Annotated in this window: 37 protein-coding genes and 31 tRNA genes; 46 read left to right on the top strand and 22 right to left on the bottom strand. The window is 56.3% G+C overall.

From position 1 onward, the window contains the following. Positions 1–201 precede the first annotated feature (201 nt). The 5 genes from B059_RS19670 to B059_RS20545 all read right to left on the bottom strand — a co-directional run bounded on the left by B059_RS19670 (position 202) and on the right by B059_RS20545 (position 4,806). Positions 202–1,608, bottom strand: a complete 1,407-nt coding sequence (locus B059_RS19670) for a nicotinamide phosphoribosyltransferase domain-containing protein (protein ID WP_157273817.1) — start codon at positions 1,606–1,608, stop codon at positions 202–204. Positions 1,609–1,638: 30 nt separating this feature from the next. Next, the gene (gene prs, locus B059_RS0117355; RefSeq protein WP_018079497.1) at positions 1,639–2,478 is read right to left on the bottom strand and encodes a ribose-phosphate diphosphokinase; all 840 of its coding nucleotides are present in this window, start codon (positions 2,476–2,478) and stop codon (positions 1,639–1,641) included. A 152-nt stretch (positions 2,479–2,630) separates the two neighbouring features. Then, positions 2,631–3,401 carry an apurinic/apyrimidinic endonuclease family protein gene (locus B059_RS19665; RefSeq protein WP_018079496.1) on the bottom strand — a complete coding sequence of 257 codons (771 nt, stop codon included), beginning with the start codon at positions 3,399–3,401 and terminating at the stop codon, positions 2,631–2,633. Next, a complete protein-coding gene (locus B059_RS0117345; RefSeq protein ID WP_018079495.1) occupies positions 3,398–4,453 on the bottom strand; it encodes a hypothetical protein in 1,056 nt (351 codons plus the stop codon). The genes B059_RS19665 and B059_RS0117345 overlap by 4 nt, the downstream gene beginning before the upstream one ends. A gap of 98 nt (positions 4,454–4,551) precedes the next feature. Further along, the gene (locus tag B059_RS20545; protein WP_211206939.1) at positions 4,552–4,806 is read right to left on the bottom strand and encodes a helix-turn-helix domain-containing protein; all 255 of its coding nucleotides are present in this window, start codon (positions 4,804–4,806) and stop codon (positions 4,552–4,554) included. A 635-nt stretch (positions 4,807–5,441) separates the two neighbouring features. Between B059_RS20545 and B059_RS0117335 the strand changes: the two genes are divergently transcribed. The 10 genes from B059_RS0117335 to B059_RS0117295 all read left to right on the top strand — a co-directional run bounded on the left by B059_RS0117335 (position 5,442) and on the right by B059_RS0117295 (position 7,340). Then, a tRNA-Gly gene (locus tag B059_RS0117335) sits at positions 5,442–5,517 on the top strand. 89 nt (positions 5,518–5,606) lie between these two features. Then, positions 5,607–5,679, top strand: a tRNA-Met gene (locus tag B059_RS0117330). A 112-nt stretch (positions 5,680–5,791) separates the two neighbouring features. Continuing rightward, positions 5,792–5,867: transfer RNA gene (locus B059_RS0117325), tRNA-Glu, on the top strand. A gap of 201 nt (positions 5,868–6,068) precedes the next feature. Beyond that, positions 6,069–6,155 (top strand) — tRNA-Met (locus B059_RS0117320). A gap of 186 nt (positions 6,156–6,341) precedes the next feature. Further along, positions 6,342–6,428, top strand: a tRNA-Tyr gene (locus tag B059_RS21020). Between the two features lie 8 nt (positions 6,429–6,436). After that, positions 6,437–6,508: transfer RNA gene (locus tag B059_RS0117315), tRNA-OTHER, on the top strand. 139 nt (positions 6,509–6,647) lie between these two features. Beyond that, a tRNA-Phe gene (locus B059_RS0117310) sits at positions 6,648–6,723 on the top strand. Positions 6,724–6,859: 136 nt separating this feature from the next. Continuing rightward, positions 6,860–7,021: a hypothetical protein gene (locus B059_RS21015; protein WP_018079493.1), complete on the top strand. Its 162-nt coding sequence runs from the start codon at positions 6,860–6,862 to the stop codon at positions 7,019–7,021. Between the two features lie 125 nt (positions 7,022–7,146). Next, positions 7,147–7,221: transfer RNA gene (locus B059_RS0117300), tRNA-Lys, on the top strand. A gap of 44 nt (positions 7,222–7,265) precedes the next feature. Then, positions 7,266–7,340, top strand: a tRNA-Asn gene (locus tag B059_RS0117295). A gap of 46 nt (positions 7,341–7,386) precedes the next feature. On the opposite strand, the gene B059_RS21010 is transcribed toward B059_RS0117295, so the two are convergent. Next, positions 7,387–7,575 (bottom strand): hypothetical protein, encoded by a 189-nt coding sequence (locus tag B059_RS21010; RefSeq protein ID WP_157273815.1) that lies wholly within the window; start codon positions 7,573–7,575, stop codon positions 7,387–7,389. Positions 7,576–8,395: 820 nt separating this feature from the next. Here B059_RS21010 and B059_RS0117280 point away from each other — a divergent pair. The 23 genes from B059_RS0117280 to B059_RS0117180 all read left to right on the top strand — a co-directional run bounded on the left by B059_RS0117280 (position 8,396) and on the right by B059_RS0117180 (position 12,280). Beyond that, positions 8,396–8,473, top strand: a tRNA-Thr gene (locus B059_RS0117280). A gap of 1 nt (position 8,474) precedes the next feature. Then, positions 8,475–8,551, top strand: a tRNA-Pro gene (locus B059_RS0117275). A 437-nt stretch (positions 8,552–8,988) separates the two neighbouring features. Further along, positions 8,989–9,080 (top strand) — tRNA-Ser (locus tag B059_RS0117270). A 224-nt stretch (positions 9,081–9,304) separates the two neighbouring features. After that, positions 9,305–9,380, top strand: a tRNA-Ile gene (locus B059_RS0117265). 5 nt (positions 9,381–9,385) lie between these two features. Further along, a tRNA-Trp gene (locus B059_RS0117260) sits at positions 9,386–9,461 on the top strand. A 59-nt stretch (positions 9,462–9,520) separates the two neighbouring features. Further along, positions 9,521–9,661: a PCRF domain-containing protein gene (locus B059_RS21005; protein WP_018079492.1), complete on the top strand. Its 141-nt coding sequence runs from the start codon at positions 9,521–9,523 to the stop codon at positions 9,659–9,661. Beyond that, a complete protein-coding gene (locus tag B059_RS20540) occupies positions 9,609–10,190 on the top strand; it encodes a peptide chain release factor-like protein (protein WP_272867473.1) in 582 nt (193 codons plus the stop codon). Before B059_RS21005 ends, B059_RS20540 begins: the two co-directional genes overlap by 53 nt. A gap of 9 nt (positions 10,191–10,199) precedes the next feature. After that, a tRNA-Ser gene (locus B059_RS0117245) sits at positions 10,200–10,292 on the top strand. A 1-nt stretch (position 10,293) separates the two neighbouring features. After that, a tRNA-Arg gene (locus B059_RS0117240) sits at positions 10,294–10,369 on the top strand. A 6-nt stretch (positions 10,370–10,375) separates the two neighbouring features. Further along, positions 10,376–10,453, top strand: a tRNA-Arg gene (locus B059_RS0117235). A 198-nt stretch (positions 10,454–10,651) separates the two neighbouring features. Then, positions 10,652–10,742 (top strand) — tRNA-Ser (locus tag B059_RS0117230). 1 nt (position 10,743) lies between these two features. After that, a tRNA-Val gene (locus B059_RS0117225) sits at positions 10,744–10,819 on the top strand. Between the two features lie 133 nt (positions 10,820–10,952). Further along, positions 10,953–11,027, top strand: a tRNA-Asp gene (locus B059_RS0117215). Between the two features lie 43 nt (positions 11,028–11,070). Next, positions 11,071–11,146: transfer RNA gene (locus tag B059_RS0117210), tRNA-Thr, on the top strand. Positions 11,147–11,153: 7 nt separating this feature from the next. Continuing rightward, positions 11,154–11,240, top strand: a tRNA-Leu gene (locus B059_RS0117205). Between the two features lie 97 nt (positions 11,241–11,337). Further along, a tRNA-Leu gene (locus tag B059_RS21000) sits at positions 11,338–11,417 on the top strand. Positions 11,418–11,421: 4 nt separating this feature from the next. Next, positions 11,422–11,499: transfer RNA gene (locus tag B059_RS20995), tRNA-Leu, on the top strand. Further along, positions 11,500–11,586, top strand: a tRNA-Leu gene (locus B059_RS0117200). It abuts the tRNA gene before it with no gap. 1 nt (position 11,587) lies between these two features. After that, positions 11,588–11,666: transfer RNA gene (locus B059_RS0117195), tRNA-Arg, on the top strand. A gap of 9 nt (positions 11,667–11,675) precedes the next feature. Beyond that, positions 11,676–11,751 (top strand) — tRNA-Arg (locus B059_RS0117190). Between the two features lie 288 nt (positions 11,752–12,039). After that, a tRNA-Ile gene (locus tag B059_RS0117185) sits at positions 12,040–12,115 on the top strand. 4 nt (positions 12,116–12,119) lie between these two features. Continuing rightward, positions 12,120–12,194 (top strand) — tRNA-Cys (locus B059_RS20990). An 11-nt stretch (positions 12,195–12,205) separates the two neighbouring features. Then, a tRNA-Gln gene (locus B059_RS0117180) sits at positions 12,206–12,280 on the top strand. Between the two features lie 5 nt (positions 12,281–12,285). Here the strand turns inward: B059_RS0117180 and B059_RS0117175 are convergent. Next, positions 12,286–12,729: a helix-turn-helix domain-containing protein gene (locus B059_RS0117175; RefSeq protein WP_018079490.1), complete on the bottom strand. Its 444-nt coding sequence runs from the start codon at positions 12,727–12,729 to the stop codon at positions 12,286–12,288. Positions 12,730–12,898: 169 nt separating this feature from the next. On the opposite strand from B059_RS0117175, the gene B059_RS0117170 reads away from it, so the two are divergent. The 3 genes from B059_RS0117170 to B059_RS0117160 all read left to right on the top strand — a co-directional run bounded on the left by B059_RS0117170 (position 12,899) and on the right by B059_RS0117160 (position 15,009). Beyond that, positions 12,899–12,973, top strand: a tRNA-His gene (locus B059_RS0117170). Between the two features lie 159 nt (positions 12,974–13,132). Next, positions 13,133–13,705 carry an HNH endonuclease gene (locus B059_RS0117165; RefSeq protein ID WP_018079489.1) on the top strand — a complete coding sequence of 191 codons (573 nt, stop codon included), beginning with the start codon at positions 13,133–13,135 and terminating at the stop codon, positions 13,703–13,705. 68 nt (positions 13,706–13,773) lie between these two features. Further along, positions 13,774–15,009 (top strand): hypothetical protein, encoded by a 1,236-nt coding sequence (locus tag B059_RS0117160; protein WP_018079488.1) that lies wholly within the window; start codon positions 13,774–13,776, stop codon positions 15,007–15,009. Between the two features lie 45 nt (positions 15,010–15,054). On the opposite strand, the gene B059_RS0117155 is transcribed toward B059_RS0117160, so the two are convergent. From B059_RS0117155 to B059_RS0117130, 5 genes are all read right to left on the bottom strand, one after another. Continuing rightward, a complete protein-coding gene (locus B059_RS0117155) occupies positions 15,055–15,852 on the bottom strand; it encodes a hypothetical protein (protein WP_018079487.1) in 798 nt (265 codons plus the stop codon). Between the two features lie 659 nt (positions 15,853–16,511). Beyond that, on the bottom strand, positions 16,512–19,358 hold the full coding sequence (locus B059_RS0117145; protein ID WP_018079485.1) for an Eco57I restriction-modification methylase domain-containing protein: 2,847 nt from the start codon (positions 19,356–19,358) through the stop codon (positions 16,512–16,514). A 374-nt stretch (positions 19,359–19,732) separates the two neighbouring features. Then, positions 19,733–20,731 (bottom strand): PEP-CTERM sorting domain-containing protein, encoded by a 999-nt coding sequence (locus B059_RS21285; RefSeq protein WP_081601685.1) that lies wholly within the window; start codon positions 20,729–20,731, stop codon positions 19,733–19,735. A gap of 567 nt (positions 20,732–21,298) precedes the next feature. Continuing rightward, a complete protein-coding gene (locus B059_RS20535) occupies positions 21,299–22,351 on the bottom strand; it encodes a 3-deoxy-7-phosphoheptulonate synthase (protein WP_081601684.1) in 1,053 nt (350 codons plus the stop codon). A gap of 140 nt (positions 22,352–22,491) precedes the next feature. After that, the gene (locus B059_RS0117130; protein WP_157273814.1) at positions 22,492–22,908 is read right to left on the bottom strand and encodes a hypothetical protein; all 417 of its coding nucleotides are present in this window, start codon (positions 22,906–22,908) and stop codon (positions 22,492–22,494) included. 354 nt (positions 22,909–23,262) lie between these two features. On the opposite strand from B059_RS0117130, the gene B059_RS0117120 reads away from it, so the two are divergent. Beyond that, entirely contained in the window at positions 23,263–24,999 is a 1,737-nt protein-coding gene (locus tag B059_RS0117120; RefSeq protein ID WP_081601683.1) for a sensor histidine kinase, read from the top strand. Here B059_RS0117120 and B059_RS0117115 read toward each other — a convergent pair. Further along, positions 24,983–25,621, bottom strand: a complete 639-nt coding sequence (locus B059_RS0117115) for a response regulator transcription factor (protein ID WP_018079479.1) — start codon at positions 25,619–25,621, stop codon at positions 24,983–24,985. The genes B059_RS0117120 and B059_RS0117115 overlap by 17 nt on opposite strands. Before the next feature lie 260 nt (positions 25,622–25,881). On the opposite strand from B059_RS0117115, the gene B059_RS0117110 reads away from it, so the two are divergent. Genes B059_RS0117110 through B059_RS0117095 form a run of 4 tightly spaced genes read left to right on the top strand, consistent with a single transcriptional unit; the run spans position 25,882 to position 29,843 of the window. Then, on the top strand, positions 25,882–26,469 hold the full coding sequence (locus tag B059_RS0117110; RefSeq protein WP_018079478.1) for a hypothetical protein: 588 nt from the start codon (positions 25,882–25,884) through the stop codon (positions 26,467–26,469). A gap of 59 nt (positions 26,470–26,528) precedes the next feature. Next, on the top strand, positions 26,529–28,436 hold the full coding sequence (locus tag B059_RS19655) for an HD domain-containing protein (RefSeq protein WP_157273813.1): 1,908 nt from the start codon (positions 26,529–26,531) through the stop codon (positions 28,434–28,436). A 10-nt stretch (positions 28,437–28,446) separates the two neighbouring features. Further along, on the top strand, positions 28,447–28,800 hold the full coding sequence (locus B059_RS0117100; protein WP_018079476.1) for a hypothetical protein: 354 nt from the start codon (positions 28,447–28,449) through the stop codon (positions 28,798–28,800). Further along, on the top strand, positions 28,797–29,843 hold the full coding sequence (locus B059_RS0117095; protein WP_018079475.1) for a helix-turn-helix domain-containing protein: 1,047 nt from the start codon (positions 28,797–28,799) through the stop codon (positions 29,841–29,843). The genes B059_RS0117100 and B059_RS0117095 overlap by 4 nt, the downstream gene beginning before the upstream one ends. On the opposite strand, the gene B059_RS0117090 is transcribed toward B059_RS0117095, so the two are convergent. From B059_RS0117090 to B059_RS20980, 3 genes are read right to left on the bottom strand one after another with little or no spacing between them, the layout of a single operon-like run. Further along, positions 29,840–30,193, bottom strand: a complete 354-nt coding sequence (locus tag B059_RS0117090; protein ID WP_018079474.1) for a hypothetical protein — start codon at positions 30,191–30,193, stop codon at positions 29,840–29,842. The genes B059_RS0117095 and B059_RS0117090 overlap by 4 nt on opposite strands. After that, positions 30,194–31,303, bottom strand: coding sequence for a hypothetical protein (locus B059_RS0117085; protein ID WP_018079473.1), 1,110 nt, complete (start codon positions 31,301–31,303; stop codon positions 30,194–30,196). Next, complete coding sequence (locus B059_RS20980; protein WP_157273812.1) at positions 31,303–31,887, bottom strand: hypothetical protein; 585 nt, start codon at positions 31,885–31,887, stop codon at positions 31,303–31,305. Before B059_RS20980 ends, B059_RS0117085 begins: the two co-directional genes overlap by 1 nt. A 33-nt stretch (positions 31,888–31,920) precedes the next feature. On the opposite strand from B059_RS20980, the gene B059_RS0117075 reads away from it, so the two are divergent. Further along, positions 31,921–32,571 carry a hypothetical protein gene (locus B059_RS0117075; protein WP_157273811.1) on the top strand — a complete coding sequence of 217 codons (651 nt, stop codon included), beginning with the start codon at positions 31,921–31,923 and terminating at the stop codon, positions 32,569–32,571. Here B059_RS0117075 and B059_RS0117070 read toward each other — a convergent pair. From B059_RS0117070 to B059_RS0117050, 4 genes are all read right to left on the bottom strand, one after another. After that, on the bottom strand, positions 32,538–33,200 hold the full coding sequence (locus tag B059_RS0117070) for a hypothetical protein (RefSeq protein ID WP_018079470.1): 663 nt from the start codon (positions 33,198–33,200) through the stop codon (positions 32,538–32,540). The two genes, B059_RS0117075 and B059_RS0117070, sit on opposite strands and share 34 nt — an antisense overlap. A 166-nt stretch (positions 33,201–33,366) precedes the next feature. After that, complete coding sequence (locus tag B059_RS0117065) at positions 33,367–34,341, bottom strand: DUF3150 domain-containing protein (RefSeq protein WP_018079469.1); 975 nt, start codon at positions 34,339–34,341, stop codon at positions 33,367–33,369. A gap of 575 nt (positions 34,342–34,916) precedes the next feature. Next, entirely contained in the window at positions 34,917–35,852 is a 936-nt protein-coding gene (locus B059_RS19640) for an AAA family ATPase (RefSeq protein ID WP_018079467.1), read from the bottom strand. A gap of 135 nt (positions 35,853–35,987) precedes the next feature. Then, on the bottom strand, positions 35,988–36,293 hold the full coding sequence (locus tag B059_RS0117050; RefSeq protein WP_018079466.1) for a hypothetical protein: 306 nt from the start codon (positions 36,291–36,293) through the stop codon (positions 35,988–35,990). Positions 36,294–36,563: 270 nt separating this feature from the next. Here B059_RS0117050 and B059_RS0117045 point away from each other — a divergent pair, with 270 nt between their 5' ends. From B059_RS0117045 to B059_RS21710, 3 genes are all read left to right on the top strand, one after another. Then, complete coding sequence (locus B059_RS0117045; protein WP_018079465.1) at positions 36,564–36,908, top strand: hypothetical protein; 345 nt, start codon at positions 36,564–36,566, stop codon at positions 36,906–36,908. A 197-nt stretch (positions 36,909–37,105) separates the two neighbouring features. Next, a complete protein-coding gene (locus B059_RS0117040; RefSeq protein ID WP_018079464.1) occupies positions 37,106–37,408 on the top strand; it encodes a hypothetical protein in 303 nt (100 codons plus the stop codon). A gap of 31 nt (positions 37,409–37,439) precedes the next feature. Continuing rightward, a complete protein-coding gene (locus B059_RS21710) occupies positions 37,440–37,571 on the top strand; it encodes a hypothetical protein (protein WP_018079463.1) in 132 nt (43 codons plus the stop codon). Between the two features lie 320 nt (positions 37,572–37,891). Here B059_RS21710 and B059_RS21830 read toward each other — a convergent pair whose 3' ends face one another. Then, positions 37,892–38,770, bottom strand: coding sequence for a hypothetical protein (locus B059_RS21830; RefSeq protein WP_157273810.1), 879 nt, complete (start codon positions 38,768–38,770; stop codon positions 37,892–37,894). After that, the gene (locus tag B059_RS0117020) at positions 38,767–40,506 is read right to left on the bottom strand and encodes a type IV secretory system conjugative DNA transfer family protein (RefSeq protein WP_018079460.1); all 1,740 of its coding nucleotides are present in this window, start codon (positions 40,504–40,506) and stop codon (positions 38,767–38,769) included. Before B059_RS0117020 ends, B059_RS21830 begins: the two co-directional genes overlap by 4 nt. A gap of 271 nt (positions 40,507–40,777) precedes the next feature. On the opposite strand from B059_RS0117020, the gene B059_RS21530 reads away from it, so the two are divergent. Further along, a partial coding sequence (locus tag B059_RS21530) for a helix-turn-helix domain-containing protein (RefSeq protein ID WP_245538822.1) occupies positions 40,778–40,936 on the top strand: 159 nt, incomplete at its 3' end.

Raw genomic sequence — 40,936 nt, 5'->3', positions numbered from 1 at the left:
TGATACCCCAACTTGCGGGGTGTGTTTCGCTTCCCGGTTGACCGCTATGCTGACCAAATCCTGCCTTCGCGGCCAAATGCATCGATAACTGGCACCAATGGATGAAACCGACCACGGTTTGACGCCACGAATCGCAGATTTGAAAGTGAACAGGAAAGTCAATGAAATCAACGATCTACCAACACCACCTCCGCGCCAGTGCTAGCTTTTCGTACCGTCACTTATTGCACTGAAAACGAGGAGACCCCGCTTCAGCGTGATGGAGTCACCGTAGATGAGGCCAACGTGCGAATCCAGCAGCCTGTAGCCGGTCTCCGTCATGACGCCACCGAAGGTTTCCCACAGGCATTCGACCGCACCGCGGGCTTCCGCTTCGCTGATCCGCTTCAAGCTGTAGCCTGGCCCATCGCGGTTCTGGACGAATGCATACACCTGTCCGTCGGGAGTCCGGATCGCTTCCTGCCCGGCCATATAGGCGTTGTCGACAGCTCGTTTGTGACTAACGCTGTCCACTTCGGCGATCAGGTAGCCTGTGAGGATTTTCACAGGGTCACCACTGTCCGGGCGAAACACTACTTTCGCGAATCCGTTCTCGTCCGGGGTGCGCCCAAGAATTTCTGCCTTCAGAGCAGGCGCGATACGGGTGATAACGTTCCAGAAATCGAACGAGTCGGACACAACGGAGACGACTCCGCTGGGGATGATCTCCGTGACCAGCTCACGAATGACTTCCTGTTCAGCCATGGCACGCAGCGTTGCCTCGGAAACACCGGCGTTCGAGGGATCTGCCGCCAGCCGCTGGGCGATGAGCAGGATCCGCAAGGTCATCACGCTGTGTTCGGTCGCCGGTACGGAACCGCCAACCAGTTCCTTCTCGGAATCAGCTCCGTAGTATTCCTCCAGATAGTCGATGGCCGGAATCGTGTCGGTTCCCGTGAACGACAGAAGGTGGCCGGCACCACTCCTGGCAGCATCATGCACGCCGGACATGCCGCGCATCGAGAAGTCGTGCCCCTGCCACGGCACAAATGCTTCCGGCGAGCCGGTCATGCGTGCAAAGTAGGTCAGGAGCTTCCGAAACTCGAAGGCGATCGTGGCCGTCGTCGCCGGTTTCCAGCTTTCGCAGCTGAAAAGCGTCTCGAAGTAGGTCGACACCCAAGGAAACCGGTCGTCGGTATTGATGAAAACCACCGGCGGCACCTTGACGTTGACGCGCGAGCCTTCCGGGAGGGAACGGATCTCCAGCGGGAGGTAGCCAAGGTCGTGCAGCGCTTCGAGGTGGCTCATACGCACGCGGTTCACGCCAAGCGCGGTGTCCATGCGGCGCTTGTAGCGGCGGACCGCAGTCTCCTTTGGCTGCCCGAAGAATTCCCGGTTGAAGGTCTCGATGAGAAACTCCTTGATAAACCCGGTCACGCCGAACCACACCACTTTGTCGTCGAAGAGCGGCGACGCGGTGACCGGCGCGTGCTTCGCAGACCGCGGCGTGAAGTTGGCGACGAGCGTCGTGGTTTCGTCCGGGTACATGCCGGGGTGGCCTGTCTTGTAGAAGTCAGCCATGTTGAAGGGGCTGGACTGGGGCACACGATTTAAGGGCATTGTGTTCATGGTTGTAGCCTCCTGTTGAAATTAGCCGGATCAGCCCAGCTGGGTTTCGAGCGCGGTGTCGCGGCAGTGAGCCGCGAACACCCGGTCGTACTTGGTTTTGAGGGCGTCGAGTCCACGTGTGAAGAGCCCGTGGGTCACGTACAGGTAGAGCGGCTGGCTGGTTTTCGCCCGCAATGCGTCCGCCAGCAGCAGGAAGGTGCCGCCGGCGTCGCACAGGTCATCGATCACGAGGAGCGGGCGCTCCGGCAGCGCATCGGGCACTCGGGTTCCCGACAGCTTTCCGCTCACCAGGTCGCGCACCTTGTCTGCGTACACCACCTCGGTACCGTACGCGCGGGCCAGTTCGCCCACGCGCTTGCGCGCCCCGGCGTCCGGTGCCACGAAGGCGCACTCGCGCAGCAGTTGCGCCTGGCCCTTTCCGGCAACCGCAGCTTTGAGCAATGAACTGGTCGGAGTGACGCGCAAGTTATCGATGAGTGCAGGAATCACATCGCTGTGCGGATCCCACGCCTCGACACTGGCGAAGCCCTGGCTGTTGATGAGGGCGGCGAACACCTTGGCCGAGAGCGCCTCGCCGGGTACCGCAACGCGATCCTGCCGTGCGTACGGGACGTAGGGCATCACCAGGCGCACCGTAGCGCCGACCGGTATTGCCCGGCGCAGGGCATCGGTCGCGAGCAGGAGGTCCATCACGCCGGCGGCGTCGTACAGACGAGCTTCAATGCCCCATGCGGCGAACCGGTCTGCAATCTCCAGCATCGACGCCGGCAGGCGCACATGGCGTTCACCACCTGGGAACGAGAAGGCCTCGACATCGAAGGCAAGTCCGCTCCCGGAGGGTTCATCTGGAAAAACTCGAAGAAGATTCATGGCGCACTTCCTTTAGTTGTTAAATGCATAATACATCAAAGTGCAGGAAACAAAGACTAAAAACACAGATTTTTTCGTTCAGGCTTTGTCTGTACTTCGATCCGCAATAAAAAACCCCACCGGAACAAGTCCTGACGTGGGGTTGGGAGAGATTACTGAGTATCAGGACGAGCCTGACATCCTTCGGAGAAAACAACAGCTTTGGGATTGGCATGAGACAGCAAGGCCCACCACTGCGGTTCATCCTTCAGTTGCAGATGACGATCTGACAGGCCATCGTTACTGGAAACGTGAATCTCCAGGCACCGATCGCTTGCGAGCATCTCCTTCATGATGCCATCCTCCCAGCATCGCGTCTTGCGGGCGACGATATTGAGATGGGATAGATCCAGAGCGAAATACAGCCCGGAATCCAGCAGCCAGGCATATTCCTTCCAGTCCTGAATCAGCCAGGTTTCGCGTTCTGGATATAAGCCCTCGACTCCGACCAGGCAGCCGAACATATCGATCAGCCGACTCACGTTGTCACGCATTTCACTCAACGTGGCATGCTCGCGGCGGCCGGCGTGAACCGTGTAGGCGGTAGCGCCCAGTTTTCGGGAAAGCCTTGCGGCCTCCCTGAACCAGCGCCAGTCGCCGACGTACGAAGCGTCATGGATCACCCGCCGGTTGCCCGGACCGGTGGATTCCACATTGCCGCGCAGTCGAACCGATGCATGTAAACGGAAACGGGTATCCGGGAAATCCGCCAGCAGCCGGTCCACCAGCTCGTCGTCAACACGCGTCGGGTGCTGCGGGCACAACTGGACTTCGGCGTGGCCGAGACGACCCAACAACGGCTCCTCGATTCCCCTGTGAATCAGGGCGACGGCATCGTAGTGCTTCTTGCCGGGAAGGCAGGCAGTTGCGGCCTGGGTGTTCATTGATGGCACTCCCAGGTCCTGGCGACCAGCTTGCCCACCGCGGCGCCGTCAATCTGCTCGCCTTCCAGCAATGCCTTGAGATCCGACCTGCGAACCTGAACCATGAACTCGTCCCGGTCGTCGCGGTACGGCGCGAAGCCGTCGTAGATGTCCCATTCGGAGCCATCTTCGATGGCCTCCTTCAGGATATCCGCGTAGCCGTCTGCATCGATTTCTTCGCCGCCCTGGTCCTCCAGCACCACGCTCTGCACGCCGTTGACGAACACGAGGTCGGTGACGGCGACGTTCTTCGAGGTGAAATAGTTATTGTCGTCGTATTGCTCGGACGTGGACATCTGCAGAATGAAGGACTCCACCAGCGGATGCTCGACCAGGAGCGATGCGATGAACGCGCCGGCCCAGGCCTGCCCCATGTCCTTCGATGCCATTTTGTCGATCATGCCGATCGCATGGTAGACGCTCACCGGGCCTTTCGGCTGGATCTCGTCCTTATCGCGATCGTAGACGTACACCGCGCTGGCGACCATGTCAGTCAACAGGGTTTCCGCCATCCGGCCCAAGGACTCATCGTCAGACGCGACGGACTCGAGGAGGCTTTTCGCCATGGAGACGGCTGAGGCCTCGTTGTCCTTTTTCAGACGGTCGACCGTTTCCTTGAGCAGGGCTTCGTGAGTTTCAGAGGTTGTGAGTGTGAGGCTGAGTAAGCCACTACAGACCCAGTCACTATCTTTGTTCTCTGGTTGATAGATGTCGTAAACGACGAACATCGTCTGTCTGGAAGCCTTGATGCTCTCGACAACGATCTCGTTGTTGCTGCCATCGTCTCCAGCATTCGGGATGGAGCAGGTGTACTCGCCTTTCCGCTCAACTTCGGACGGATCGCGGTACATGTCGATCAGTTCATAATTAAAACCATTGCCACGAAACTCAACGGTATTTTCACTGACTTCGTTTTGATCGATATCGCCATCGTCCAGGCAGAAAAGCTGATTTGCCATTTCGATGACGGGCACGACCTCGGGGGTCGCTTTCACTTGCGTTGCTTGGGACATATTCATTCTCCATGCAAAAGCCAGATCCGACGGATCTTTCAAGCCTTGCAAGAGAAATTGATTCTCAAGGCGATATAACGCGCTGTTACTGCAGAATTCTAGGGTTGGGTATTGGACAGAATTCCGTCCAGATCGCAGTCCAGGACGGCCATCAGGCCTTCGATGATCTCGGGATTGAAGAGTTTGGTTTTGCCGTCGATCAGGCGCCCGAGCTGGCTGACCGATGTCTGGACGCCGATACCTTCCAATCGCCTGACCAGCTCCGTCACCGTACGTATATCACGCTCGGCCATCGTAACGCGCACACGCCACACAAGCTTTCTGCCGGAGAGTTTCTTTGGAGGCTTTCCCATGGAGGTGGGTGTCTCATAAATACAAACATTTTGCATAATACGCAAAATAATTGCATTTACCTATTGCATCAGGATTGCAGGACGTGGATACTAGCCGGACTTAATTAATTACCGGCGGCTTCGTGCCGCCCCTTATTGGAAAGAAAGCAATGGCAGTTCTGAGTTCAACCCTATCGAAGCACGCAAGCGCAGCCAGCCATGGCACGCGCGGCCGCTTTGCGTCCTTTGCCAAGTGGCAGGGACTCGATCTCGTCGAGCGCACAGCCTCTATTGGCATGCAGTCCCCCGTCAATCCGTGCGGGATTTATGCCAATGAAGGTTTGCAGTCCGGGAGGGTGACGATGTAGTCGCCCTCGTAATCACCCGATTACGCCTGAGAAGGCCCGGACGAGCGAAAGCAGTCCGGGCCTTTTGCATTTCTGGCCCTGTAGTACCGGCCCGTTGGGGTCGAGCTCTTTAACAATTTGGAAGTGTGGTTTCACTGATGACGGGCGGTGGGCTTAGAGGCAGCCACCCGATAATGAGTGAGCACGAGGCGGTACCCGCGAGGGCCCGGGCGGTAGCAGCCCGGTCGCTGGGGCGGGGCCGGGAAACCGAGCGGCTCTTTGGCGTAACAGCACGCCGTCATCAGGGATGCGGAAATAGCTCAGCTGGTAGAGCGCAACCTTGCCAAGGTTGAGGTCGCGAGTTCGAAACTCGCTTTCCGCTCCATAGGCCTGTATCTGGTCACTGGCATGTTGATCCTCGTAAGCACGGGGGGAATGCATCAGTGGTGTAGTCGGGTGCAGGCCTATGGAAACCGCGGGTAGAGGGCGCCGGCAGCCCGCCTGTCTCATAAGCAGGAGATACAGGGTTCGACTCCCTGTCCCGCAACCGTTTGCGACACGGGGCGAGCACGTCCCCCGGGAGGTTCCGCTATGAGCCTTGCCCGGCCCGATAAACACGAGGCCGGTGTCGTTCCCGTCTGGGCGACGTGTCGTCAGTTGAACCGTTCGATTTCTGGTTGAGATCCCCGGCCTTTCAAGCCGGTCAGATGGGTTCGAATCCCATACGGTTCGCCAGTTTGCGCAGTGGACGTGTGGTACCGCATCGGCAACGGCAGGCGTGAGCAGCGTGTCGCCGAGCGATGAATGGCGTTGGCCCAAATCCGATGAAAGTGTGGCGTTGTTGCTCCTGCGATAAGCGGCGCGACACCGAGGGGAATCGAGGGAGAAAACACGGTACCGGGATGTTCGCCGAATCCCGCAAGAATCGGCCCGTATTGCGAGGTAGTGAGTAGTGGGTAGCTCGGCGGGCTCATAACCCGCAGCCGCAAGGCCCGGTCGGTTCGAACCCGACCCTCGCAACCAGGATTTACTGTGAAGCCCCTGAGTGGGATACACGGCGCTGAGCTGGTGTATGTGGTCGTCGTTGGCCGCGAGTAGCAGGAATCTGCATGCCGCACAGGCACTCTCGTGTGCGACCGTCCTTCGAGTCCGGCATGCAGTATCGGGGCAAGTTACGGAACTGCGCTTTCAGAGCGGCGTGGTTTCTTTGGGTGTCTAGTCCCGTAATGGTATCGGGGGGAGACTGTAAATCTCTTGTCACTGGCCTTCGCGGTTCGAGTCCGTGGGCACCCACCAAGTTCAAAGCGGGTTGGTCATGGCGACCAGTTGGCCTTCCAAGCCGACGCTGGCGAGTTCGATTCTCGCAATCCGCTCCATGTTTTTGAGACTGCGGCACTCGTTGACGCCGCACCCGGCAAAGGGTTGTAAGCAGTAGAGGCAATCCGGGTCGACGGCGAATGGAGGGGCTGGTCGGCCGTATCAATCACTATCGTTTGCTATCGAATTGATAGTAGCGCCGCTGTAGCTGAGACGGATTAGCGCGTGCCTGAAGAGCACGAGAGGCAGGCTCGTTACCTTGCCGGCGGCACCAGATTGGCCTCGCGGCCCACGCATCGCAGAAGGTGCGGGGAGCCTGGCAACCGGCATGCCGGCCGCGACGAATCAGCGGTCGCGACATGCTGCAGGATCGGAACCTGCGAATTTTCAACTACGAAAGGAGGTGATCCGTGCATCACAAACGAGGGAAAGCCAAGGGCAGCCGATCGGGCTGCCTGATGTGCAAGCCCAACAAGATGACCGGCTGGCCCAAGCACAAGTCGCTCGGGCACGTCGGCTTCGGCAAGATCCGCCGCGAGAGTGCGGCGCAACTCGACATCAAGGAGTCGTAAGGATGAAACGAAAGAGTCTGGCCCCGCGGAATCCCTTCGTCGCGGCGGCCCTAATGAAGAAGGCTGGCAAGCACGGCAAGACCGAAAAGGCCTTGCGGCGCGCAGCCCGGATGGAAACACAGCAAGGGTCTTTGGCCGAGTGGAAAGGCAGCAGGCTTTTAACCTGTACCAGGTGAGTTCGAATCTCACAGGACCCACCAGCTGACCAACGAAAGCGGATTCGCGTCTGTTTCCGTTGTTCAGTTCCCTGGTAGTTCAGCGGTAGAACGCGCGACTGTTAATCGCGATGTCGGTGGTTCGATCCCACCTCGGGGAGCCAAGATTCAGCAACGCAGCGGAGCTTTGAAAGAACCAACCGATTTCTTTTAAAAGCTTGCCGGGGTTTGTAAATTATCTTTCACGGGGGTGTAGCTCAGTTGGGAGAGCGCCTGCTTTGCAAGCAGGATGTCGTCGATCCCGTCCATCTCCACCAAGGTTCGAAGTTTTGCCGCCTGGGGCGGATAAGCGGTCGCAAGATCGTGAAAGCAGCAAAGCCTACATAGCTGCGCCAGCAATGGTCAATCCAGGCAAGCCTCACCCGCCCAGCGATGGGTTCTTCGGCGATAAGAGCGCCGGAGATAGCGGGGACGCGGATGCGTGGGAAAGGACGCTTGTTCACGTGCCGGCCGCAAGGTCGGGAACACGGGCAAGCGAAGAGCAGCGGGTGGTGCCGCGCTCCACGTAAAACCAATCCGCCAGCCAGGAGGGTAAAGGGTAGCGATCTTGTCCGAGACGGCAATCGAGGGCTCGACCGCAGATCCAGAGGTTCACGGGCTGCCTGCAAAGGCGGAACGTAATCTTGAAGATCCGTTGAGTAATCGGCAGATGAAAGACATTCGGTGCGTGGCATATCGCATCCCAAAAGGGTGTGACACCACAGGCTGCGCGCATCGAGTAGGTTGCACATAGCTCAGCTGGTAGAGCACCTCCCTGTTAAGGAGGCGGCCGACGGTTCAATTCCGTCTGTTGCTAAAAATGCAAAGACGCAGCCGGTGTATCGCAAAAGTGGCTTAACCCTGCAGCCGCAAGGCAATGCAGGCTCTGGACGCCCGCAAGGCGAAAGGAGTTGATGGGAGTCCGCACGGTGGGTTCGCAGCCCTTCACGGCCCGCAAGGTCGACGGTAGGACGAAGATCGAGTAGTGATACGCGACAGGTGACATGCCTCACCTCAACAAAGGCAGCCACGCCGGTTTACCGCTTTTGAAGTGGTGGACACGTCGGCAACGCTGGCCGCAAGCCATCGGTAATCCGACAAAAGAATCGGCAGGCAACGTGTAGTCTCAGCGTTCCACTTCTTCATGTTGCGACGAAGGAAACGAACGTCGCAACCACACGCCGGCATAGCTCAGTTTGGAAGCAGCGCCTGCCTTGTAAGCAGGAGGTCCCGGGTTCGAGGCCTGGTGCCGGCACCATCCGTGTGTAGCGCAGTCTGGCAGCGCACCTGTTTTGGGAACAGGGGGTCGGGAGTTCGAGCCTCTCCACACGGACCATTCAACGCCGGGATTGACTCCCGCCCAGTCAGCGGGCCCGGCTCCATCACTGAACGCATGGGGTTGGCCCGTGTGTTCAATCATGGAGAACGACCCCGGCCGGCGCCGGGCACCGCCTTGAAAGCGGTTGGACCGGGCGACCGGTTGCGGGTCGGCACCAGCCGTTCTCCTCCAGAAGCAACGACGACGAAAGACGGGGTTCGCCACCCTTACCCCACCGCACAGGGGAGCAAAACGCGCCAGCTTGGTTTCGGGACGGCAACCCGGACAAAGCCGGCGGTCGCGTGCGGGTTGCCCGATTTACCTGATGCATGGCAGGCCAAGGCCATGCAGTCCTGTCCCAAGGATCATTCACGCCAGAACGTGAAGCCGATGAGGATCGTTGCCTCACCGCGGGTGCCGATCGACGGGAAATTGGGAAGCAGTTGTCAGCGGAAGGAGAGGTGCCGGAGTGGCCAAACGGCGCACGTTGGAAACGTGATGGTCGCAGAAATGCGGCGCCAGGGTTCGACTCCCTGTCTCTCCGCCAGTATTCCTCCCCTGGTCGCCGGGGTTATATGGCGTCTGGCCGAAAGGCCACCTATTCACAGTAACTCAATGCCAGCGGGGTCACCTGCTGCGAACATAGAGTCCGGTGCACAAGCCCAGGCCGAGGATGGCCAGCCGGAGGTTCTGGCTCAAATGCCAGCTGTGTGGTGGGTACGAGGGGCGTAAGTCGCACCGGTTTGTCCGGCGCAGCCCACGATTTCGTCGGGATGCTTAGCTCAGTTGGCAGAGCACCGTCTTGATAAGGCGGGGGTCGCAGGATCGTTCCCTGCAGCATCCACCATTCATGGCCCGATAGCTCAATTGGTAGAGCGTCAGTCTCCAAAACCGAAGGTTGGGGGTTCGAGACCCTCTCGGGTCGCCATGTTTCAAACCGGATCCGTCCGGTTGTTCAACCGCAGTTCGACAACACAGGAGGTCATCATGAAGCTGCTCATTGAAGTGCGCCCCGGCGAAGGGGGCGAGGACGCGAAGCTGCTGGTCAACGACCAGGCTTCGATTTACGCGCGGTTTGCCGAGCGACACGGCGCCAGGGTCGACGTCGAGGACCGGGGTCATCTTTGACCTCCTCATCGAAGGAGAAGGTATCGACCTCCTGCTGAACGAGGCCGGCGGACACCGGTGGCAGCGTGTGCCGCCCACGGAGCGCCGTGGCCGCGTGCACACCTCTACCGTGACAGTTGCGGTCTTCGAGATCGTGCCGGAGGAACGCTGGACGCTAAAGCAATCCGACATCGAGACCTTCACGACCAGGGACACCGGGCCCGGAGGTCAGCACCGCAACACCACAGATTCCTGTGTGGTCATGCGCCACCGGCCAACCGGGATCGAAGCGAAGGCCGCGGCAAAGTCGCAGTTCCAGAACCGGAAGACCGCGCGCGCGATGCTCGAAGCAAGGGTGCGTGCCGTGATGGATGCACGGACAAGTCAGGATCGCGCTCACGACCGCCGGCGCCAGCTCGGATCCGGGATGCGAGGTGACAAGATCCGCACGTACCGGCTGCAGGATGACCTCGTGACCGACCATCGAACAGGTCGCAAGGCGCGGCTTGGGAAGATCCGGGACGGTCAGCTTGAGGCCCTGTCTGCCTGATCGAAACAAGGAAGGATGCCGGAGAGGCCAAACGGCACGCACTCGAAACGCGATGGTCCCGTACCACGGGGCACGAGGGTTCGACTCCCTCTCCTTCCGCCATTTGCCCGTAGCTCAGTGGACAGAGCGCTGGCCTCCGAAGCCAGAAGTCGCGCGTTCGATCCGCGCCGGGCAAACCACACCACCTCGCTGTAGCTCAGATGGACCAGAGCGCAGGACTACGAATCCTGAGGCCGCACGTTCGAGTCGTGCCAGCGAGGCCAGATTGTCGAAGCCTGTAACCAGGCCCCGCCACCCGGGGAATGTGGCTCTGCGTGCTGTACTGCAATCTGTATGCACAGCTAGGACGTCGCCGAATCGACGCGTGCTACCCCAGTTGCGGATGACTGCACGTGACAAGTGGAATCCGATGCTGGCGAGAAAGTCGCAAGACGTGCTGCGAGACAAGGCAGTGCGCACGAGGAAGGTTGGCAGAGCGGCGAATGCAGCGGATTGCTAATCCGTCCTCCGGTCACACCGGGGGCGTGGGTTCGAGTCCCACACCTTCCGCCACGCGCGCTTAGCTCAGTTGGTAGAGCGCCTGCCTTACAAGCAGGATGTCGGCGGTTCGACCCCGTCAGCGCGCACCAGTTTTCAGTCGCGGGATGGCCGAGAGGCAAGGCGCCTGGTTCTGAGCCAGGAACACGCAGATTCGAGTTCTGCTCCCGCCGCCACACACGCAGTTTTTCTCCGTGCTTATTGCATGAAAGCAATACCCAACACGCCTCGTTAACTCAGCGGCAGAGTGCCCGCCTGTCTAGCGGGAAGCCAGGGGTTCAAGTCCCCTACGAGGCGCCATTCACAATCTATTCAGAATCTGAACTGACGCTGAGTAGATGCCGCCGACTTGGCTCAGCTGGTAGAGCAGCGCACTCGTAACGCGCAGGTCGTCCGTTCGAATCGGACAGTCGGCACCAGATCATTGCCCAGGTGGTGGAATCGGCAGACACACCACTTCGAGAGGGTGGCGGCCGCGAGGCCGTGCGAGTTCGAAGCTCGCCCTGGGCACCATATCGGGGGAGCAGCGAGAAGAGGGTGCTGGCAGCCTCGAACGAGGGCCGGCAGACCGTGGGAGATCATCCACACCGTCTCCGCCAAACCACACCAAGCCGATCTGAAGGGAATTTTGGCATACCTCCCATCTTCAGAAGTTGGGGTTTCTCGGTTCGAGTCCGAGGGTCGGCACCAGATTGCGAAGCTGACGGGAATTGGCATACCTGGCGTACTCAAAATTCGCTGTTTCCCGGTTCGACTCCGGGGCTTCGCACCACGGACAGTGGCGCAATCGGCAGACGCCCGCGCCTTAAAAGCGATGAGCCCGAGAGGGATGCCGGTTCGACTCCGGCCTGTCCGACCACCTGCCCATAGCTCAGATGGATATAGAGCAGCCGCCTTCTAAGCGGCAGGTCGACCGTTCGAATCGGTCTGGGCGGGCCACAAACACATGCCCCTGTAACTCAGCGGAAAGAGTCGCCGTTTCCTAGACGGCTGGTCGGGCGTTCGAGTCGCTCCAGGGGCGCCATTCAAAAAACTGCATCCCGGTATGAACGGGCACCCCAGCACAGGCTGCGCTGGGGTGTCGGGTGCGGGCACGGAGGGCAGCGCTTCGTGCCTTGCGGACAGTGGTCCATGCCCGAAAGCTGGTGCCAGGTGACGAAAAGCCTCCAATCCAGCCAGTCGCCCCATTCGACAATAATTTCGTAACCCGCGTAATAAAGGCGTAAATCGTGCGCGCGGCACGACAACAAAGTCGTAAACGCATTACGCATAGCGGAGGCGTCGAATCAGCCTTCCTCTTGATCACGGTTCAGGGCCTGTAGCTCAGCGGTTAGAGCGCGGAGCTCATAACTCCAGGGTCGCCAGTTCAAGTCTGGCCAGGCCCACCATTACCGCGCGGTGGCAGAGCATCGATGCACCGGTCTGCAAAACCGGACTACGCCGGTGAGATTCCGGCCCGCGCGTCCAGTTTCAACCACAGGGGGTTCGTCTAGCGGCTAAGACTCCGGACTTTGACTCCGGCAACCCAGGTTCAAATCCTGGATCCTCTGCCACGCATTCAGGCGGATTCGGCCTCAATCTGTTCCAGCCGTGCTGTGACCTCTCGCTTGCCCATCTTCCGGACCGTAGCGATCGCGGCCAGTTGCTCGCGGCGCGGATTTGCGCCTCCCTCCCAGTTGTAGATCGTCTGGGCAGAGACGCCAATCAATGCTCCCATTTTCTCTGCCGACAGCTCGAGCCGCTTGCGCAGTGCGCGAAAGCCATCCGGCCGAAAACGCAGCTTGGATTCCGCTTCCGTGGTGCCGGTGACCACTGCCTTCTTCGGCGCCGCTTTTTCCAAACGGGAGACCTGCTTTTCCAGGGTATCGATGCGCCGCTTCAAGGCGGCGATATCCGAGCGGTAGCGGCCAGAGGCCTTCTTGAGGGCTTCGGTTTCGCTGCGCAGCTCCTTGCGAACCAGGCGCGTAATTTCCTCTTTCAGAACGGTGGCGATATTCGGCAATTCGGGTTCCTTCAACGCACACAAAAGTCTAATGGTACAGGTTCCACCTTTTTCGGCATGCGATTCGCGGGAGACGCGGACGGAAGTCCTGCACCAACATTCACCAGAACCGGGTTATCCGGTCATCACAAATCACCGGTCGTGATGTCGCGACGATGAAGCATCAATGGCGACCATAGCTCAACGGAAGAGCGCGTGGTTGTGACCCACGAGGTCGACGGATCGTCCCCGTCTGGTCGCCCCACCAACAATGAGATTAATCATGAACGAATTCCATTTTTGGACCGCAGGCGTTCCTGTCGAACATGACGACCTGCAGCAGCTGCGGAACTTCGCATCGTTAGCGATCCTATCCGAAACCACGCTTCCAAATTGTTGGGGCCTCCAACATTGAGAAGACAACATGACCCAGATCCTGGCTTTGGACATCGCTGGCAATCCGTTCCGGTGGCTCGACATCGATCGTGCCATTCGTTACGTCGCGACCGGTAAGGTCGCCTGGTCGCTTGGCGCCGACCCGATGCGCTTTTTTGGGGGCACCCAGCGTGCGACCGGCCTGCGTAGCGAGCTCGATGTGCCGCCTGTGATCGCCCTGGCCAAAAGCGAGGGCATGGTGCGTCACGCCCGTCCCATCCCGCTCGGCGACGACAATGACCCGCTGTTCCGGCGCGATCGGCACATGTGCGCGTATTGCGGCGGCGTTTTCGGCAAGCGGGATCTCACCCGCGATCACATCATGCCGAAGGCCCGGGGTGGCAGGGATGTCTGGGGGAACGTGGTGACCGCCTGCCGGATCTGCAACAATGTCCGAAAGGGATGCCGGACGCCGGAAGAGGCGGGCATGCCGCTGCTGTTCGTTCCGTACGAACCGTGCGTTTTCGAGGGATTCCTGCTCGTGGGGCGGAACGTGCTCGCCGACCAGATGGAGTACCTGGCGGCAAGGCTACCGCGCCATAGCCGGGTGCTGGCGGCTTGAGGCTCCTTGACTCCTGGATCAGAATTGAAGTCACTATAATGAGGACATGATGACATCTGGGAGGCACGATGGGCCAAGCTAAGCGTCGCGGCACTTTTGAGCAAAGAAAATCTCGCGTTACCCAGTCGCAGCTTGAAGCCGCTATTGACGGAGGCGTGCTCAAGCACTACGCCTTTGTCATTGATCGAAGCGCGAGGGGCCGCCAAGTGATCGATGCATTGCGCACCGGTCCTGAAGAAATGCGGGCACGTATCAATCATCCGGTCTTCAATCAATGGGAGGCCTCCCAATACGAATTCCTGGTGATATGGGGTAGCTTCGGTTATACAGGCGGGCTAACTCTGTTAGCCAGGGATGTCGACGAACTCGTTAATGCGGCCCTGCCTGCGGTTGTTGATCGAATCCACGAAAAGGATGACGGACTCTGCTCATTCATGTTCGGGGTCAGTCCAGATATTGCACAATCTTTGCAGGACAAGGTTGCGGAATTGCAAGCCGCTGTCGGCAACGTAACCATCAATCCTAGCACCTACCATGCAGCCGATTCGACAGGCATGCTTGATCTCGCGACCGCAAAAACCGGCCGTGAAGTTGACATGGATTTTGTTCAAATCCTCGATCAAAAGGCCTTTGATGAAGTTTCAAATGTCATGATGCGATATGCGGCCATGATGCTTTCGCAAGATAAGGAAATTGGCTCAACCGACTTCAAAGTCTCCGGATGGGTTCAAGAAGATGGACGTCTTACCGTCGAGTGTAATTTCCCTGGCGCGAAGCGCTTGATAGAGGTTGCTAAAGGCCAATGGCGTGAACTCACGCCTGCCATGTACCGCGAAGCTGTTGAAGGAATCTCAGCCAGGACCGACCCGCAAGAACTCAGTGAGCTTGTTGGTTCGATGGCTGAACAGCTTGTTTCAGTGAACAGTGCACAGAAACGACAACGCGAGGAAATGAACCATCTTATGGAGGGTGCGGAGCAGGGCTTGATGCTATTCGATCGATCAGCCAACAGCCTGGCCGCCCTCAAAAGTTTCGCCGATCAAGCTGGATACTTTCGTGGTTCGGCTGATAACTGGCTCGCCTCGGATGAACAGATATACATCCTCAGTATTGGCGCCAATGCAGAAGCCAATTGGAATACCTCAATCAAAGAGGCTGATTTCGATATGGAAACCTTATTGGCCGAATTGATCGAACACTCCATCAATCCGAGTGCAACAGTCCTGACTTGCACATTCGGAACGTTCGAATATCGCCAACACTTGAACGATGTCTGGCGACAACTCGGAGGCAAAGCGCTCTAGTAAGTCGAATCAGCCCCAACCTCGAGTCAAGACGGCGTCCATAGATTAGGTCTCCCTGGCCGCTACGGCCGCTGTTGCCCAATCCCCGAGGTAGCTGTTTGTCTTGTAGGTCTTGATTTTTCGGGGGTGGGCGTTTGCCCACTGCACAAGACTGATGAAGGCCGGGCTCACGTAGAACCTTGACGGGAGGACGTAAAACGAGCCCCCCATCCATGGCGGCGAGTGATCACCAATGGTTCCCTCGATCCCCAGGGCGGGCGCGCCGATCCCAAACTCCATCGCGAGCCTCTTGATTGCGTTTTCGGACAGTTCCCGAAGATTGATCCGCGGTTGGAGTGGGTCATATTTGCATATCGCCCATTCCTTCGCGTTGCTTTCTTTCAGATACCGTGGACGGGTGCGGTAAATCTTGCATACGCCAAGCGAGACATCGTCCTCGTAGCCCCCGATGTTGCTTGGTCTTTTCTTCGCGATGTATGGTCCTCCGCTGTCTACGCAGCCGAGGAAATGAATGCCATCGATCTCGACGTGATGGAATACGTCGCCCTTTGCTGGATGGTTTATTACGGAAACAGCGTCATGCTCTGCTATCACAGACTCCATCATGGCGATGTGGTTTCCCATCTCTTCGTCGCTTGCAGGGTTCACTTGCAACTCAAAATGGTGGTTGTTCTTTTCACCTTGCTTGGCGCACCACAGGACGTGGAACCAAGATTCATAGCCAGCTTCCGATGCAGCGCGTTCAAGCGCTTCCTGGTGTGTGAGGTCCGAGGCGTGCTTGATGCCCTTTGCGGTGGTCTTGAGTTTTTCGACAGCGGTGGCGGTCGTTGGAATGAGCTTCATGAAACACCCCTTTCAAGCCGCGGAGAATTCGGTGCCCACTTCCGAGAATCCCGCGAACAAAAGGGAGTGTGATCTGATTGTCCGTACCGCGAACGGTATTCGCCATGTGGGCAGGCACGCACCGGAAAGTGCGCTGGAAATATGATGCACGATTCCAAACGCAAACGCAAACGGCCCCTAGCCTTGCTAGGCGGGCATCATCAGAAGGTCCCCATCGAAATCGAGGCCTCCGCCCAGGCGTGCGTCGAGGGCTTCCTACTCATGGGTCGGAATGTGCTGGCCGACCAGATTGAGGGTCAGGCTGATTTTTTCAGAGCAATCTCTATTGCGAATTCGACTCCCGCAAATCCAGGTCTGAATGTAGTTTTGCCATAGCAGCGATAATTCAGACGGCGAAACACCGGCTCGCTTTACAAGGTAAGAATCGAGAATCATGGCAGACGGCCCTACTCAACAATGTAAGGAGGAATTTGCAGCGGCCCGGCCAATCATCATCTGCTGCATAAGAAATTGAATGGCTTCATCCTCCATTTCTTCTTTAGATGCAGGGTTAGGGTGCAGACGGCTGAAAGCATCCAGCAGCGAAAGGCCTCTGGGCCGAAATGGCACTCTTGCCCATGAAGCCCATCCTGTCAGGCCGGGCTGTATGCCAACGTGCGTTATTCGGGTTGTTGAACCCCGAACAAGTTGCATACCGCGCGATTGATCTGTTCCTCAAGGGCGCCGAGTCTGTTCCTCAAGGCTGTCCTCTCATGTTCGGACATGCTGTGAAGTAACTGCTCGGTCGCGCTGATGACCGCGTCGACGAGCGCACCGATTCTCTTCTCCTCCGCCGGCGTCGACAGAGGCACTGGAAGGGCCGCCAACTGGTTCGAGGCGATGTGATTGTTTGCTGGAAACCGCAGGCGGAAATAGTGGTTCATCACGGCGGAGTTGACCACTCCGAGCAAGAAACGCAGATCGACATCGATGCCGGGCTTGAGCCCGATCACGTTGGTTGATTGCAGGCAGAACGTCCGCTGCCGGTCCAGGGTTGCGACGATCCGCTGAGATAAGCTGATGTTTCGGATCTCTTGGACTACGATTTTCTCGGGGCGATCGAACAGCGCGCGCTTGCGCGGTGCGTCGAGCAGGGCTGGATCGTACAGAACCCACAGCCCGTCTTGTATCGGCTGGTAGCGCTGAACTTCCGCGCCGCCGGCGGCCCTTTCCCATTTGCCGCCTTTCATTTCCGCGGTGGACAAGTATTTCGCATTGTCGCCGGTGCGTAGCCCCTGGTTGACCGTGCATAGATCACCGAGGCGCCGTTTGGCCGCGTCCATGACCTTCAGGAACTGTGCGGCATCCGCATCGACGTGAACAAGCCAAGCAGCCTTCGGGTTTTTCTCCCACAGATCTTGCTTCAACACGAAGCTCTTGGCCGGCTTGGGAAAGTTCTTGGATTCCGTGACGCATACCTGGGTGCGACGTCGACCGGGTTTGGCGTTCTCGTAGATGAACACCATCGTTTCGTTGCTGGCCCCCTGGAAAACACCAGGCCCGATATCGACCACCTGGTCGATGAAGCCCACTGACAGCAACAGCCTGCGTGCTTTTTCAAAAGAGTCGTTGGCCAGCAGGGTGTGGGGGATGATGTATCCAAGTCGGCCGCCTGGCCGAAGAATCTCGGTCGCGGCACGCTCGATGAAAAGGCCGTAGATATCAAAGCGGTACTCTGTGGTTTTGTACCGCCTCTGGAAGTAGCCCTTCTCTTCCTCGCTGATCTCGGTGATGAAGAGGTATGGCGGGTTACCGACCACTGCATGAAACCCGCCGTCCTCAAACACCTTAGGAAAGGATCTCTTGAGCGGAATTGGCTTCAGCGCCAGGTCGTTCTTGGGCAAAAGATCCCCATCGTAGAAATCGACATCGATCAGCGCGTTGCCATTGATGATGTTGTACGTGAGAGACGGCAGCAATGCCTGCTCGAATTCACGTTGTCCGAGGCTCGTCGACGTGGCGGATTCCTCCTCCAGCAATTTCAGGAACAGCGACAGTTGGGCGACCTCGATAGCCTGATGGTCAAGATCAATACCGTAGATGCAGCTGACCAGCAGTTCGCGTTTCTGGGCGAGAGACAGGCGCCAGTCTCCGCTTTCGGTCTGGATGCACCCCGCCGCACGCGCCTTGTCTGGGTTCTTGTTGAACCACTCGGCAGAGGCCATGATCAGCTTCTCGAACGAAGCTATCAGGAGAGAACCGGAGCCGCATGCCGTGTCGATGATCCGGAGCTTCTTGATTTCGCCGAAGCTCTTGCCGGCCACCAGCGGATCAAGCGTGGCGTCGATGATGTAATGGACGATGTGGGTGGGGGTGTAGTAAATCCCGCCCGCCTTGCGTACCTCAGGGCGATCCTCGATCCTGGCGCGTTTGTCGGTGGTGACAATGACCTTGCCGAGGAAGCGTTCGTAGATCGAACCAAGAATCTGGATCGGGATCTGTACGAAATCGTATTCCGACGACCGCGGGTCGAGTTCGTCGCAGATCTGGAGAAACGAAGCGTCGTCCACGTCGAGCTTAGTGCCATCGATCAGGGGATGATGCTTGAAGACGATTCCGTTGTAGATGGAGTCGAGCTGGCGCGAGGCGCTCTGGAAATTCCCCCACGACGCGCCCTTCTGGGCGATCGTCTCAATCCCGATGCGGGTCTCAATCCCCTTGTCTTGCAGAAACCGCAACATCACCAGTCGATCGAGAACGCGCTGGGTCACTTCGGTAAGCGATGGGCCATCCAGCCAGGAATTCCGGTTTTTCAGGGAGCGCGCAAGCTGTTCCCGCCATTCCTCCAGGGTTTCCAAGAACGAAATGTCGATGGCTCGGTAGCCGCCTTTGAACAGTCCATGCTGAGACGGCCTGCGCCGGGATGTCGGCAGCGCATCCACAAATGCGTGCAGTGATCCTCCACCCACCGCTTCACGCGAAAGGAGGAAATACAGTTTGTCGAAGGTCGTATCGTCGCGTAGCGACGGAAGGTCAAATTTGGCAACTACACGCTGCCCGACCGAACCTGCATCGGCACGAAACCTCGAATCCACAACCAGCAACTCGGCGACGTTGTGGAGTATCACCAGCGGTAGGCCGGCGTTCCATCCGTAGCGGATGCATTGCAGCAAATGGTTGGGATCATTCAAATCGACCCCGGGTCGCTTTGCCTCGACGAAGAATTTGGGTTCCCGGAATTCGGGGGCCAGGTAGAAGGCGTAATCCGGACGCTTCCGTCCGGTCTCGCTTGGCTGGCTGGCCTCGACGCGAACCTCCTGCATATAGGGGTTGCGTTGCTCGGTGTGGCGCACGTCCCAGCCGAGGGCAATCCAGAACTTGTCGATGAAATCTACACGTGCCTGGGACTCGAGATAAGACGGCTCCACGAAGCGCGTACGGAATGACTCGAAGTCGCTGACGATCTCCTGGATGAGGGAAAACGCTTCATCGCGACCTCCTCCGATAACCGATTCGGTATTTTTCATTAGCCTTGTAGGGCACCCATATCGCTTGATTTTCCTCTGTTGCCGCAGGCGATTGTATGCGATCTCACGGTGGATCGAAGCCCCACGATTCAGAAAGCAGAATTCTTCGACGCCATAGACGGACCGTACGAACCGCCGAGCGCCTGGCGCCCGGTAGAAGAAAAAACGCCTGTCAGTCAGAGCTGAGCAAGGAGAGGCTGGGTGTTACGCAACAGGATGAATAGACCGCGGACGACTGACGCCCGGCCGAGAGCTCCTGAGCATAACCGATCGATTACGATCCACACGGACTATCCAGAATGGCCCAAGCCAGATCCAGACGATTTCTCTCGGCCTTTGGCTGCGACTCGCCAATCGCATTAAGGGAAGCGCAATTAAGTGCTACGCGCGGCCAAATGCGCCGGCCTCATGCGCCATGCCATCGTGGCAACCAGTCCAAGACCCGCCAACAGCATGCCGCTTGTTGCAGGTTCAGGGACAGGCGCGGGCGCGGCCAGAAACACTCCGATAAAATTACCTGACTCGGACGCGTACAAGCTGCCACCAGCCCCAAGCGTGGCCGTAAGCAATCCTTGCGGATTGGACAGTCCCCATTCCCCGTTCGTGTCCGTGATCACAGAGGTGGCAATCAGTTGCCCGGTAATGGAGTCCCAGGTATAAGTTCCTCGCTCTACGCCTGGCTGACCAAATGCATCACTGACGCCACCTTGGCCCATCATGTAGGTACCGTCAGAGAAGAACGATAGCGTCCCCGCGCCATTTGCTGCAGGCAGCAGCCAAGTACCTACAATCGAGTTTGCAGGGTGCACGATGATTTGAGCACTGATGTCCGTGCAGCCAGCACAACCGGGCTGTGTGAGTGACACGGTATTGCCCGTTCTCGTCACATACTGCGTGCCGTTCACATCGTTAGCCAAACCCCAGTCGCCGTTGGTGTCGCCTTGCGATATGGCGGTCACTTCGCCGGTGGCCTCGTTCCAGATGTACGTCCCCCACTCGACGCCGGTGTGGGAAACGTCAGCCGCGTAATCAGCCGCCTCGAAATAGGTGCCATCGTCAAGAAATGTAGTGGTTATATGGACATCTTGTAAGTCGGTGTACCAGCTGCCGACAATGGCTTGCGCGGCTCGTGCTCCGGAGCTGGCAATCAGGCTGACGAGTACCAGTGCCACCACCAGGGCTTGTGGCGTTCCATGCCTCAATTCTGTGCTCATGAACTTCATTGCCTTCCCTTCGTTACTCGAACTGGCCTTAACCCCATCGCCCGCAGACGCCTTCGCGCGTCCATTATTGCAAACTGGACCGTTCGATCGCGAATAGCAAAATCGCCCGGCGTTCTTTTTCATCTCGTCTACCGCAGCAGAGAGATCCATCGAGCGAGCTTCCGCGCTTCACCGAAGATCACGGTCACATCCTGGTTTCCGACCCATCCAAAAATCACCTGCAGCATGGAGGGCCTACCTTGCGGTAACCACACCACGGCTCTATCCGCTCCGATCGCCAGCCTCTGCGAAGCAGCCTGGCGAAGGGCCTTTGATTCCCGCCGGCCTTTGAGTGGACCAAATTGCCGCCAATGAACAAACGATTTGATTTCAACTGTGATGCGCCGCCTTTGTCCATTCGTGACGATCAGGTCGACATCCCCAATCCCACGGACCAATCGTCCTGTCTCAAAACGCAGGCCGGAACTTCTGAGCACGTCTCCGGCCGCGGCCAGGGAACGTCTCTCGAATCCCTTCCCGAATTGCCGGGTTCGCCCACGCCGAAACTGGGCATAGCCAAGACCGAGGAGGACAAGTCCAATTCCGGTAGCCATCCTCCAGTCAATCAGGCCACGGTATCCGCCATAAAGTCCGACGATCCCGAGGACCGAGAACACGAGCGCTTTGCCGTAATTGGCACGGCGCCACGGGGCATAGGTTGGGGATCGCGTCATGTAATCAGAGGCTCGCGCCCAATTCAAGCAGTAGTTGCTCGGTTTGATCCCAGCCAAGGCAGGGGTCGGTAATCGAGCATCCATAACGCAAACCTGCCGGATCCGAACCAAATGGCTGATTGCCGGGTTCAAGAAAGCTCTCGAACATCAGGCCGACAATGGATTCATTGCCGGCACGAACCTGGTTAATCACATTCCGTGCGACAACAGGCTGAACACTGGGGTTCTTTCCACTATTGCCATGGGAACAATCAATCAGGATTCGTGGAGTCAGTCCGCGCCGGGACATAGCGGCGGCCGCGTCGTCAGCAAAGTGTCTGTCGTAATTAGGTCCAGAATCACTTCCACGAAGGACAAGGTGCGCATATTCATTGCCAACCGTCCGGACAATACTTGATCGTCCGGCACTGTCGATCCCAAGAAACGAATGAGGGTGTCTGGCGGATTCAATAGCGCCAACGGCGATATCTACATCACCATCCGTCCCGTTCTTAAATCCGACCGGGCAGGAAAGTCCGGACGCCATTTCGCGGTGGGTTTGCGATTCAGTGGTTCGTGCACCAATTGCGGACCACGAGACGAGATCGCCGATATATTGAGGAACAATTGGGTCCAATGCTTCGGCAGCCAGAGGTAGCCCAATTCGGGTGACTTCGATCATGAACTGCCGGGCAATTCCTAACCCTTCATCCACCTGAAATGTCCCATTCAAATAGGGGTCGTTGATCAAGCCCTTCCATCCAAGACTGGTTCGCGGCTTTTCGAAATAGGAGCGCATGACGATTAGGAAATTGCCGCAAATTTGATCTGAAATGGCGCGCAATCGTTTCGCGTATTCAATACCGGCCTTCGGATCATGAATTGAGCAGGGTCCGACAATTATCAGCAGACGCTTGTCATCACGCCTGAGAATCCTTTTGATTGATTCACGGAAACCGTAAACCAGTTCTAAGTCGTCCTCATGTGCCGAATACCGCGATTGCAATTCAATCGGACTCGGCAATGGATCGAGTCGTGAAACATTGATGTTGTTGGTTAATGTTTTTAGGGAATTCATCGAAACAATTAGTCCAGAGAACGTGTAATTACAAACTACGGATAATAATCTGCTAATTGATTGGATAAACCACAGCTGACATCGGTAGTGATCAGTGCACCGGTGTAGGGCAGCAAAAACGCATGGCCGCAGTCTGCAAATCAGTCATGGGTGAACAAAACGAAGAATTGGCGGAGCCGTTCGAACAATTCCTCGGATTTAGATTTCCTGAAGCTAAGGATTTTGTCTAGTTGGCTTCGTGCCAGCCTTGCCTTGGTCAAAATGAATTCACGTTGCTCGAGTAATTCCTTAGTAATTCCGAGAATTGCGGAGGTCGTTTCATAGCTTTCTGCAAACGCCCCGCCTTGTTTGGCCCTTAGCTTAAGGCCACGCACGGAAACCTTTTCGAGATACCAATCTTTGTGCCGCACGTCTCGTTTGGGAACAGACGCCAGAGGGTTATCATCCAATTTCGCTTTGGCTTTCTGTTTCTTTCCGGGGATCCAAGATTTTTTTAGAACCACCGGGACGGGGCTGAGGTGCGGGTGCTTTCCGGTCTTCCACCATACGATCAGCACTCGACCGGGCGCATTCGGCTGGGAGATATCGAGGAGCCGGTTGCACAGTTCGAGGCTCGAGTCGATATATCGAATTGTGGTGTTCAATCCGAGTAGGGTGTTTTGGTACTCTTGTACAAGGTCGATCGGCCCGTACTCGGGTTGGTCCCCATACTGAGCCGTCTCGCGACGGGGTTTCGGTATCAACTGTCGAACCTAGATTAAGTTATGAGAAAAGGGGGGGCAATCAAAACTCCAGCACCGTGCCAAAAACGCCCTCTAGCGGTGGCGAGAATGGCGGGTGAGCTGGACGATTGAGCCTCATTACCAACGCAGCCCTGGCGCTGCGAACGGGAACGCAGACCATATTACAGGATGGAAAACACCAACCGAAGCTCCAAAACCTGGTACAAGCCAAGGCTGAATTTGTCCAACAAGATCGGCTTGGCAGTCGCCGTCATTCTTGTGCTCCTGCTAGTCGTCTGGATACTCACCAGCCAGCGCTCGATGTCTGTCATCGAAAACAATGAGAAAGCGGTATTTAAAGAAAGGATCGAATCAATTATCGATTTTGCATTCTCAGAATGGATGTCAAAACAGGAATCTATTGCCTTGCTTATAGCGGACACCAGAGAAATCCAAACCTTATTGGAAGCGCCAAAGAATAAAGTCGCTGAAGCTCGCGCTGCGGCTATGGTATCGGGGAGTTCAATATACTTTCTCGATGTTGAGTCGATAATCATTCGCCGGTCAGAAACAGAGAACGACATATTCATTGGAAATCAGGAGATAGCGCGCAGGGCAGAACCGTATACGAAATTCGGTGTTATCGCTGCCCCGGCAAATAATATCTATTGCGAAATTCCAAATCGCTGTTTTTTAATTACCGCAATTCCGGTGATGGCAAAAAAAACCAAGAAGGACGCCCTGATGATTACCATCTCGGACGTCAATGGCTTCATCACTAACATATCGCAAACAGGGAAAATACGGTTGTCATTGGGTCAAGAAAACATCCCGATTGGACAGATCAAACTGGATGTTCCGTCGTTCAAACTCCCGAAACACGTTACCTTGTCGGTTACGCAGCTTGGCCCCACCAATACCAGCATCGTCAAATACAACATTCGTTATCTGACGCTCGTTGGATTAGTTGGGATGGTAATTGCGATTATGCTAATTTACCTGATTGTTATCTCAAAGGCGAAACAGATAAGACTTCTGACAGAAGCAGTGAACCAATACAGGCAGGAGGGAATGCAGAAATTCATGCGTCGCCTGGTCATGCGCAAAAACATTTTCTTCATGGACGAAATTGACGATCTACATCAAGGCCTACTGGATATGTCAATGGAAATCGAAAAGAACAACATGNCGAAAGCACAAAGAATTGAAGCTGAATTAAGAGCCGATAACCAAGAGAAAATGCGCGTCCAAAAAGAACGAATGCTCTCACGTTTTTCGAGGGCTGCAGAACATGAACGGGCGCACCTTGCTGCGGAATTACATGACGATATCGGCCAGCAGATCGTAAAGATTCGGGTGGATGCCAGCACAATCAAAAGCCTTTCCAAGGGGCGCGTAAAAACGTTGGCGAAGACCGACGACATTCTTGAATCGTGTAATGGATTGCACAGCGCCGTCAGGAACATTATCGATTCACTACACCCACACGAGATTGAAACGCTAGGTTTTGAAAAATCGATTCACGAACTCGTCAAGACATGGAAAACCAGGATGCAGACAGTGGAATTTAGCTCGAAAGTCAGCAAAGAAGTGGAGGAATTGCCAATGGCAATTAAGACCTGCCTGTACCGGTGCACTCAGGAAGCGCTTACCAATGTCGCCAAGTATGCTCAACCAGATCATGTGCTTGTAACGTTGGATGCCGACGAGAAGGTCGCAACACTTACCATCCAGGACGATGGACTTGGATTCAACCCATCCGTTGGAAAGGCAAAAGGGCGGGGATTGCGCGGAATGAAGGACCGCGTGGAGTCGCTATCTGGTGTGTTCTTTTTGCGGTCAGCGCCAGGCAAAGGGACGTATATTCGCGCTCACATCCCGATTTACCAGGAAGACACCAAGACCATGGCTACTCAATTGCAATGATGTCGTAGAGCAACGCAACTTTCGTGAATTGCCCTCGGTCGCAGCCGATTTTGCCTTTGATGTCGGTGATCATATTGGACAGCCGCTTTGGGCTGATTTCGAGCGCCTCGCTGACCTCCTCATTCGTAAGGCCTTCAGCCAGTAATTTGAATGCCATCAACTCTTTCTCATTGAGGACTTCCATTGGGGATTTGTACGTCTGTCCCGCAACAAACTCGGCGATTTTCTTCTGGGCATTGTCGATATAGACAGGCTGGTTCGATTCCAATACCTGATTGATGACATCGATCAGAACACTGGGATCCTTGGATTTCGGCACGTATGCATCCGCCCCCAGTTCATAGGCATGCGAAATCGTGTGGATGTTTTCCCGGTAGCTGTAAACCACGAGTTTGGTCCGGGTTTTCCTGCGCAGATCATCGACCAGGTGCATACCGGCCCCAGGTGTTTCCAGGTTTAAATCAATTACCGCCACTTCCGGGTGGTGTTCCATGATCCCGTCAAAGCCTTCCTGGCTGTCTCGGGCTTCGCCGACGATCTCGAAATCGTGGAGTTCGAGCAGTTCCCTCAACCCTTTTCGCAGGACGTCGTGGTCGTCCACCAAGAACACTGTCTTACTCATCGCCTACTCAACTGGTTGGTTGTTGTGATGTTATTTCCGTAACCGAGGTAGCTATGCTGCCACTTAGATGGCAGTCTCCCTGAGTTTCTATCGTCATAAGTATACAACAGCGGGAGGGTTTCAACTTACAAACGGGAATAGTTCCCTTGTACATGAGGGAAAACAACACTTGACACACGGGAAAATATCCCGCAGAGTCCATCCATCCGCCAAGCACAGATCAAAGGGGCTGTGCTTTTTATCAATCAGAGGAGGGTGGTATGAATAAGACTGTACATCACATTGAGGGCACCAATAACAGCCAGTTCCATTGGCTGGCCAAAGTCTCCTGCCCGGAAGATGCCATCGAAGTAGCTGCTGCCCTCTGGTCGCTTATCCTCGAGCGCGCCAAGGAAGATCTCAAAAACCAGGATGTCGGCACTCGCATGGACGCTTACTACTGGCTGACCAGCGTTTCCTCGGATCTGTATACCAATTTGGCGCCTCGCTTTAATATCGAAGTGTCTCCGTCCATGTTTCGGGACGTCGTACTCGAAGCCGGCCTGCCTGATTTCCCGGACAGCGGTGTCCCGTTCGTCTCTATGGACACCGATGTCTCCGATGACTGGTGCGGTTTCCAAACTGACGAAGACGACTTTAGTTATGTTTCGCGCCTGGCCAACGTTCTTACGGATACCGATATCGGCGAGCACATCATCGCGGCCGCCATCAACGGCTGCAAGTTCGTCTATGGGGGCGATCGCGGCGTATTGCTCCATGGCGCCGTCACGACATACATGCGCGCGAAGGGCAGAGGCCAGTACCGCAAGGGTATCAAGCAGGCCATTCTGGAAAGTGTGCGCCGGTAATGGGACGAGGATTTATCGAAGCGGTTGCCCTGCATTGACTCGCCGCCCCGTGCCTGAGTATGGTCAAGAACCCTCTCCTCAAGAGCGTCGTCGTGGTCACCGGTACCTGGTGGGTGATCTTGACCGTCGCTTCGAGGCAACCGTTCGCCGGCCTATCTAAAGCTGCAGTCTCGTTTACTAGCGCCATTGCAGCAGCATTGGTTGGCTTCGGTGCCGTCTTTCTTCTGTCTTACATTGGGCGACGCGCGACAATCTCCAACATCAAGGGGACGCAAAACAGAGGCCTCAGCATTTCCATGGGCACGCTTCCTGTCGGGATCGGTCCACCGGACCGTATCAACGGCACCTCACTCGAGGAAGATGAAACTCGACTGAGCCGTTGGTATCAGGTAGCCAAATTGAAGCACCCGGCCCATGCCAAGCTTTTCGAGGCCTGCCTGCAGATCTATGCGCGCCATCACGATCTCCCTGCTGCGCCAGTCCGAGGCGGGCACGGCGGTATCCCGCTATTCAATCATGCATTGCACGTCGCCGAGGTGACCCTCGAATTGGCCGAAACATGGGCTTACGATGGCGAGAGGGCCGTAAAGGGTGAGCTACGCATCCCGCTTACTGACCCGGAATATGTTTTTGACCGTAACGATCCCCTTATCCCTGTCCTGGCCATGGCCCATGACATCGGCAAGATCGAGTGCTACTCAGACATTGACGGCAATTTGAAGGAGTTCAGGCAGGACCACGACATGGTGTCGGGCTTGATGCTTGCCAGGACGCCGGAAACGTGGCGGCTGGATCCCGAAGACCGAACCGACCTGCTGCTGGCGGTGTCCCATTACCACCATCCGAGTTACCTGCCGACCCATGCGTCAGACCGGGTGCGCGCCATCATGAGCCTGCTGATCGCGGCAGACGTACGGGCCTCGACCGAGGAAGGCATCCCGGACATTGCAAAAGCATGGAAAGAACTGGCCGAGCAACCGACCGATAATGAACTCATCTGGCAGGTGTTTACAGATTTGATCGCAGCCCCAGGTTCCATCAACGGGCAAGACCGTGACAACAGGATCGGTTACAAGAATGGCGCGTTCCTCTACCTGTTCGAGGAGAAAACCAGGCATGCCATAGCCAAGGCAATGGGCAATGAACGCGCCGCCGAAAAGTCCTCGCGCATGAAGGATGGGCGCTACCGGATTACCGACATGCTCATGCAGGCCCTTGAAGAACAAGGCATCCTGTACTCCACTCACAAGGGCAAGAAATACTCTCATGCCAAGGCTCTGTTCAAGGTCACATTCAATGACCCCCGGAACCCAGATTATTCCGTCACGGTTCCCGCCGTCATCATTCTGAAGCTCGGCAATCACGTCCTGTCCAGATTCGACAAACACCCTGACAGCCGACTTGAACCAACCAAGGTCGAGCCGCTGTTTTCGCCGGCGGCAGGCAAGCCGGTAGACACTGACGCGGGCACGGAGCCGGCCCGTACTTCCGGGCCATCAACTGAACCTGCAGTTGAAACGCCGATACAAAGCGCCAATGGCGATCGAGCGGTCGACCCGGCGCCCAAGCCTTCGAAACCCAAACGTCAGGGCAAGGTCACCGACAGTCCCGTGGTGTCCAAGGAACTGTTGGGCCAGATGGACCACCCCATGAAGAGTCTGCAGCTTTTGATGCAGGCCACCGAGAAGAACAAGAAATCCACGAACGAACCAGCGCCCATCATCGTTCCCGAAACGGTAACCAAGGCCCTGGCAAGGATCCATGCGTCATTCGACGGGGGGATGGTCCAGTACCTCGACAACCCCAAAGATGGCTTTGTCTATATCAGGCGCGACCAGGTGGTCGAGGACATGATGACGGACGAAGACCGCGCATGGATCGAAACCGCGAAGCATCCGCGGATCAAGTTCAAGGCCAGCGACAAGGCTAGCTACCTGGTCGTTGGGGGCGATGTGTTGAAATCATAGGAGCGATGAAATGGGACTACCCTTGTTGAAGGAGAAGTTTGATTCTCTTGCCTCGATCAAGGCATTGTTTGGCGTCAAGAAGAAGGAAGAGGAGGACAACCTGCCGGTCCTCGTTCAGGCTGGCATGGAATGCATGAACATCGAAGTCGCGGATGCCGTCGGCCAGAACTTGACGCCAGAGGGAGTAGAATCAGCGGTGATCGAAGCATTCGACAGCGTTGAATCGACCTATGATGCAGTTGCCGTGGCACTGGTGTCCATGGCGGCCATGGTCTCTGCCGTGGAGATGCCGGAAGACAGCCGCGCTGCGATCGATGGCATCATCCACCTGAACATCTCGAAGCTTGAGGAAAGGCTTTCTTGACTGGGACGCAGACTGGCTCCGACCGGGACAAATTTGAGCGGGCCATCATCGATTTTCAAGACAGACGTCTTGATGAAGACGCATTGGCGCGCGCCACGTATCCAACCGTTTCCCGCATTGGGAAAGCGGTGGCTTATGAGCTTGGCGTCACCGACGAGGACGGTGACCTGGTGCATCAACTGTGGTTTTTCACAGTGAACAAGATTGCGATCGAGTATGACCGAAACCGGTCCATTTACCCGATCCTGACGACCTATGCGCGGAATCTCGCGCGAAACCTCCTTTGGCAGAAGCGCGCGACACCCCATTTGCCCTCGATGCTCAAAGCGGCAGCCAACGAGAATGTTGATGAGCAGCTTGTCGACTATTTTGGCCCCTATTGGGAAAACGGGGGCGAAAGTCCACATGATCAGACCGACCGCAAGTTAATCCTTGCAAAAATCGAAGGCGCCCTGGCGAAGGCCGACATCTCTTCCCGCAGGAATCCAGCACGGCGCAATGGCCTGATGGCCGGGATACACGTTGTCCCGGGCATGGAGATCGATGTTGCGAACCCCATCATTGCCAAGCCGAAGCCAAAAAAGAAAAAATTATCCAAAGACCAGAAGCGAATCATTGAGGTCCGCAAGGCTTTAGGAATGACGCAGCCTGAATTTGCCGATGCTATTAATGTGGAAGTGCCGCGGTTGAGCAGTTGGGAATACGGTCGGACCAAAACCGTGCCATCGTGGGCCATGGAGAATGTCGAAGCGCTCATGAAGGCAGGGAATCGCAAGTATGAGCAAGGCTTGAAACTCTTCGGCAAAAAGAAGATGTCCCAGATCGTCGACGAATGGCGACAGAGGCTCCATGTCGAAGAAGGGGATATTTACAGTCTCGCGGCTATTATGGGCGTGAGCGAGCCAACCATCCGACGCTGGTACGCCAACGACGTGCGCCCAGCTGTCCAGCAGCTGATGGACTACAACGATCTTGTTGTTCGAGAGGCCAGGAAGCTGTCTACCAGATCGGCCGCAAGGGCCGGCAAGCAACAGAAACCTTAGTGCACCGACGAATCAGGCGTCTGCATATGCGTAGACGAACTGTTTGCGACTTTCGCGTCGATGGCATGGACGTAGTGCGAGACGGATTGCTTGAGGCGAGAAACCAGTTCTTCCGTTTCCTTGTCTTCCACCTTGATCGATTCCAGCATTTCGACCGTGGCAAGCATCCCCACCAGCACGGAGGAGATGCTTGATACATCCTTCCGCCCGCCTGAGAGGGTTACGACCTTTCCGCTATCAAGGCTCAGGATGCAGGTCGCACCGACGATATTGATGCCAAGATCACGGAATTTCGAAACCAAGCCATCCAATCCTTCGGCAGCGCGGGCTTCGATGTAGTTATCTTTCATTCAGCTCTTTTCCATTTCACTCAGTGCTGCGACATCACTGGCAATGTCGCTCGACCCAGCCGGCACGACTCGCCTGCGAGGCATGGCCGTTACTTTAGCATCCGCTTCCTTTGAGGGCGAGTTTTCCGGACGTGTCGAGCTGGCTTCGTTCTGGAAGCGGGCGGCAGACATCTGGCGAGCCAGGTCGACTGCCCACTCCGGAACCTTCTGGATCTCGTACTGCGTCGCAGTGCGGATCGAGTTGGCCCGAACGTAGGGGTAGGTGATGATCTCGTCTGCCTCGCCGGCGGTTTCCGCAGACTTGATGACTTTCACCTTGGTTTCGTAGCGCCCGATGAAATAGACGGGAACACCCCGCTTAATAGACTTGTAGAAGTCGCGCGCCGCCTTACCATACACCCGGACAGGGATGCACGAATCCTCGCCGCCGGACTGGCGCAGGAGAATCATCAGAGTGTCGTCCTCACGCTTGCCGTTGGAGTCTAGCGCCATGAAGAATGCCTGCACAATCCCGGCCACGCGCACGACGTTGGCGGCCTTGCGCAGCTTCAAGCGGTCGCGAAACAGCCTTACGTCGTCGCCTTCATTGCCGGAGGCGATCTGGAACAGGTTGACCGGTCCGGTGAACTGGGTCTCAGCACCTTCGCTGGCATTGATGGCCATTTCTTCCTTGGCATCGTCAAGGTTCGGGTCGGACAACTCGGGTTTGACGTCAGTAACTTTCGCCCCCTGGGGCCAGCTACGTCCGTTGATGCCATCAACCGATGCTTTCCAGGCGAGTTCGCCCGGCATGTCGAGCAGGGTAGGGCGGCTGACGCGGAGCGCCTGCAGGAAGGCTTCGCGTTCCTTAGTGTCTGCGTTCACCCGGCCGTAGATGTGGCCATCAACCTTCACGGGCATACCCGGACGCACGTCCGCTGGCAGGTAGTCGCCCTTCTTGAGGTAAACCCGGATTGCGAGGTTTTCGTTCTCGACTTGCATCAGGTCGAAGGAGATCGGCTTTTCTCTTGCATAAACCTTGCCAACGATTCCGGCAAGCCAGACCTGGTTAAGCATGCCTCCGACATAGGCATAGGCACGTTTGTTGCCGGCGAATTCTTCAGAGATCATTATTTGGGTGCTCCTTCTTTGTGGCTATGTTTTGCCTTGGTTTGCTTCACTTCCAAGGGTTCGGGCTGGGCGACAAGCTGTTGCGGAGTCGTCTGCTCCTGCTCCTGCTCCTGCTGCTGCATTTCCGCCGCCTGGGCCTGCTGAGCGGCCACCCAATCCTTCTCGTACAGCACCCGCCAGGTTGCATAGCGGCACCCATACTCGGTATTGGAAAAGCCGTTCGAGATATATGGCACAATGCTGGGAGCGCCAAGCTCAAACAGGCTCGTCACAATGTTTCCAGTCCAGGAGACTGGGCTGCAAAAGCGCTCGATCCGGACGGTCGGCTGTCCGCCTATGGCGATCCAACCAATGAAAACCAAAAGCCCGATCCCGAGCAGCGAGGAGAAGGGTTTCATCAAAAACATGGTGTCTAGGCCGTTGCAGTTGAATGAGAAAATGATACAGAGTGCATGGTCCTTTAAAGAAGTGTGAAAACCCGGAAACGGCCGATATTTGGACCGATCCACGAGATTACCAACTCCCAGCGGACGATCCAGGTCTTCCGATTTGTTGGCACGTCCTGGGTACTTGGCTAGAATCAATGAGGCTGCTGACGTAATACAGATACACCACCCATGAATAGTGCGACTGCAAAGAAAAAAACGCCCCCAACATCGTCGACTTCCAACAAGCCCGGGAAAGTGACGAAACTGGTCGTGCGTGTTCCTCGTGTCGCCAAGCCCAAATCATCCCAGAGCGGTATCCCGCGCCCCCGTACCTTTCAACCAACCCTCCTGCCCAGAGAACGTAAGTCGGAGGCGCCTCCGCTGATGCGGATGCTGTACAGAAAAATGCACGAAGAGGGCATGGAGCCGCAGGGGTTAGCGGCGCAGCTCGGTATCTCCTACGCCTATCTGCGTTCATTGTTGAATGAAAACCGGTCATCGGACGGCCCGAAAGGACTCGACAAGAATGTGATCCGCCGGGCGGCAGACTTCCTTGAAATGCCGGTTGCTACTGCATACGTGTTGGCGGGGATCCTTGAACCCGAGGATTTTTTCTACAAGCCGACGCTTGCCGAGTCAGTTGAGGCGGCTTACCAGGACATGGTCAACAACGGTTTATGGGCTGGATTTGCGCCATCTGAGGCTAACTGGAAGCGGTTGCCGCGCCATGTGAAACTGTCGATCGCCGTGCTCTACGAGCAGGTCGCCAGCAAGAGCTTCCTGCAAACGGCGGTCGCGCCTCTGGGTTATATCGAAACGGACGAGAGCGCCGAGCATTGACGCGCCACCGCGCGTCGTTCAGTACCGATTCTATATTGCACGGTCGGGCAACCTTCAGTGATGGGGATGTAGCAAGGGATCAGATAGGTGGGGATGCGCTTGCCGCAGTGATCGAGGCTGCTGTCATTCTTCAATGATTCCCGAAGCGACCCGAATACTGGCCGGAACTTCCAGACTACCCCGCCGGGGCGTCCTAAGCGACGTACCAATTCCCTGTGATCCACGGCCTTGAAGTCCCCGCAGACTGGTTCGAGCAGAGCTTTGTTGATCCCGGCCTCTGCGACAAGAGGCTCAGGAACCGTGCTTCTGATGACATCCCATGCCCCCAACGTACAAGCGCCGCGGACAACCCATCTGTCGAATTCAACGATGTCGTTAAAGAGGGGCAACTCAATCCGGGTCGTCGGGCCGACTTCAAGGTAGTTGGATTCCCAATTGATTCCATCTGTGTTGCCCAGGTCGGCATGCCCCTTTTTCATCATGCCGTCCCAAGACACCAACATCACGGGCAGGGTTGGCGTCAGTTGGTTGGCGATGATCTTTACGCAACTGGGCTGGATCGTGTGGCATGCGTTACGGACATCGACCAGATGGGCCATGTACAGTTCGCTCAGGCGCATGTCAGTCATCGGTCTTCGTGTGCGTAGGACAAAGGCAGTTCATAGGAAAATTATAGCATCGTGCGCATGTATAACGGATGACAACAATTTTCCAGGAATCGATGGCCTGGCCTCACCGGCCGGCAACAGCCAATAAAAAACCCCTAAGCGCACAAGGCGACAAAGGGGTTGTGGGTTAGAACATCCAGCCGACGCGCAAGCCAACCTCAGGCTTCTCGACGGGCGTTTGAGTCAAAGGCTCGATCTGAGCCGCGGCCTCTTCTTCTGCACTGGACTCAACGGGTTCCGGATCGGGTTCGGGTTCAGGCATGTCTAGGATGACGTCCTGGTTCCCGAGAATCCGATGCGGGTCCTTCAGCATTGAAAGCAATCCGACCAGCTGGTAGTAGGGAAGACCTTCGATGGGGCCGGTCGGAGGCAGGCTGGAGAGCACGCCTTCGATCACGTCCACGAGGGACTGCATCTTCTTGTCCAGGAAGGACAGGCCTTTGGCCTTCTTGTGGATTCGCCTGACGAGGCTGACCACACGCTGGCTCGTTTTGCCTTTTCCTTCGTCCCCAACCCAGGAGTCCGCGACATCCTGAGAGATTTCCCGGGCGATCTGCATTGGCAAGCCACGAATTTCTTCGTGAATCGAGTTATGCGGGTCGGCACCGGTGGATTCCGGCTCAGGCGGGAGCACTTTGCAAATCCTTACGCCGAAGCGAAAGGACTTCTCAATGCTTTCCATCGTGGGGCGGTTGGCCAGGATAACCTCGCGCAAATCAGGATGAGCGTCCGCCCATTTCTGAATATGCGCTTCGATATGCTCGAGGAGGTCATTTTTCTCTTCGATAGCCTTCTCGATGATTGCGGCCACCTTGTTGCGAAACTCCTGGATATGGCAATCAGGAATGGCATAACCACCCATGAACGCCGTACCCAAAGAAGCCGCAAGGCGCCGGACCTGTTGCCGATGCCGTCCGAAGGGACGCAGCAGCGCAGGATCCAAGATCTGGATGCCGACGCGAAGCGCGTCTTTGGACTCAGAATCGATCAGCTCGTCTCCACCCGAAGCGGTTCCGGAGGTAAATGAGATGACCGGGTCAACTACCCAGACCTGTGAAAGGATCTGGTTCGACTCATTGAAAATGTGGTCGATTATCTGCATGTTTACTGCTCCTTGCATACGCGCCATCCAAGGGGATGACTCCGACGTTGCACTCAAGGATTGATGGACACAGAGCAAGAAAAAAACCTCCACGGCACAGGGCACATGGAGGTTGGGGTGGGTCTAGAACATCCAGGCAAGTTTCTTTGCCTTGATCTTCGTCCTGATGGGACGCCTATGGGAAGGCGTCCTATCAGGTGGCCTCGAGTCATCAGGATGGACGCTGGACAGCCCAATTACCTGCCGCACGTTCCGAAGAACGCTGACAAGTCGGGATTCCATCGTACCCAACGGCAAGCTCTCCCATTCACGCTGGCTCCGGGTTTTTGGAACCGCGTTGAAGAAAGTGGGCATCTGATCGGCAGGCATGGAACCCACGTCACGGTAACCCTTGCCGAGCTTCTCGGATTCCTTTGCAGGACTGTAACCAGACTTCATGGATCTTGTCTGGAAGGGTCCTTCAAGCTTTCCCCAGAAGATATCGCACGACTGTCCAGTTTCCTCAAACCCCCAAAAAGAAGGGCCGTTACCCTCCCGATTCGGGTGCAGGAAAACACGGTACATGTCGTCCTCCCTTACTCTTCGCCGGTGATCCGCTGCCAGATGCCTCGAATCGCGTCCACTTCATGTTGGGGCGAGCTGTTCAAGACAGCAAGGTTCAGGCCTTCCATGATTGGGTCGCAATCCGAGACCCCCGAATAGGCCACGGTAAGCTGGGCCCACTGCAGAAGATCCCGGGTGGAGATGACCGTCTCCAGCTCGCCATCCAGGGACGCGCCAACAAAGACCTTGCGGACCTCGGAAGCCGTCTTGGCCATTGCCCTTGAAATATCTTCGGGCAACTCCGGGGCGATATGGTGAAGTAGTTCAACTTCCTCATCCACGCTCAGGTAATCAACCTTCACGAAGATGAAGCGTGTTAGCCAGGCGACGTTTTGACGCTCTGCACCACGATACAGACCACTTTCATCCCCACGGCCTGCGGTATTGCCGGTAGCAGCCACGCGAAAGTCCGGGTGTGGGTCGATCCATTCCCCCGTTTCCGGGATATAGACACTTCCCCCATCCAGAATAGGCACGAGCCCCATCGCGGTCGTTGGTGACAACTGATCAGACTCATCCATCAGCAATACGCCACCGAGTTTCATGGCCAACGGCAGGGCGCCGTAGACAAACTCGGTACTACCATCCTTCTTGATAGTCAGACGACCGAGAAAGTCAGCCATTTCAATCCGCTTGTGGCAGCCGACCTTGAAGACCTGCTTGCCGGTCCTTGCGAGGACTTGCTCGACCAGGGAGGTCTTGCCGGCAGCGGTAGGGCCGGGGAGGTACAGGTTTTTCGAGCCGATGCCTTGGTCCCACAACAAGATGGGGCGCAGTATTTCAGCCTTGAAGCGGTACCACGGGATTTCCCTGGGCGTATTTCGGCCAGGTTGGTGCACGGGAAAGACGCGTCCGTCCTTCGCATCACCTATCCCAAACATCGAGAAAAGCGATTTTTTTGCAGTCATGACTTGCTCCTTGCATAGGCCGACGGTCGACAAGACCACGATCACCTTGCACGGGAGAATTGATGCACACGGGGCTAGAAAGAAAAAACCTCCACGGCACAGGGGCACATGGAGGTTGGGGGGGCTGCGGAAAGATCAGTGAATCATCTGGTAGTCGAACAAATCCGCTACGACGACTTCCTGGCGCTTCAGCGCTTGGCCGAGTTCGCTACGCATGATCTCCTTTTCAGTCGAGAAGACCTTTTTGGAGGCGCCCATCATAACAAGTTCGTCACGCTCGTTGACGGTGATGCGACCGATGGGTTCGACGGCACCCGATTCGTTGAGCCGGAAGAATTCCCGACCACGACGATTGCGGACAACCTCGAATTCCTTCACGAGGAACACAAGGTCCTGAAGTGAGGAAACCTCAACGAGGTTTTTGGCGTTCTTTTCAGCCATGATTTACTCCGATGCATAAGTCGCGTACACCACAACGGCCGCGTTCACTTTGCATGCAGAGTTGACGAACAAGGAACATGAACGCCAGACCTTTATTGGGCTGTGACAGGAAATTCCATATGCAAGGTTTTATTGCAGGATTTCCCGGCATAGCTTTGCGATTTCATGGAGTAAGCCAAATGCTTGTTATTTCTCTAAGAAAGGTACGGGACGGTGACGCGCCCGATGTGTTTCCCGGTATCAACGTTCTTAGTTCCAAGGAGGCATGTCATGGTGCTTGAGATGACCTGGGAGGAGTTCGAGGCAGAGTTCAAACCGATACCGAACTATATCGACATGGCTTCGCCCAATCCCCATGGCGGGATAAGCGTCGACGACAAGATGTATATGTTTGAGACCTATGGTGAGGAGCTGGCGTTTGTCCTGAAGCGGGCCGAAGAACACCCCGGTACCGTTTGGACCCTGGTTGAGGGCGATGATGGCCTTGCTTTCATCTCGGACGGCTATCACTTGGTCAATCGGTTGGGCTACGTCATTACCGAGCTGCCCGCAAAGGAAGGCGTCGAGTACGTCATCGACAAGGAAGAACCCGATCCTGAGCACAATCCCGACTAAGGGAACCGTCCTTCACCCCAAGCCCAGTTCGCCTTTGTGCGTCTGGGCTTTTTTATTTTTCCGGAGCTGAAGGGCCCCGTGGCCAGAGGAACCACGCGTCTGATCCTTATAGCGCCGTGACGCCCAATTCCCCCTTGCAAGGTTTTAAATGCTGGATTTCCCGGCATGGCCTTTGCGAAGTGCACAAGGAGATGACAATGAAATTAATAATGGCCAGAAAGTGGGTGGCCCGCTTGATGCGTGTTAAGTGGCTTCCTTTGATGAAGAAAATCGCTAGTGCTTTCAGCCCGGGTCTCGCCAAACTTGGCGAAGTGCTCGTGGTCAGTGGCGCGGCGGCTCTTGGACTCAAGGGTGCTGACGGTAGTGTTGCCTTCATGGCTGTCGATTTCTCGAAGATCGATACCTGGTGGGCTATGGCTGCTGTTGTTGCCGGCTTGATTGTATGGGCCCTGGCGACTTTTTTCAGTGAAAAGAAGCCATGTGATAAGCATGACGAGTAAAATCGTCTGCAACAGAAGAAAGGACCAAATCATGGACGTGGTAGATACCATCAACCTATTTCTGAAGTTGATGACACTGACCGGCCTGATGGCAGGATTGCTGTTCATCGGCAATCAGCTTCTCATCCAGAAGCTCGAGCAGCCAAACTGCAACAAGCGTTAGCCTTACAAGCGCTTCACACCCCAAGCCCAGTTCGCCTTTGAGCGTCTGGGCTTTTTTTCTTGTAAACATGACATGCGATGTATGGTCGTGATTTTGTGCATCTTTTCCTACGGAAAGTCCGTCGCGTCTCAGTCCTTCGTGCTTAGGGTGAGCCTTTCAATGAAGGAACCGAACTACTCGCGTGAGTGCCCCGTAAGCGCGGGGACGGTTGTCTGCATTGTCGCCGTTTGTCATTCAGATACCTGGATGCAAACATGGAAACTACCGTCACCACCAGAACGGCAAGCGTGAGATCATGTGAGAAGACTTCGACAACCAGTTCAGGCATAGATTGCGGAACGTTTCCAGTTGGTGTCGATGCCGTTTCTTTCTTGGCGCTGGCGCCGGCAGGTCACATACCAGTTCTCGTAGTTGCAAGCCACCATTCCGGTCGCTTCCAGGCGATCGATGTCATGCTGTGTGACACGAAGACCTTTCTCTGCAGCCAAGCTCAGCAGGTCTTCTGTAGAAACTCCTGGCCAGTACCATATCAGCACCGCCAGCGCCACGGCGTTGTCGCCCGCCTCATAGAAGATAACGCTGCCAACATCGTCAGGCAAAGGCGTTGCCAGAAACGGGAATGAGTTGGGGAACACAATCCATTTGCGGTAGAACTCGTACATCAGGCGCTTTCGAAGAACTATAGGGCGCGCGCCGAGGGCCTCTGAACACATATCAAACGGGATGGGATCGGTGTTGCCGCAGAATATCCATTCGATGGCTTCGACCACTTCCTTGGGTTTCGACCCCTTCGTGAACGTGGCGCGCATCCTGTCCCGGATCAGGATGAAGGCATTTCGCTCGGCCCCCTCCTCGAAGTCGTACTCGTCAAACCTTCTTATTGTCTCCTTACCACCCCTTCTTCGTCTTTCTCTAGCGTTCGATATACCAGCGACCTGGGCAAGACGAGATTCTTGATCAGTATCCAGTGCGATTGATATATCGTCTTCAGCATCCAGATCAGGTACCCGCCCGATGTCTTCAAAATCTCCAAAAACGCCGGCATCAACAGCAGCCCAAAAATCCCCTTCGCCAGATCCCGCACTACCGGAATCGCCAGGACTATCAGGATCGTCGCCAATGCCACTATCACCAGGAAGACCCATTCCGTGCTCGTAGTCAGCAATTTCTTCTCCGTTGTTTAAAGTTGGATCGGTCACGCGTCCTCCGCCTTCTTGGACAGGTATTCCTGGTCTTCCGCGTTCAGGTAACTGCTCGCGTGCTTGAATAAATCGATGCCGCGTCGATAACTTGTCTTGCGGCGGTTGATCTTGGCAGGCCCGATTTCTTTCGCGAACTCAGGGCTGATGTCGATTTTTGGAATACGGATGCCATAGACGTTGGAGCCGCCGTAGGTCATGACGCATTCGCCTTTGTCCAGAGCCTTGAGGTCGTCAGGTGACACCTTGTAAGTCTCCTCCTGGCGCTCCCCGATCATGAGGCCCGCCCCATCGCCCACACCGATGTCGGCTGTCACGGACAGGAAACGGCCGCTCTGGTTCTGAGTGTTGGTTGACTTGATGTCCCGAAGCACCGCACGATACTTGCCAATGAGTTCCGCAGCCTCCTCCGCGGTGGCCTGGGTGCCGAGTTTGAAGAATATCTTCGACCACGTATTGCCGAGGATCATTTCCTTCAGTTCCTCGCTCACCGCTTCAAGGTTGGCGATGGTTTGAACTGCCGGTATGAGGATCATGCGTGCTGACCGTGACTGCTCAAACATCCGTGCCCATGAATCCGAGACGTAGGAACCTGCTTCATCAAATATCCCGAGGATAGGCGGGTTTGGGAGCTGTTCTTCCGGCAAAGCCTGCAGCCATGAGACGGCTGTTCGCAAGTCACCAATGACCATCTTGCCGAAGTTCTGCGCCGCTTCGCTCTTGCCCATGGTCGGCAGCTGAACGTAGACGATTTTCCCTTCGCGCAACGCGTCGTAGAGTCGCACTTCCGGGCTGTATGAATTCAGGACTTGTCCGAAGTCGCCGGTCGCAAATTGATACATGCGGCCACCAATGCCACCGAAGGTCTCGCGCATTTTCTGCACATCGAGGCCGCCGCCTTTTGCCTTGAAGTTCGAGAGAAAGATCTGCAGGCTGGTCTTCTCGGGGCCCGGCGGGGTCTTGTTGACCAGATATTCCATGGCCCTGGCGTTGATGAGCAGCATCGTGAGGTCCATGAAGGTGTAGGCAAGGCCAGCCGCTCTCAAGGCGTACAGAATGACTGACAAACCTTGGTTCGCCGCCTGCCGGTAGTGGTCGCTACCAGCATCGCTACTGGTATCTGGAATCAGCGAAAGGATTCGGCTAACGACTTCGTCGGGTGAGCCGTCGACGACCGGCGAATAGCTATTCGACATCTTTGGGTTGCCTGGGCTGATTACCAACAGGTCGTGCTCCCTCCCGCACCAGGCGCAATACTTGTGGATGGTTTCGAGGTCCTGTGAATTCATCTTGCCGTCAACGAAGATGACCGAGCCTCCACGCTGAATCTGCTGAAACATCAGGAAACTCAGGGCCACGGTCTTACCGACACCTGACTGTCCGCACACCATGGCGTGACGCATGAGGTTTTCGTCGGACACCCAAACAGGCAGGCCCCTGTCCGTGGTGTATCCGATCAGCAGGCCATCCGGCAACGAGGCGTTGCGTGGGACGTCGATCGGCAGCTTGGACGACTTGAGATCCAGCTGCGAAGTCAGGATATTGGTTTCACGGATGTGCTTGAACAGCCGCCACCCGATCATTGCTCCACCAAGCCCGGCGAGCCCGGCCGTCGCGCCAACGGGCACGTCGCCAAAGTAGGGGCTTGATAGCAGCATGGCAGTCCCGATTGCGGTCAGGGCGAAGGCATCGGACGACCCGCCCATGCGGAGGCGTTGTATAAGGTCGAAGTCCATGACAATGATTATACAAATGCACGGTATACGAACACGAACCCCAAAAATGGAAAAACCCCAAGGATCCGCAACTCCTTAGGGTTATCTTCTTCGACTTTCGTCGATTCAGACACCATGTATTGACTGACACGGCCACATAATTTTTTTCAGATGATTTCTTTGTTCGTGTCCCCGCGAGTTCAAATTCGAAGTGCAACTCTGATTAACAGGTTGGGTGGGCAAGATGTGAGAGCATCCGAGCCCCTCGACCGCCAAGTCAAAGTTGCCTGGAATGAAATACGCACATCTCACCCGAGACGAACGATACCAAATTGCCATCCTTCTGAAAGCCGGACATAAGCAGCGCGACATCGCCCGCATCATGAACCGCCATCCCTCCACGATCAGCCGCGAGCTTCGCCGAAACCGGGGCCAACGCGGCTATCGGCCT

Origin of the sequence: Thiobacillus denitrificans DSM 12475, from assembly GCF_000376425.1 — a bacterium.
GTDB classification, from domain to species: Bacteria; Pseudomonadota; Gammaproteobacteria; order Burkholderiales; family Thiobacillaceae; genus Thiobacillus; species Thiobacillus denitrificans.
Note: the sequence above shows the minus strand (reverse complement) of the source record. Positions and strands in the feature narration are given on the sequence as shown.

Excerpts from the sequence above, each read along its gene's own strand:
- B059_RS0117070 (WP_018079470.1), bottom strand. The coding sequence starts at position 33,200 with ATGACTGACATGCGCCTGAGCGAACTGTACATGGCCCATCTGGTCGAT.
- B059_RS0117100 (WP_018079476.1), top strand. The coding sequence starts at position 28,447 with ATGGGACTACCCTTGTTGAAGGAGAAGTTTGATTCTCTTGCCTCGATC.
- B059_RS0117090 (WP_018079474.1), bottom strand. The coding sequence starts at position 30,193 with ATGAAAGATAACTACATCGAAGCCCGCGCTGCCGAAGGATTGGATGGC.
- B059_RS21285 (WP_081601685.1), bottom strand. The coding sequence starts at position 20,731 with ATGGATCTCTCTGCTGCGGTAGACGAGATGAAAAAGAACGCCGGGCGA.
- B059_RS0117155 (WP_018079487.1), bottom strand. The coding sequence starts at position 15,852 with ATGAAGCTCATTCCAACGACCGCCACCGCTGTCGAAAAACTCAAGACC.
- B059_RS19665 (WP_018079496.1), bottom strand. The coding sequence starts at position 3,401 with ATGAACACCCAGGCCGCAACTGCCTGCCTTCCCGGCAAGAAGCACTAC.
- B059_RS19640 (WP_018079467.1), bottom strand. The coding sequence starts at position 35,852 with ATGACTGCAAAAAAATCGCTTTTCTCGATGTTTGGGATAGGTGATGCG.
- B059_RS0117345 (WP_018079495.1), bottom strand. The coding sequence starts at position 4,453 with ATGTCCCAAGCAACGCAAGTGAAAGCGACCCCCGAGGTCGTGCCCGTC.
- B059_RS19655 (WP_157273813.1), top strand. The coding sequence starts at position 26,529 with ATGGTCAAGAACCCTCTCCTCAAGAGCGTCGTCGTGGTCACCGGTACC.
- B059_RS0117020 (WP_018079460.1), bottom strand. The coding sequence starts at position 40,506 with ATGGACTTCGACCTTATACAACGCCTCCGCATGGGCGGGTCGTCCGAT.
- prs (WP_018079497.1), bottom strand. The coding sequence starts at position 2,478 with ATGAATCTTCTTCGAGTTTTTCCAGATGAACCCTCCGGGAGCGGACTT.
- B059_RS0117050 (WP_018079466.1), bottom strand. The coding sequence starts at position 36,293 with ATGGCTGAAAAGAACGCCAAAAACCTCGTTGAGGTTTCCTCACTTCAG.
- B059_RS0117040 (WP_018079464.1), top strand. The coding sequence starts at position 37,106 with ATGAAATTAATAATGGCCAGAAAGTGGGTGGCCCGCTTGATGCGTGTT.
- B059_RS20545 (WP_211206939.1), bottom strand. The coding sequence starts at position 4,806 with ATGGGAAAGCCTCCAAAGAAACTCTCCGGCAGAAAGCTTGTGTGGCGT.
- B059_RS0117110 (WP_018079478.1), top strand. The coding sequence starts at position 25,882 with ATGAATAAGACTGTACATCACATTGAGGGCACCAATAACAGCCAGTTC.
- B059_RS0117045 (WP_018079465.1), top strand. The coding sequence starts at position 36,564 with ATGGTGCTTGAGATGACCTGGGAGGAGTTCGAGGCAGAGTTCAAACCG.
- B059_RS0117115 (WP_018079479.1), bottom strand. The coding sequence starts at position 25,621 with ATGAGTAAGACAGTGTTCTTGGTGGACGACCACGACGTCCTGCGAAAA.
- B059_RS0117065 (WP_018079469.1), bottom strand. The coding sequence starts at position 34,341 with ATGCAGATAATCGACCACATTTTCAATGAGTCGAACCAGATCCTTTCA.
- B059_RS19670 (WP_157273817.1), bottom strand. The coding sequence starts at position 1,608 with ATGAACACAATGCCCTTAAATCGTGTGCCCCAGTCCAGCCCCTTCAAC.
- B059_RS21710 (WP_018079463.1), top strand. The coding sequence starts at position 37,440 with ATGGACGTGGTAGATACCATCAACCTATTTCTGAAGTTGATGACACTG.
- B059_RS0117160 (WP_018079488.1), top strand. The coding sequence starts at position 13,774 with ATGGGCCAAGCTAAGCGTCGCGGCACTTTTGAGCAAAGAAAATCTCGC.
- B059_RS0117145 (WP_018079485.1), bottom strand. The coding sequence starts at position 19,358 with ATGAAAAATACCGAATCGGTTATCGGAGGAGGTCGCGATGAAGCGTTT.
- B059_RS0117075 (WP_157273811.1), top strand. The coding sequence starts at position 31,921 with ATGAATAGTGCGACTGCAAAGAAAAAAACGCCCCCAACATCGTCGACT.
- B059_RS20535 (WP_081601684.1), bottom strand. The coding sequence starts at position 22,351 with ATGAATTCCCTAAAAACATTAACCAACAACATCAATGTTTCACGACTC.
- B059_RS0117085 (WP_018079473.1), bottom strand. The coding sequence starts at position 31,303 with ATGATCTCTGAAGAATTCGCCGGCAACAAACGTGCCTATGCCTATGTC.
- B059_RS0117165 (WP_018079489.1), top strand. The coding sequence starts at position 13,133 with ATGACCCAGATCCTGGCTTTGGACATCGCTGGCAATCCGTTCCGGTGG.
- B059_RS21005 (WP_018079492.1), top strand. The coding sequence starts at position 9,521 with ATGAAGCTGCTCATTGAAGTGCGCCCCGGCGAAGGGGGCGAGGACGCG.